This window comes from Enterobacter cloacae complex sp. 397G4 (assembly GCF_050031515.1).
GTDB lineage: Bacteria > Pseudomonadota > Gammaproteobacteria > Enterobacterales > Enterobacteriaceae > Enterobacter > Enterobacter hormaechei_C.
In genome coordinates this window covers 459896-516187 of record NZ_JBLGWE010000001.1, presented here as the reverse complement: position 1 = coordinate 516187, position 56292 = coordinate 459896, and the positions used below count along the sequence as shown (strand labels likewise).

At 55.4% G+C, this 56292-nt stretch carries 58 protein-coding genes and 3 tRNA genes (2 of these 61 only partly in view); 20 read left to right on the top strand and 41 right to left on the bottom strand.

Annotated elements, in window-relative coordinates; all coding sequences use genetic code 11:
• Window positions 1-39, bottom strand: partial view of an autotransporter assembly complex protein TamA gene (gene tamA, locus ACQG1Y_RS02505; RefSeq protein ID WP_017694656.1) — the 5' end (the start) only. The gene continues 1695 nt to the left of window position 1, outside the view; only the first 39 of its 1734 coding nucleotides appear in the window; its start codon is at window positions 37-39; its stop codon lies beyond the left edge, outside the window.
• A gap of 224 nt (window positions 40-263) precedes the next feature.
• Between tamA and msrA the strand changes: the two genes are divergently transcribed.
• The gene (msrA, locus tag ACQG1Y_RS02500; RefSeq protein WP_368740782.1) at window positions 264-905 is read left to right on the top strand and encodes a peptide-methionine (S)-S-oxide reductase MsrA; all 642 of its coding nucleotides are present in this window, start codon (window positions 264-266) and stop codon (window positions 903-905) included.
• A 211-nt stretch (window positions 906-1116) separates the two neighbouring features.
• Window positions 1117-2454: a hemolysin family protein gene (locus tag ACQG1Y_RS02495; RefSeq protein ID WP_006810357.1), complete on the top strand. Its 1338-nt coding sequence runs from the start codon at window positions 1117-1119 to the stop codon at window positions 2452-2454.
• Window positions 2455-2513: 59 nt separating this feature from the next.
• On the opposite strand, the gene ACQG1Y_RS02490 is transcribed toward ACQG1Y_RS02495, so the two are convergent.
• The 4 genes from ACQG1Y_RS02490 to ACQG1Y_RS02475 all read right to left on the bottom strand — a co-directional run bounded on the left by ACQG1Y_RS02490 (window position 2514) and on the right by ACQG1Y_RS02475 (window position 4275).
• Window positions 2514-2918 (bottom strand): hypothetical protein, encoded by a 405-nt coding sequence (locus ACQG1Y_RS02490; protein WP_033487884.1) that lies wholly within the window; start codon window positions 2916-2918, stop codon window positions 2514-2516.
• Complete coding sequence (locus ACQG1Y_RS02485) at window positions 2896-3312, bottom strand: polymorphic toxin type 44 domain-containing protein (RefSeq protein WP_071887066.1); 417 nt, start codon at window positions 3310-3312, stop codon at window positions 2896-2898. Before ACQG1Y_RS02485 ends, ACQG1Y_RS02490 begins: the two co-directional genes overlap by 23 nt.
• Window positions 3309-3800, bottom strand: coding sequence for an Hcp family type VI secretion system effector (locus tag ACQG1Y_RS02480; protein ID WP_063413572.1), 492 nt, complete (start codon window positions 3798-3800; stop codon window positions 3309-3311). The genes ACQG1Y_RS02485 and ACQG1Y_RS02480 overlap by 4 nt, the downstream gene beginning before the upstream one ends.
• 268 nt (window positions 3801-4068) lie before the next feature.
• Window positions 4069-4275 (bottom strand): DUF1107 domain-containing protein, encoded by a 207-nt coding sequence (locus ACQG1Y_RS02475; RefSeq protein WP_003856054.1) that lies wholly within the window; start codon window positions 4273-4275, stop codon window positions 4069-4071.
• A 324-nt stretch (window positions 4276-4599) separates the two neighbouring features.
• Here ACQG1Y_RS02475 and ACQG1Y_RS02470 point away from each other — a divergent pair, with 324 nt between their 5' ends.
• Window positions 4600-5157: a YtfJ family protein gene (locus tag ACQG1Y_RS02470; protein ID WP_017383934.1), complete on the top strand. Its 558-nt coding sequence runs from the start codon at window positions 4600-4602 to the stop codon at window positions 5155-5157.
• Here ACQG1Y_RS02470 and cysQ read toward each other — a convergent pair.
• On the bottom strand, window positions 5151-5891 hold the full coding sequence (gene cysQ / locus ACQG1Y_RS02465) for a 3'(2'),5'-bisphosphate nucleotidase CysQ (protein ID WP_015572488.1): 741 nt from the start codon (window positions 5889-5891) through the stop codon (window positions 5151-5153). The genes ACQG1Y_RS02470 and cysQ overlap by 7 nt on opposite strands.
• Before the next feature lie 191 nt (window positions 5892-6082).
• On the opposite strand from cysQ, the gene ACQG1Y_RS02460 reads away from it, so the two are divergent.
• On the top strand, window positions 6083-8026 hold the full coding sequence (locus tag ACQG1Y_RS02460; RefSeq protein WP_060460249.1) for a bifunctional 2',3'-cyclic-nucleotide 2'-phosphodiesterase/3'-nucleotidase: 1944 nt from the start codon (window positions 6083-6085) through the stop codon (window positions 8024-8026).
• Window positions 8027-8119: 93 nt separating this feature from the next.
• Here ACQG1Y_RS02460 and ACQG1Y_RS02455 read toward each other — a convergent pair whose 3' ends face one another.
• Window positions 8120-8506 (bottom strand): winged helix-turn-helix transcriptional regulator, encoded by a 387-nt coding sequence (locus ACQG1Y_RS02455; protein ID WP_047732967.1) that lies wholly within the window; start codon window positions 8504-8506, stop codon window positions 8120-8122.
• A gap of 84 nt (window positions 8507-8590) precedes the next feature.
• Between ACQG1Y_RS02455 and ACQG1Y_RS02450 the strand changes: the two genes are divergently transcribed.
• From ACQG1Y_RS02450 to ACQG1Y_RS02440, 3 genes are all read left to right on the top strand, one after another.
• On the top strand, window positions 8591-9439 hold the full coding sequence (locus ACQG1Y_RS02450) for an SDR family oxidoreductase (protein WP_017383937.1): 849 nt from the start codon (window positions 8591-8593) through the stop codon (window positions 9437-9439).
• An 81-nt stretch (window positions 9440-9520) separates the two neighbouring features.
• A complete protein-coding gene (locus ACQG1Y_RS02445; RefSeq protein WP_017694662.1) occupies window positions 9521-10345 on the top strand; it encodes an AraC family transcriptional regulator in 825 nt (274 codons plus the stop codon).
• 75 nt (window positions 10346-10420) lie between these two features.
• Window positions 10421-11386, top strand: coding sequence for a DMT family transporter (locus ACQG1Y_RS02440; protein ID WP_017383939.1), 966 nt, complete (start codon window positions 10421-10423; stop codon window positions 11384-11386).
• 79 nt (window positions 11387-11465) lie between these two features.
• On the opposite strand, the gene ACQG1Y_RS02435 is transcribed toward ACQG1Y_RS02440, so the two are convergent.
• Window positions 11466-13115 carry a methyl-accepting chemotaxis protein gene (locus ACQG1Y_RS02435; protein ID WP_047637832.1) on the bottom strand — a complete coding sequence of 550 codons (1650 nt, stop codon included), beginning with the start codon at window positions 13113-13115 and terminating at the stop codon, window positions 11466-11468.
• A 245-nt stretch (window positions 13116-13360) separates the two neighbouring features.
• Between ACQG1Y_RS02435 and ytfE the strand changes: the two genes are divergently transcribed.
• A complete protein-coding gene (ytfE, locus tag ACQG1Y_RS02430) occupies window positions 13361-14023 on the top strand; it encodes an iron-sulfur cluster repair protein YtfE (RefSeq protein WP_017383941.1) in 663 nt (220 codons plus the stop codon).
• Window positions 14024-14109: 86 nt separating this feature from the next.
• On the opposite strand, the gene cycA is transcribed toward ytfE, so the two are convergent.
• The gene (gene cycA, locus ACQG1Y_RS02425; protein ID WP_015572483.1) at window positions 14110-15519 is read right to left on the bottom strand and encodes a D-serine/D-alanine/glycine transporter; all 1410 of its coding nucleotides are present in this window, start codon (window positions 15517-15519) and stop codon (window positions 14110-14112) included.
• Between the two features lie 314 nt (window positions 15520-15833).
• Window positions 15834-16454 (bottom strand): FKBP-type peptidyl-prolyl cis-trans isomerase, encoded by a 621-nt coding sequence (gene fklB / locus ACQG1Y_RS02420; RefSeq protein ID WP_008502892.1) that lies wholly within the window; start codon window positions 16452-16454, stop codon window positions 15834-15836.
• 231 nt (window positions 16455-16685) lie between these two features.
• Here fklB and ACQG1Y_RS02415 point away from each other — a divergent pair, with 231 nt between their 5' ends.
• Window positions 16686-17324, top strand: coding sequence for an OapA family protein (locus ACQG1Y_RS02415; protein WP_015572481.1), 639 nt, complete (start codon window positions 16686-16688; stop codon window positions 17322-17324).
• A gap of 46 nt (window positions 17325-17370) precedes the next feature.
• Here ACQG1Y_RS02415 and ACQG1Y_RS02410 read toward each other — a convergent pair whose 3' ends face one another.
• The 5 genes from ACQG1Y_RS02410 to rpsF all read right to left on the bottom strand — a co-directional run bounded on the left by ACQG1Y_RS02410 (window position 17371) and on the right by rpsF (window position 19892).
• Window positions 17371-18300: a DMT family transporter gene (locus tag ACQG1Y_RS02410; RefSeq protein WP_165468266.1), complete on the bottom strand. Its 930-nt coding sequence runs from the start codon at window positions 18298-18300 to the stop codon at window positions 17371-17373.
• A gap of 152 nt (window positions 18301-18452) precedes the next feature.
• Entirely contained in the window at window positions 18453-18902 is a 450-nt protein-coding gene (gene rplI / locus ACQG1Y_RS02405; protein ID WP_006810372.1) for a 50S ribosomal protein L9, read from the bottom strand.
• A 41-nt stretch (window positions 18903-18943) separates the two neighbouring features.
• Window positions 18944-19171, bottom strand: a complete 228-nt coding sequence (gene rpsR, locus ACQG1Y_RS02400; protein ID WP_000135199.1) for a 30S ribosomal protein S18 — start codon at window positions 19169-19171, stop codon at window positions 18944-18946.
• 4 nt (window positions 19172-19175) lie between these two features.
• On the bottom strand, window positions 19176-19490 hold the full coding sequence (gene priB / locus ACQG1Y_RS02395) for a primosomal replication protein N (RefSeq protein WP_003856035.1): 315 nt from the start codon (window positions 19488-19490) through the stop codon (window positions 19176-19178).
• A gap of 6 nt (window positions 19491-19496) precedes the next feature.
• Entirely contained in the window at window positions 19497-19892 is a 396-nt protein-coding gene (gene rpsF / locus ACQG1Y_RS02390; RefSeq protein ID WP_003856034.1) for a 30S ribosomal protein S6, read from the bottom strand.
• A gap of 339 nt (window positions 19893-20231) precedes the next feature.
• Between rpsF and yjfY the strand changes: the two genes are divergently transcribed.
• Entirely contained in the window at window positions 20232-20507 is a 276-nt protein-coding gene (gene yjfY, locus ACQG1Y_RS02385; RefSeq protein WP_017383944.1) for a DUF1471 family protein YjfY, read from the top strand.
• Between the two features lie 135 nt (window positions 20508-20642).
• Here yjfY and ACQG1Y_RS02380 read toward each other — a convergent pair whose 3' ends face one another.
• From ACQG1Y_RS02380 to ulaA, 6 genes are read right to left on the bottom strand one after another with little or no spacing between them, the layout of a single operon-like run.
• Window positions 20643-21329, bottom strand: a complete 687-nt coding sequence (locus ACQG1Y_RS02380; protein WP_017383945.1) for an L-ribulose-5-phosphate 4-epimerase — start codon at window positions 21327-21329, stop codon at window positions 20643-20645.
• Entirely contained in the window at window positions 21322-22182 is an 861-nt protein-coding gene (locus tag ACQG1Y_RS02375) for an L-ribulose-5-phosphate 3-epimerase (RefSeq protein ID WP_015572478.1), read from the bottom strand. Before ACQG1Y_RS02375 ends, ACQG1Y_RS02380 begins: the two co-directional genes overlap by 8 nt.
• A 9-nt stretch (window positions 22183-22191) precedes the next feature.
• Window positions 22192-22842 carry a 3-keto-L-gulonate-6-phosphate decarboxylase UlaD gene (gene ulaD / locus ACQG1Y_RS02370; RefSeq protein ID WP_017694667.1) on the bottom strand — a complete coding sequence of 217 codons (651 nt, stop codon included), beginning with the start codon at window positions 22840-22842 and terminating at the stop codon, window positions 22192-22194.
• Between the two features lie 12 nt (window positions 22843-22854).
• Window positions 22855-23322: a PTS ascorbate transporter subunit IIA gene (ulaC, locus tag ACQG1Y_RS02365; protein WP_032670719.1), complete on the bottom strand. Its 468-nt coding sequence runs from the start codon at window positions 23320-23322 to the stop codon at window positions 22855-22857.
• Between the two features lie 9 nt (window positions 23323-23331).
• The gene (gene ulaB / locus ACQG1Y_RS02360; protein ID WP_003856022.1) at window positions 23332-23637 is read right to left on the bottom strand and encodes a PTS ascorbate transporter subunit IIB; all 306 of its coding nucleotides are present in this window, start codon (window positions 23635-23637) and stop codon (window positions 23332-23334) included.
• 12 nt (window positions 23638-23649) lie between these two features.
• Window positions 23650-25050 carry a PTS ascorbate transporter subunit IIC gene (gene ulaA / locus ACQG1Y_RS02355; RefSeq protein WP_017694669.1) on the bottom strand — a complete coding sequence of 467 codons (1401 nt, stop codon included), beginning with the start codon at window positions 25048-25050 and terminating at the stop codon, window positions 23650-23652.
• A gap of 359 nt (window positions 25051-25409) precedes the next feature.
• Between ulaA and ulaG the strand changes: the two genes are divergently transcribed.
• A complete protein-coding gene (ulaG, locus tag ACQG1Y_RS02350) occupies window positions 25410-26474 on the top strand; it encodes an L-ascorbate 6-phosphate lactonase (RefSeq protein ID WP_160177193.1) in 1065 nt (354 codons plus the stop codon).
• Between the two features lie 110 nt (window positions 26475-26584).
• Window positions 26585-27340 (top strand): HTH-type transcriptional regulator UlaR, encoded by a 756-nt coding sequence (gene ulaR, locus ACQG1Y_RS02345; RefSeq protein ID WP_003856014.1) that lies wholly within the window; start codon window positions 26585-26587, stop codon window positions 27338-27340.
• Here ulaR and yjfP read toward each other — a convergent pair.
• Complete coding sequence (yjfP, locus tag ACQG1Y_RS02340) at window positions 27337-28059, bottom strand: esterase (protein ID WP_023302960.1); 723 nt, start codon at window positions 28057-28059, stop codon at window positions 27337-27339. The two genes, ulaR and yjfP, sit on opposite strands and share 4 nt — an antisense overlap.
• A 137-nt stretch (window positions 28060-28196) precedes the next feature.
• On the opposite strand from yjfP, the gene bsmA reads away from it, so the two are divergent.
• The 3 genes from bsmA (at window position 28197) to ACQG1Y_RS02325 (ending at window position 31052) form a co-directional block, all read left to right on the top strand.
• Window positions 28197-28526 carry a biofilm peroxide resistance protein BsmA gene (gene bsmA / locus ACQG1Y_RS02335; protein ID WP_017383949.1) on the top strand — a complete coding sequence of 110 codons (330 nt, stop codon included), beginning with the start codon at window positions 28197-28199 and terminating at the stop codon, window positions 28524-28526.
• Window positions 28527-28674: 148 nt separating this feature from the next.
• Window positions 28675-28950 (top strand): DUF1471 family protease activator YjfN, encoded by a 276-nt coding sequence (gene yjfN / locus ACQG1Y_RS02330; RefSeq protein WP_003856009.1) that lies wholly within the window; start codon window positions 28675-28677, stop codon window positions 28948-28950.
• 170 nt (window positions 28951-29120) lie between these two features.
• Entirely contained in the window at window positions 29121-31052 is a 1932-nt protein-coding gene (locus ACQG1Y_RS02325; protein ID WP_160177194.1) for a methyl-accepting chemotaxis protein, read from the top strand.
• On the opposite strand, the gene ACQG1Y_RS02320 is transcribed toward ACQG1Y_RS02325, so the two are convergent.
• Window positions 31049-32671 carry an isovaleryl-CoA dehydrogenase gene (locus tag ACQG1Y_RS02320; RefSeq protein ID WP_368740781.1) on the bottom strand — a complete coding sequence of 541 codons (1623 nt, stop codon included), beginning with the start codon at window positions 32669-32671 and terminating at the stop codon, window positions 31049-31051. The two genes, ACQG1Y_RS02325 and ACQG1Y_RS02320, sit on opposite strands and share 4 nt — an antisense overlap.
• A gap of 195 nt (window positions 32672-32866) precedes the next feature.
• Between ACQG1Y_RS02320 and ACQG1Y_RS02315 the strand changes: the two genes are divergently transcribed.
• A complete protein-coding gene (locus ACQG1Y_RS02315) occupies window positions 32867-34141 on the top strand; it encodes an MFS transporter (RefSeq protein WP_015572471.1) in 1275 nt (424 codons plus the stop codon).
• A gap of 91 nt (window positions 34142-34232) precedes the next feature.
• Here ACQG1Y_RS02315 and rlmB read toward each other — a convergent pair whose 3' ends face one another.
• The 14 genes from rlmB to nnr all read right to left on the bottom strand — a co-directional run bounded on the left by rlmB (window position 34233) and on the right by nnr (window position 50003).
• Window positions 34233-34964: a 23S rRNA (guanosine(2251)-2'-O)-methyltransferase RlmB gene (gene rlmB, locus ACQG1Y_RS02310; protein WP_015572470.1), complete on the bottom strand. Its 732-nt coding sequence runs from the start codon at window positions 34962-34964 to the stop codon at window positions 34233-34235.
• Window positions 34965-35027: 63 nt separating this feature from the next.
• On the bottom strand, window positions 35028-37469 hold the full coding sequence (rnr, locus tag ACQG1Y_RS02305; RefSeq protein WP_032104769.1) for a ribonuclease R: 2442 nt from the start codon (window positions 37467-37469) through the stop codon (window positions 35028-35030).
• Between the two features lie 38 nt (window positions 37470-37507).
• Window positions 37508-37933, bottom strand: a complete 426-nt coding sequence (gene nsrR, locus ACQG1Y_RS02300) for a nitric oxide-sensing transcriptional repressor NsrR (RefSeq protein ID WP_003855998.1) — start codon at window positions 37931-37933, stop codon at window positions 37508-37510.
• Window positions 37934-38125: 192 nt separating this feature from the next.
• A complete protein-coding gene (locus ACQG1Y_RS02295; protein ID WP_126495453.1) occupies window positions 38126-39424 on the bottom strand; it encodes an adenylosuccinate synthase in 1299 nt (432 codons plus the stop codon).
• A 103-nt stretch (window positions 39425-39527) separates the two neighbouring features.
• Window positions 39528-39725 carry a DUF2065 domain-containing protein gene (locus ACQG1Y_RS02290; RefSeq protein WP_003855996.1) on the bottom strand — a complete coding sequence of 66 codons (198 nt, stop codon included), beginning with the start codon at window positions 39723-39725 and terminating at the stop codon, window positions 39528-39530.
• Window positions 39726-39796: 71 nt separating this feature from the next.
• Complete coding sequence (gene hflC / locus ACQG1Y_RS02285) at window positions 39797-40801, bottom strand: protease modulator HflC (RefSeq protein WP_003855994.1); 1005 nt, start codon at window positions 40799-40801, stop codon at window positions 39797-39799.
• 2 nt (window positions 40802-40803) lie between these two features.
• Window positions 40804-42063, bottom strand: coding sequence for an FtsH protease activity modulator HflK (gene hflK / locus ACQG1Y_RS02280; RefSeq protein ID WP_003855992.1), 1260 nt, complete (start codon window positions 42061-42063; stop codon window positions 40804-40806).
• A 56-nt stretch (window positions 42064-42119) separates the two neighbouring features.
• Window positions 42120-43400, bottom strand: coding sequence for a ribosome rescue GTPase HflX (gene hflX / locus ACQG1Y_RS02275; RefSeq protein WP_003855991.1), 1281 nt, complete (start codon window positions 43398-43400; stop codon window positions 42120-42122).
• 74 nt (window positions 43401-43474) lie between these two features.
• Window positions 43475-43786: an RNA chaperone Hfq gene (gene hfq, locus ACQG1Y_RS02270; RefSeq protein ID WP_003855990.1), complete on the bottom strand. Its 312-nt coding sequence runs from the start codon at window positions 43784-43786 to the stop codon at window positions 43475-43477.
• A gap of 85 nt (window positions 43787-43871) precedes the next feature.
• Window positions 43872-44822 (bottom strand): tRNA (adenosine(37)-N6)-dimethylallyltransferase MiaA, encoded by a 951-nt coding sequence (gene miaA, locus ACQG1Y_RS02265; RefSeq protein ID WP_017383956.1) that lies wholly within the window; start codon window positions 44820-44822, stop codon window positions 43872-43874.
• Window positions 44815-46659 (bottom strand): DNA mismatch repair endonuclease MutL, encoded by a 1845-nt coding sequence (mutL, locus tag ACQG1Y_RS02260; RefSeq protein ID WP_368740780.1) that lies wholly within the window; start codon window positions 46657-46659, stop codon window positions 44815-44817. Before mutL ends, miaA begins: the two co-directional genes overlap by 8 nt.
• Before the next feature lie 9 nt (window positions 46660-46668).
• Entirely contained in the window at window positions 46669-48009 is a 1341-nt protein-coding gene (gene amiB / locus ACQG1Y_RS02255) for an N-acetylmuramoyl-L-alanine amidase AmiB (protein WP_023295800.1), read from the bottom strand.
• Window positions 48010-48025: 16 nt separating this feature from the next.
• Window positions 48026-48487 (bottom strand): tRNA (adenosine(37)-N6)-threonylcarbamoyltransferase complex ATPase subunit type 1 TsaE, encoded by a 462-nt coding sequence (gene tsaE, locus ACQG1Y_RS02250; RefSeq protein ID WP_003855970.1) that lies wholly within the window; start codon window positions 48485-48487, stop codon window positions 48026-48028.
• Window positions 48480-50003: a bifunctional ADP-dependent NAD(P)H-hydrate dehydratase/NAD(P)H-hydrate epimerase gene (gene nnr, locus ACQG1Y_RS02245; RefSeq protein ID WP_196359035.1), complete on the bottom strand. Its 1524-nt coding sequence runs from the start codon at window positions 50001-50003 to the stop codon at window positions 48480-48482. The genes tsaE and nnr overlap by 8 nt, the downstream gene beginning before the upstream one ends.
• Here nnr and queG point away from each other — a divergent pair.
• On the top strand, window positions 50002-51141 hold the full coding sequence (queG, locus tag ACQG1Y_RS02240; protein WP_368740779.1) for a tRNA epoxyqueuosine(34) reductase QueG: 1140 nt from the start codon (window positions 50002-50004) through the stop codon (window positions 51139-51141). The two genes, nnr and queG, sit on opposite strands and share 2 nt — an antisense overlap.
• A 270-nt stretch (window positions 51142-51411) precedes the next feature.
• Here the strand turns inward: queG and ACQG1Y_RS02235 are convergent.
• The 4 genes from ACQG1Y_RS02235 to orn all read right to left on the bottom strand — a co-directional run bounded on the left by ACQG1Y_RS02235 (window position 51412) and on the right by orn (window position 52471).
• A tRNA-Gly gene (locus ACQG1Y_RS02235) sits at window positions 51412-51487 on the bottom strand.
• Between the two features lie 45 nt (window positions 51488-51532).
• Window positions 51533-51608, bottom strand: a tRNA-Gly gene (locus ACQG1Y_RS02230).
• 45 nt (window positions 51609-51653) lie between these two features.
• A tRNA-Gly gene (locus ACQG1Y_RS02225) sits at window positions 51654-51729 on the bottom strand.
• A gap of 196 nt (window positions 51730-51925) precedes the next feature.
• A complete protein-coding gene (gene orn, locus ACQG1Y_RS02220; RefSeq protein ID WP_015572462.1) occupies window positions 51926-52471 on the bottom strand; it encodes an oligoribonuclease in 546 nt (181 codons plus the stop codon).
• Window positions 52472-52578: 107 nt separating this feature from the next.
• On the opposite strand from orn, the gene rsgA reads away from it, so the two are divergent.
• From rsgA to mscM, 3 genes are all read left to right on the top strand, one after another.
• Window positions 52579-53631, top strand: a complete 1053-nt coding sequence (rsgA, locus tag ACQG1Y_RS02215) for a small ribosomal subunit biogenesis GTPase RsgA (protein ID WP_003855964.1) — start codon at window positions 52579-52581, stop codon at window positions 53629-53631.
• 97 nt (window positions 53632-53728) lie between these two features.
• Window positions 53729-54697 carry an archaetidylserine decarboxylase gene (gene asd / locus ACQG1Y_RS02210; protein ID WP_026080660.1) on the top strand — a complete coding sequence of 323 codons (969 nt, stop codon included), beginning with the start codon at window positions 53729-53731 and terminating at the stop codon, window positions 54695-54697.
• Window positions 54698-54716: 19 nt separating this feature from the next.
• Window positions 54717-56292: the 5' end (the start) of a miniconductance mechanosensitive channel MscM gene (mscM, locus tag ACQG1Y_RS02205; RefSeq protein ID WP_045344776.1), read on the top strand. Its footprint extends 1748 nt past the window's final position; the window shows 1576 of its 3324 coding nt (coding positions 1-1576); its start codon is at window positions 54717-54719; its stop codon lies beyond the right edge, outside the window.

Here is a 56292-nt window from a genome sequence, read left to right as displayed (position 1 = left end):
CATTAAACTGACTAAACATAACTGGCGGATCTTTGTCACGTTTTCTCCTGAATATCCCTGTTTCCACCCTGGAAGCAAATGCAGTGCCGCTCCGCGGCAAAATACGGCCTGAAAGCCAAAAACCCAAATTACGGGTTGAAAAAGGGTGTAACACCCAAATATTTCTTATGATTAAATCTAGACTCATTCATCGCATTTATTGTGTTCAATTAAACGCTTCGTGACAACCTTAACCGAAACAACGCTACCCGGGAGGCCCCACCGTGAGTTTATTCGATAAAAAGCATCTGGTATCACAAGCCGATGCGTTACCGGGACGCAACACCCCTATGCCAGTGGCAACATTACACGCCGTAAACAACCATTCAATGACAAACGTTCCTGATGGAATGGAGATCGCCCTGTTTGCCATGGGCTGCTTCTGGGGCGTAGAACGCATGTTCTGGCAACTGCCGGGCGTGTACAGCACCGCTGCGGGCTACACCGGAGGATATACGCCTAACCCAACCTACCGCGAAGTCTGTTCCGGTGAGACCGGTCATGCTGAAGCGGTGCGTGTGGTGTATGACCCGAGCGTCATTAGCTATGAACAGCTGCTCCAGGTGTTCTGGGAAAACCATGACCCGGCGCAGGGCATGCGTCAGGGTAACGATCACGGCACCCAATACCGTTCGGCCATCTACCCGCTCACCCCAGAGCAGGAGGCCGCCGCCCACGCCAGCCTGACGCGTTTCCAGGAAGCGATGCAGGCGGCCGGTGATAAACGTCAGGTCACGACGGAAATCGCTACCGCGAAACCGTTCTACTATGCCGAAGACGACCACCAGCAGTACCTGCATAAAAATCCGTACGGCTACTGCGGTATCGGCGGCATTGGCGTTTGCCTGCCTCCCCAGCAGGCCTGATTACTGCATCAGCGCCACGCGAGCCGCGTGGCGCACAGCCTCTCCCTCCCGCCACGTTTTGCCGAAAACGTGACCTCTGGCAGGTTTACACGTCTTTACGCTATACTACCGCTGAAATAATCGGCTCAACGCTACGAGCTGAGTTCAATGTGTCTTCACACGAATGGTATCAACTCCCCTTCTGAGGATCTGGCGAGAAGCCGGATAAACTATGTTAAACAGTATTTTAGTAATACTTTGTCTTATTGCCGTCAGTGCATTTTTCTCGATATCGGAGATCTCGCTGGCTGCCTCCCGTAAAATCAAACTGAAGCTGCTTGCCGACGAGGGCAACATCAACGCATCACGCATTCTGAAAATGCAGGAAAACCCCGGCATGTTCTTTACCGTGGTGCAGATTGGCCTGAACGCGGTCGCCATCCTTGGCGGTATCGTGGGCGATGCAGCGTTTTCTCCGGCGTTTTATAGCCTCTTTGTTAAGTACATGTCCGTAGAGCTGGCCGAGCAGTTGAGCTTCATCCTCTCCTTCTCCCTGGTCACCGGCTTGTTCATTTTATTCGCGGACCTGACCCCGAAACGCATCGGTATGATTGCGCCAGAAGCTGTGGCTTTGCGTATCATCAACCCGATGCGCTTCTGCCTGTATGTCTTCCGTCCGCTGGTGTGGTTCTTTAACGGCCTGGCGAACGTCATTTTCCGCATCTTCAAGCTGCCGATGGTGCGTAAAGACGACATCACCTCCGACGATATTTATGCGGTGGTGGAAGCCGGGGCGCTGGCAGGCGTGCTGCGTAAGCAGGAGCACGAGCTGATTGAGAACGTTTTCGAACTGGAATCCCGTACCGTGCCGTCCTCCATGACCGGCCGTGAAAACATCATCTGGTTCGATCTGCATGAAGACGAGCAGAGCCTGAAGACCAAAGTGGCTCAGCATCCGCACTCCAAGTTCCTGGTCTGTAACGAAGATATCGACCATATCATCGGCTATGTGGACTCCAAAGACCTGCTGAACCGCGTGCTGGCAAACCAGAGCCTGGCGCTGAACAGCGGCGTGCAGATCCGCAACACCCTGATAGTGCCGGACACCCTGACGCTCTCCGAAGCGCTGGAAAGTTTCAAAACCGCCGGGGAAGACTTCGCGGTGATCATGAACGAATACGCGCTGGTGGTGGGCATTATCACCCTCAACGACGTTATGACGACCCTGATGGGCGACCTGGTCGGCCAGGGGCTGGAAGAGCAGATTGTTCAGCGTGACGAAAATTCATGGCTCATCGATGGCGGTACGCCGATTGAAGACGTCATGCGCGTACTCGACATTGACGAGTTCCCGCAGTCCGGTAACTACGAGACCATCGGCGGCTTTATGATGTTTATGCTGCGTAAAATCCCGAAACGTACCGACTCGGTGAAGTTCTCCGGCTTCAAGTTTGAAGTGGTGGATATTGATAACTACCGCATCGACCAGCTGCTGGTAACGCGTATTGATAGCAAACCGACCGTGCTGGTGCCGAAACTGCCGGATGCCGAAGAGAAGGTGTCAGCGTAATTTATGAAGGGCAGCGGTGAGCTGCCCTTTCTTTTACCCTCCGAGATTCACCCTAACTTTTAAAAAGGTGATGAATTCAAATAGATAAACGTCGAGTAAGATATATTGCTAAATTGATAAATTTTTCCACTGACTGTGATATATAAAGCGTTTTCTTTACTCTCTACTTTTGCTTCAGGATCCGTAGTTATCAGAAATGGAGCATACCCGTTCCTGACATCGCCTAAAAAAGCTTCTTCCGATTTTTTTGACGACGCCAGATAATATTTGTATACATTCGAAGTCGTAGCGCCCGCATTGCTTTCTGTAATATACAGTACAGAAACCTTCCCGATATTTTCTTTACGAATAATGTCTTGCTCGATATAGAGAAACTCATCAACAGCACGCCATATGCCATAGGAAGAGATCAGGATTGCGAGTAATATATATATTTTCTTCCTAGAAACCAGCACGCTGAGCATAGTCTATCCCCGCTCTAATCCATGTTTGATCTGTAGGATCATCGCCATGAGGATCTGGTCCTTGATAGTTCTCAAAATCAGGAGAACTCGTTCCCGCCAGAATTTGAGCGATACCTGCACCTCGTAGCAATATCTCAGGTTTTATACCAGCAGCAATACCCACCGCTCCATAATGAAAGTTGCCGAAATTTTCGTATTGCCTGCCTAATTGATTTTTATAATCCCAGGGGCCATGCCCTCGAACCTGCTTGTAAAACCAAAGATATGTTAACGCTGATGGACCACGGTGAAAACGAGCTATCATCATGTTGCTTACAACTGATACTCCTACGGGGGAGAAGGAAGATATATCATAGGGAAGATGAGGATTCACTGCACTTACCGGATATCTCATTGTTTACCCCTTTCATTCCAGCTATCTGAAAAAAGCAGGTTTCCGTCACAATGTTTCCAAGTGATTTTTTCATAACGTACTTCTACACATTCAAGATGGTTATGCTTCTCCTTTAATACATCTTTAGTATCATGCATTATTGGTGAAACCCCAACAATAGTAACGTTCTCCAAAAGCATATTGTTATATTCAACTTCTTGCCCGGCATCATTAATACGATACCATTTAAACTCTGCGCTTATTAATTTTTGGCCTGTACAAACGGCCTTAAATAGATAGGGAGACGAGGAATCAAACTCTTTCAAAAAAATGATGCTTGAATGTTTCCTTGCTCCTGTAATTTTTCCTGTCAATGGATCAGTAGGAATTGATACGTTATGTGAAAAACCATTAACCTCTATACTCGACTCTCTTCCTTTAACATCTACAGCCCCCTTAATTAACGCACCACCATCATCCTTCAGCCATAAATAAGCAGGAATAGCCATCATTAAACTCCTTTTTCAAAGTGAGATAACCATTGTTCCTGCGTAACGAGAAAAGACCAATATACAGTTAATCCTTTATTGTCCTGTATCAACAGTTACACACTAAAAAGTAAATTTAGATTCACTTAATAAAAGGGTGAAATCTATCCGCATCACAGAATGATTACGTGAAATATCCAGTAAATGAATATATTTGAAACTACGGCTACAAACATCAACGGCTCCCATCGGGAGCCGTCTTTTTAACTACTACTGCATAGCACGTTGGTTAAGCCATCTCAGTTTGCAGACGCATAACCTGACGGTTGACTTCGGACATCACAGACAAGTGCTGTTTGTCCTTCACTTTTGGGATAAGGATTTTGCCCTTATCGAACTCAAAAGCGCCAACATCCTTGATGTACAACCGTCCACGGAACAGGATCTTCACGTACTTCGCCACCTGAAGCGGGTTGTAGCGTTGGAAAATTTTCATTCTTGTATCTCCTGCGAATCATACGCTCTTGCGGTGCCACAATCGGCCCGACTGTCCTGAGCGCAAATTTTGATGCCCAATGACTATAGACCAGAACCTCGTACTTACCCAGTGTGCATAAGTTTATTTACCGTTTGATTACAATTATTCAGAATAATCTTTGCAAAGCGTGATACAGCGCAGTATATGCCGTCGTTTTTGCATGGATATGTGCGTTCGCCCGCAAACTGGCATCGGGATTGCGGGAAAAGCCTATTGATCGCACTTATGATTAAAAGCGCATGACCAAGTGGTCGGATCACCTGCTAACAATAAGGAAACACCATGACCCTACGTAACCTCCTGGCAGCAGCTTGCCTGTTGCTGCCGCTGATGGCTTCCGCACACAACATTGAAAAAGGACAACGTGTCCCGCCGGTCGGGATTGCTGACCGGGGAGAATTGATTCTCGACAATGATAAGTTTAGCTATAAAGCCTGGAATAGCGCGCAGCTTGCGGGCAAAGTGAGAGTTGTACAACATATTGCCGGACGTACATCCGCTAAAGAGAAAAATGCCACCCTCGTGGAAGCGATCAAAGCCGCAAAACTCCCGCACGATCGCTACCAGACCACCACCATCGTGAACACCGACGACGCGATTCCCGGCTCCGGGATGTTTGTGCGCTCAAGCCTTGAGAGCAATAAGAAGCTCTATCCCTGGTCGCAGTTTATTGTCGACAGCAACGGCGTGACGCGTAAGGCGTGGCAGCTGGAAGAAGAGAGTTCAGCGATTGTCGTGCTGGACAAAAACGGTCGCGTACAGTGGGTTAAAGACGGCGCGCTGACGCAGGATGAGGTGCAGCAGGTGGTTGCCCTGCTGCATAAGCTACTGACTCAGTAAAGTGATACCCGGAAGCCCGGATTCAGGAATGACTCGCGCGGGGTGTAGTCCAGTGGCTTACCCTGCCAGTCATGCACATGCGCGCCAGCGGCCGCCGCCACCGCATGCCCTGCCGCCGTATCCCAGACGTTCGTCGGCCCGAAACGGGGGTACAGCTGCGCCTGCCCTTCCGCCACCAGACAGAACTTCAGCGACGAGCCAATCGACGTCGTCTGGTGTTCACCCAGCTGTTGCAGATACTCCTCCAGCTCGCTGTCACTGTGCGAGCGGCTGATCACCACCAGCGGAGGACGGGCATCACGCACCTGGATCTGCTTACGCACGCCGCACTCTTCCTTCCAGGCTTTACCTTCCGCCGCGCTGTACATTACTTTCATCACCGGGGCGTAAACCACGCCAAGCACCGCTTTTCCTTTTTCAATCAGGGCGATGTTGACGGTGAATTCACCGTTACGCTTGATAAACTCTTTCGTGCCGTCCAGCGGGTCGACAAGCCAGTAACGCTGCCAGTGCTGACGTTCATCCCAGCTCTGGGGCGCTTCTTCAGAAAGGACCGGAATATCCGGCGTCAGGGCCTGCAAACCTTTCAGGATCACCGCATGCGCCGCGATATCCGCCGCCGTCACCGGGGAGTCATCCGCTTTGCTGACAACATCCATCGGTTTCGCACCGTCGTACACCTGCATAATGGCATCACCCGCATCCCGTGCGAGCTGACAAATTTTATCTAACATTCTCCACCTCTTCGTTAACGCAGTGGGCATAACTTATTGTTTTAGTTATATCGTAATGTGAACAATTCCGCTATCTGTGAAGCAATTCTGGTTTCAGCGCCCTTTTTTCTGGCAGCATTCACACTTCTGTAAGCAACAAATACTACATACATATTCTTTTGTGGCTTGGATCGAAAAAAAGGACTCCTCAGATGATTAAGTTTAGCGCAACGCTCCTGGCAACGCTGATTGCGGCAAGCGTTCAGGCAGCGACGGTGGATCTCCGTATTCTGGAAACCACCGATCTGCACAGCAATATGATGGACTTCGATTACTACAAAGATACCCCTACGGAAAAATTCGGACTGGTACGCACGGCAAGTTTGATCAACGCCGCCCGCGGTGAAGTGAAAAACAGCGTGCTGGTCGATAACGGGGACTTAATTCAGGGCAGCCCGCTCGGAGACTACATGGCGGCGAAGGGGCTGAAAAAAGGCGAGATCCATCCTGTTTATAAGGCAATGAATACGCTGGACTATGCCGTCGGCAACCTGGGCAACCACGAATTTAACTACGGCCTGAAATACCTGCACGACGCGCTGGCAGGTGCAAAATTCCCGTACGTTAACGCCAATATCATCGACGTTAAGACGAAGAAGCCGCTCTTCACCCCTTATCTGATTAAAGAGACCGAGGTTGTCGACCAGGACGGTAAAAAACAGACGCTGAAAATCGGCTATATCGGTTTTGTGCCGCCGCAGATCATGACGTGGGATAAAGCCAACCTCGACGGGAAAGTGACCGTCAACGACATTACCGAAACCGCGCGCAAATACGTGCCGGAGATGCGGGCGAAAGGGGCGGATGTGGTCGTCGTCGTGGCGCACTCTGGCCTCTCGGCCGACCCGTATCAGGTGATGGCTGAGAACTCCGTGTACTATCTCAGCCAGGTGCCGGGCGTGGATGCGATCCTGTTTGGTCACGCCCACGCCGTCTTCCCGGGCAAAGATTTCGCTGATATCAAAGGCGCGGACATCGAAAAAGGGACGCTCAACGGTGTGCCATCGGTGATGCCGGGCATGTGGGGCGACCACCTTGGCGTGGTGGATCTGGTGCTGAATAACGACAGCGGAAGCTGGAAAGTCACGCAGTCGAAAGCGGAAGCGCGTCCGATCTACGACGCAGCGGCCAAAAAATCTCTGGCAGGGGAAGATAAAAAGCTGGTCGACATCCTGAAGCATGACCACGACGCGACGCGTGAATTTGTCAGCAAGCCGATCGGTAAATCGGCTGATAACATGTACAGCTTCCTCGCGCTGGTACAGGATGACCCGACCGTGCAGGTAGTCAACATGGCGCAGAAAGCCTATGCGGAGCACTATATTCAGGGCGATCCGGATCTGGCAAATCTGCCGGTACTGTCTGCCGCGGCGCCATTCAAAGTGGGCGGGCGGAAGAACGATCCGGCCAGCTACGTTGAGGTGGAGAAAGGCCAGCTGACCTTCCGTAATGCCGCCGATCTCTACCTCTATCCCAACACCCTCGTGGTGGTGAAAGCCACCGGGAAAGAGGTGAAGGAGTGGCTGGAGTGCTCTGCCGGGCAGTTCAACCAGATCGATCCGCACAGCAGCAAACCGCAGTCGCTGATTAACTGGGACGGTTTCCGCACCTACAACTTCGACGTGATCGACGGCGTGGAATATCAGATTGACGTTACCCAGCCCGCGAAATATGACGGCGAATGTCAGGCCATTAATCCGCAGGCAGAACGCATCAAAAACCTGACCTTCAACGGCAAAGCGATTGATCCGAATGCCACTTTCCTGGTGGTGACCAACAACTACCGCGCCTATGGCGGCAAGTTTGCCGGTACGGGTGACAGCCACATCGCCTTTGCCTCGCCGGATGAGAACCGTTCGGTGCTGGCGGCGTGGATCAGCGCGGAGTCGAAAAAGACGGGTGAAATTCATCCGGCGGTGGATAACAACTGGCGACTTGCGCCGATCCACAGCGACACTAAGCTGGATATTCGCTTTGAGACATCTCCGTCCGATAAAGCAGCCGCGTTTATCAAGGATAAGGCGCAGTATCCGATGCAAAAGGTCGCGACGGATGATATTGGGTTCGCGATTTATCAGGTGGATTTGAGCAGGTAGCGATGATTGTGCCGGGTGGCGGCTTCGCCTTACCCGGCCTACCCGCAATCCTCGATCCCGTAGGCCGGGTAAGCGCAAGCGCCACCCGGCATTTCACGCCGCACGCTCGTCCCTATTCGCCAGCACCTGCGGCGTATTGACCTCAATCCAGTCGGCCAGCGCGGCCACCTTCTCGCTTACCTCCTGCCCCAGCGGCGTCAGGCTATACTCCACATGCGGCGGCACGACCGGATACGACACGCGATCGACAAACCCGTCATGCTCCAGCGCCTGTAAAGACTGAGCCAGCATCTTCTCGCTGACGCCGCCCATCTTGCGGCGCAGATCGCTGAAGCGATGCGTCCCCTGACGTAACGCCACCAGGATCAGCACGCCCCAACGGCTGGTTACGTGTTTGAGCACCTCCCGTGACGGGCACTGTTCCGCAAAGAGGTTGCCATCGCGCATTTGCTCGCTGAGCGTTGGTATTGTTGTTTTCATACTTACCTTTTTGTACGTACTTACTAAAAGTTAGTTATGGTGATAGTGTGCCACAACACCAGACAAACACGAAGGAGATTCATCATGATCGCGATTACCGGCGCAACCGGCCAGCTTGGCCAACACGTTATTGAAGAACTGCTGAAAACCGTTCCGGCCAGCCAGATCGTGGCTATTGTGCGTAACCCGGCGAAAGCCGAAGCGTTGCGTCAGCAAGGGGTCGTTGTGCGTCAGGCGGATTACACCGATGAAGCCGCATTTACCACCGCGCTGAACGGCGTGGATAAACTGCTGCTCATCTCCTCCAGCGAAGTGGGCCAGCGTGCCGTACAGCACCAGAACGTGATAAACGCCGCCAAAGCCGCCGGGGTGAAATTCATCGCCTATACCAGCCTGCTGCATGCTGACAAATCTCCGCTGGGTCTGCACGTTGAGCACGTCGAAACCGAAAATGCCCTGGCGGCCTCCGGCGTGCCTTACGCCCTGCTGCGCAACGGCTGGTACACCGAAAACTACCTGGCAAGCGCGCCGCCAGCGCTGGAACACGGCGTATTTATGGGTGCCGCAGGCGAAGGCAAAATTGCCTCTGCGACCCGTGCGGATTACGCGGCGGCGGCAGCGAAAGTGATTTCTGAAGAGGGTCATGCCGGCAAGGTGTATGAACTGGCGGGTGATAATGCCTGGACGCTGAGCGAACTGGCTGCGGAACTGAGCAAGCAGAGCGGTAAGCCGGTAACGTATCAGAACCTCAGCGAAGCCGATTTCGCCGCTGCGCTGAAGGGCGTTGGTCTGCCTGCCGGGCTGGCGGAGATGCTGGCGGACTCCGACACCGGCGCGTCCAAAGGCGGCCTGTTCGACGACAGCCGTACCCTGAGCAAACTGATCGGCCGCCCAACCACATCACTGGCGGAAAGCGTCAAAGCCATCCTGTAGTTGTTAAAAATTGGTTATTTTTTGTGGCATCCCCTCGGGTCATCTCTGATAATGAAGCGATGACCCACAAGGAGGCTCACCGTGCAAGGCGTACCGGAACAGTTCACTGATGAGAGAGACAGCGCGCGCTTTCGCCATCTGGCGCAGCTGCCGGGCCTGGAGCTTTATCACGCCCATATCTCTGACTACGCCTTTGAGCCTCACACTCATGAAGCCTTCGGTATCGGCACCATCGAAACCGGTGCCGAACGCTTCCGCTATCGCGGTACCCAGCATCTTGCCGCGGAAAAATCCGTCGTGACCATGAACCCGGACGAGATCCACACCGGGGAATCCGCCACCGAAGGCGGCTGGCGCTACCGAATGGTCTACATCGAACCCGACCTGCTGGAAGAGGTCACCGGCCTGCGTCACTGGTGGTTTAATGACGTCACGCGCCACGACCCTTTGCGCTCGCAGCAGATTGGCCGGTTAATTTACGGCCTGTGGCACACCAACGATCCGCTGGCGCAGAAGGGGCTGCTACTGGATTTGATTCAGACTTTTCAGCCACTGGCCCATCATGCGCCGGTGGTGCAGGAGGCCGCGCATCGCTTCGAACGCGTTCGCGACTATCTGCACGACAACTATATGCGCTCGCTGACCCTGGACGAGCTGGCTAACGTTGTCTCGCTCAGCCCGTACCATTTTCAGCGCCAGTTCAAAGCCCATTTCCACGTTACGCCCCACCAGATGCTGATGGCCATCCGGCTGTGGCGCGCAAAAGCATTCCTCACCCACGGCATGCCTGCCGCCGAGGTGGCCGCCGCGACCGGGCTGACCGATCAGTCGCATTTAACCCGCGCCTTCACCCGTCGCTACGGCATCACGCCCGTGCGCTACCAGAAACAGGTTATGCCGCGCTAATGCGCAACCTCATACAATACGCGCGCGTTTTGCCCTCCTACACTGATCGCAAAGTGAATCAAGATGGATGGAAAAATGATTAGCGGCGTGTTGTATGCCCTGCTTGCGGGTTTGATGTGGGGGCTGATTTTTGTCGGCCCGCTGATTGTGCCGGAGTACCCGGCAATTTTGCAGTCGACCGGACGTTACCTGGCGCTGGGGCTGATTGCCGTGCCGCTGGCGTGGCTGGGGCGCGCGCGTCTGCGTCAGCTAGGCCGCCAGGACTGGCTCACCGCGCTGGCGCTGACCATGATGGGTAATCTGATCTACTACGTCTGTCTGGCGAGCGCCATTCAGCGCACCGGTGCGCCGGTGTCGACCATGATTATCGGCACGCTGCCGGTGGTCATCCCGGTTTTCGCGAACCTGCTTTACAGCCAGCGTGACGGCAAACTGGCGTGGTCAAAAATGGCGCCGGCGCTGGTCTGCATTGCCGTGGGCCTGGTGTGCGTGAATATTGCCGAGCTTCGCCACGGCCTCGAAAACTTCAGCTTGTGGCGTTACGGTTCAGGGATCTTTCTGGCGTTTATCTCGGTTGTCTGTTGGGCCTGGTATGCCCTGCGCAACGCACGCTGGCTGCGGGAAAACCCGGATAAACATCCGATGATGTGGGCGACGGCGCAGGCGCTGGTCACCCTCCCTGTCTCGTTGCTAGGCTATGTGGGCGCGTGTGTCTGGCTGGGTAGCCAGCAACCGGCATTTACCCTGCCCTTCGGACCGCGCCCGTGGGTATTCGTCGGGTTAATGGTCGCCATTGCCGTGCTCTGTTCGTGGGTGGGCGCGCTGTGCTGGAACATTGCCAGCCAGAAGCTGCCGACGGTGATACTGGGGCCGCTGATTGTCTTTGAGACGCTGGCAGGGCTGCTCTATACCTTCCTGATGCGTCAGAGCGTGCCGCCGCTGCTAACGGCCTGCGGGATCGCGCTGCTGGTCGTTGGGGTGGTGATTGCGGTGAGAGCGAAGCCGGAAAAACCGATGGTCGTTCCGGCGTCGGAGGGGTGAGCTTTTCGCCCAGCGGCGCTTCGCTTGCAGGGCCTACAAACCGTAGGCCGGGTAAGCGTCAGCGCCACCCGGCACAGTATCAGAACGTTTCCCAGTTCGCTTCAGACGCCGCCGCGACGGGCTGCGCTTTAGGTGCATAGGTCTTTACCGGCGCGGCTTTCACCGCCTGGTTGCGGGTGATCTTAAACACCGCCACCGCGTCGTTCAGGCGTGCAGCCTGATCTTCCAGCGCCGCCGCTGCCGCCGCAGACTCTTCCACCAGCGAGGCGTTCTGCTGGGTGACGCGATCCATCTCCGCCACCGCCTGACCCACCTGGTCGATACCGCGGCTCTGTTCGTCGGAGGCCGACGCAATCTCACCCATGATGTCCGTCACGCGCGTAACCGCATTGACGATCTCCGCCATCGTCGCGCCCGCTTCATTTACCAGCTGAGAACCCGCGTTGACGCGTTCGCCGGAATCATCGATCAGCGCTTTGATCTCTTTCGCCGCCTGCGCGCTGCGCTGGGCAAGGGTACGCACCTCGCCCGCGACAACCGCGAAGCCACGTCCCTGCTCGCCCGCGCGCGCCGCTTCTACCGCCGCGTTCAGCGCCAGAATATTGGTCTGGAAAGCAATGCCGTCGATCACGTTAGTAATTTGCGCGATTTTGCTGGAACTGGTGGCGATTTCGTCCATGGTGCGCACAACGCCCTCGACCACGTTACCGCCCTTCTTCGCCGTGGTGGAGGCGTCCAGCGCCAGACGCGACGCCTGACGCGCGTTATCGGCGTTTTGCTTCACGGTGGCGGTTAACTGTTCCATGCTGGCTGCCGTCTCTTCCAGAGAAGCGGCCTGTTGCTCGGTACGAGAGGAGAGATCGTTGCTGCCCGCCGAGATTTCACCCGCGCCGGTGTAGATGGTATCAGCGCCTTCACGCACCACGCCCACCGTGTTGGCCAGCGCAGTCTGCATCTCCTGAACGTTGCGCGCCAGGATCGCCATTTCATTTTTACCCTCAGCCTGAATCGGCTGGGTTAAATCCCCTGCGGCAATGGCGCGGATATGGTTGATCACCTCTTCCAGCGGCAGCAGCAGCACGCGGCGCATCGCAATCCAGCTGGAAATAATCACCGCGATCACCAGCAGCATCACCGCAGAAAGGATCCACAGAATGCGTTTGTAGTCGCTTTCATTGTCCCGGATCCCTTTGGCGGTCAGCGCGGCCTGCGCCTCACGCCACTCGCGATAAACCTTTTGCATCGCGGTCTGCTTCTGTTCGGCATTTTGTTTGAACATATCTTCCAGATTGCCCTGCCCCAGCAGAACGTTCATTTGCGTCAGCGTGGCGGAGTAGACGCGGTACTGCTCTTCCAGGCGATCGGCCAGGTGCTCGTCCATACCCGGCGTTTCCGGCAGCGCGTAGTATTTATCGTAATGGATCTGGGCATCGGCCAGCAGGTTTTTCGCGGTATTGACCAGCTCGTTCAGCTGCCCGCCGTTAATCTGCGACGCCATGCTGCTTTGCAGGCGCAGCATGCCGCGGTTGAGAGTGACGCGCGCCTGGTTCAGGCTGATCCAGGCGTCGGTAAACTCCGCGACGTTCTGGCTGGAAAGCTGAGAAACGGTGAAGTTCTCTTTATCGTTATTGAGTGCGTTAATGAAAATGCCAGCGGAGATCAGCTGCATGATGCCGAGCACAAGCAGCACCGAAATCAAAAGAGTAATGACTTTTATACGTTTAAACATGCGTTGCCTTTTTTATATACAGGTATTGTCTGACCTGTATCTATCGGCACGCGCGGCAGGTTGTTTACTGTTTCTCCACCTTTAAAAACTTTCGAAAGCCCTTTTCTGCATTCAATCAGCAAGTTAAAAGCACGCTTTTTTTGTGATCCCCTTCTCATTTTCACCCTTGCCTCTAAAGGGTTATAGTATCCACCTAAAGATGTATTTAAAATGCATCTTATATTCCTGATGATGAGGTAACTGTTATGGCCTTCCGCGACCAACCCTTAGGCGAGCTGGCGCTCTCCATCCCTCGCGCTTCTGCGCTGTTCCGTAAATACGATATGGATTACTGCTGCGGTGGTAAGCAAACGCTGGCGCGCGCAGCGTCGCGTAAAGAGCTGGATGTGGAGGCTATCGAAGCGGAGCTGGCTCAGCTGGCTGAACAGCCTGTCGACAAAGACTGGCGCACCGCGCCGCTGGCTGAAATCATCGACCATATCATTGTGCGTTACCACGATCGTCACCGCGAGCAGCTGCCGGAGCTGATTTTACAGGCGACCAAAGTTGAACGCGTTCATGCCGATAAACCTTCCGTACCGCGCGGCCTGGCGAAATACCTGACCATGCTGCACGAAGAACTTTCCAGCCACATGATGAAAGAGGAGCAGATCCTCTTCCCGATGATCAAACAGGGCATGGGCAGCCAGGCAATGGGGCCCATTAGCGTGATGGAAAGCGAACATGATGACGCCGGCGAACTGCTGGAAGTGATCAAACACACCACCGACAACGTCACACCGCCGCCAGAAGCGTGCACCACCTGGAAAGCCATGTACAACGGCATTAACGAGATGATCGACGATCTGATGGAACACATCAGTCTTGAGAATAACGTTCTGTTCCCGCGTGCATTATCGGGTAAATAAAAAAGCCCGGTGGCGCTAGCGCTTACCGGGCCTACAACATCCGCGAACGTAGGCCGGGTAAGCGTCAGCGCCACCCGGCAACATGCTTAGCGCATGCCCGCCATACGTTTCTTACCGATAAACAGCCAGCCAAGCCCCAGCGCGATAAACCACAGCGGCGTGACCATCAGCGCCTGTCGGGTATCTTCTTCCAGCGTCAGCAGCACCAGCACGAAGACGAAGAACGCCATGCACACCCAGCACATCAGCTTGCCCAGCGGCATCTTGTAGATCGACTTCTCGTGCAGGTGTGGACGCTGCTTGCGGTACACCAGGTACGAGCAGAGGATGATGGTCCAGACGAACATAAACAGGATCGCCGACACCGTGGTGATCATGGTGAACGCGCCGATTACGCTCGGGTTGACGTAGAGCATCACCACACCGCCCAGCAGACAGATGCAGGAGAAGGTCAGCCCTTTCGCTGGTACCGCGCGTTTAGACAGTTTGGCAAACGCGCTCGGAGCAACGCCCTCCTGCGCCAGGCCGAACAGCATACGGCTGGTGGAGAAGACGCCGCTGTTCGCGGAAGAGGCCGCAGAGGTCAGCACCACGAAGTTAATCAGGCTCGCGGCAGCAGGCAGCCCCACCAGCACGAACAGCTCGACGAACGGGCTCTTGGTTGGCACCACCGAGCTCCATGGCGTCACGGACATAATGACGATCAGCGCGAACACGTAGAACATGATGATACGCAGCGGAATGGAGTTAATCGCGCGCGGCAGGGATTTCTCCGGATCTTTGGTTTCCGCCGCCGTGGTACCGACCAGCTCAATCCCGACAAACGCAAACACCGCAATCTGGAAGCCGGCAAAGAAGCCGCTGATACCTTTCGGGAACCAGCCGCCGTCATTCCACAGATGGGCAAACGAGGCCTGTACGCCGGTTGGCGACTGGAAGTGCGTCAGCACCATCACCAGCCCGACGACAATCAGCGCGATGATGGCGACGATTTTGATCATCGCGAACCAGAACTCCATCTCACCGAACATTTTAACGGTGGCGAGGTTCAGGCTCAGCAGCAGAACAATCACCGCCAGCGAAGCCACCCAGTCCGACAGGCCGGGGAACCAGAATTGGGCGTAGGCCGTAATAGCGACAACATCCGCCATGCCGGTAACCACCCAGCAGAACCAGTAGGTCCAGCCGGTAAAATAGCCCGCCCACGGGCCGAGCAGGTCTGACGCGAAGTCGCTGAAGGATTTGTATTCGAGATTCGAGAGCAGCAATTCACCCATTGCACGCATCACGAAAAAGAGCATAAAACCGATGATCATATAAACGAAGATGATCGACGGGCCGGCAAGACTGATGGTTTTGCCCGAGCCCATAAACAGCCCGGTGCCGATGGCTCCACCAATGGCAATAAGCTGAATGTGACGGTTCGTGAGATTTCGCCGTAGCGACTGTTCAGACGTCGCCTCTTCTGCGGCGGCGACTTTGACCTGATCTACCATGTGATATTTTCCTGTTTATGCCTGTCTGTGTTGTTAAGGCTCTTCTGGCCTTTATATACGCCAAATAAATGACGGACCCTGTGTAAGGACTAATCGATAGTAGGTAAGAATCGGCGGGATGAATACTATGATTTGAATATTATGTTAATAATATGTTGAAAGTGAGTGTCATATCACTCATACAGCGCGAAACAGCTCACAAAAATACACGTAACAGTTTCGTTTGCAATACAAAATGTTGATTTCGTCGTAACTCCGGGTTTTATCGCTATTTTCCTCTCCCCGATCGGAGAGAGGAAAATAAGAAAAACCGATTACAGGATTTCCAGCAGCTCGACTTCAAACACCAGGGTGCTGAATGGCGGAATGGACGCGCCAGCGCCACGCTCGCCGTAAGCCAGGTTGTGCGGGATAGTGAGTTCCCATTTGGAACCTACTGGCATCAGGGTCAGGGCTTCGATCCAGCCTGCGATAACGCCGTTGACCGGGAACTCAGCCGGTTCGCCACGCGCGACGGAGCTGTCGAACACGGTACCGTCGATCAGCTTACCGGTGTAGTGTACGCGAACGTGGTCGGTACGCGCCGGGATTGCGCCATCACCCTGATTGATTACGCGGAACTGCAAGCCGGACTCGGTGCTGTTCACGCCTTCACGCTCACGGTTCTCTTCCAGATATTTCACGCCTTCTGCCGCCATCTCTTCGAAACGCGCGCGACGTACGGCGTCAGCACGTTCGTGGATTTCACGCAGCGCACGGTGCACAACGTCAACCGGCACAGCGGGCTGCTTGCCTTCCAGCGCGTCAGCGATACCCGCCACCAGCGCTTCCGGTAACAGACCTTCCAGGCCGGATTCGCTCAGCTGCTGTCCTACCTGCAAGCCGATGCCGTAGCTTGCCTGCGCTTCGATAGTGTCAAAAGTCGGGGTGGTCATGGGTTTTCCTTCCATCACATTTAAAGTAGCGGGCAGCATATCAGCCATGCCCTTATGGGTAAAACTTTGTCTTAAGTAAAGGTGACAAACTGCGACGAAACGGAAACAATAGTAGCCGTCAGGATTTTCCCTAATATATGTCACGAAAGCTGGCTTTGTTACGCCCATCAGGCAGTTAGCAAACTACACTTCTCAGGACAGGATAAAAAGACGCGGAGCAGGAGGAGAGCCATGCCCGGGCGATTTGAACTGAAACCTACCCTGGCGAAAATCTGGCATGCGCCGGATAACTTTCGCATCATGGACCCGCTGCCGCCTTTGCACCGCAGAGGCATTATTATCGGCGCGTTGCTGATCGTCATCGGCTTCCTGCTTCCTTCCGGCAGTGACAACGTTGATACCGCGCCGGTCAGCCGGAATGCTGAGCTGGATATCCAGTCGCAAAGCCAGCCGCAGCCTGATTCACAGCCGATGCAGACGCAGCTGGTCACACCGTCTAACGATCCGGGCCAGGTTGCGCCGGTTGAACCTGAACCGGTTCAGGAAGATCAGGAGCAGGCCGCCGCCCCTTCAGAGCCACAGGCGCAACAGCCCACCGGCATTGAGCAGCAGTGGCGTTCGTATCGCGTAGAGCCTGGGAAAACTCTTGCCCAGCTGTTCCGCGACCACAATCTGCCAGCAACGGATGTGTATGCCATGGCGCAAGTCGAGGGGGCAGGCAAACCGCTCAGCAACCTGCAAAATGGTCAGATGGTGCAGATCCGCCAGAATGCCAGCGGGGTGGTGACCGGGTTAACGATCGATACCGGAAACGGGCAGCAGGTACTGTTTACCCGTCAGCCGGACGGCAGTTTCATCAGAGCACGTTAATGGCCCAGGCCGGGTAAGGCGATGCCGCCACCCGGCACTTTTGTTCTCAGGCACGCCGTTTATTCACCCACCAGATCCCCGAGCAGACCAGCACCAGCGCAATCGCGTATTTGATGTCCAGAATGTTTTCGCCGAGGAAGATGGCGGAGAGCACCGTCCCTGCTACAGGTATGACAAAGTTGAACGGGGCAATCATACTCACGCGGTTTACTTTCAGCAGCGCGCTCCACAGGGCGAACGCCACGGATGAGAGCAGCGTCAGATACCCCAGCACGGCGACGGCTTTCATGCTGTGCACCTCCAGCGTCCCGCCCGTGGCATAGCCTCCCGCAACCAGTGCCGCCCCGCCTATCCCCAGCTGCCAGCCAGTCATCACCGTCGGGTCAACGGTCTGGGAAATGCGTTTCCCGTAAAGCGTGGCCGCAGAGAGAATAAAGGCGGCCAGCACCACAAATCCGTCACCTTTCCAGACAAACTGGAACTCACTTAACCCGCTGTGGAAGTTCACCAGCATAACCCCGGCAAAGCCCAGAACACACCCCAGCGTTTTGTTATAGCTGAGTTTGTCGTTGTGGTAGATAAAGTGCGCCAGCAGCACGCTGAAGAAGGTCCCGGTGGCATTCATGATGGAGCCGTTCACCCCGGTCGTGTAGGCCAGGCCGATATAAAAGAAGGTGTACTGGAGGGAGGTCTGGGTCAGTCCGAGGATCGTGAGCTTGCCAAACTGCGTGGGCGTGAGCCTGCCAATCGGTTTTCGCTGGGCCAGGGCAAAAAGCAGCAGCAACGCGCCGGCAAACAGAAAACGGTATCCGGCAAAGACGACTTTGGAGGGGATATCATCGGTCGCGATTTGAAAGAGTTCGTAGCCACTTTTAATGGCCGGGTACGAGCTTCCCCAAAGCAGACAGCAGAGCGTGGCGCAGGCATAGGCCACATTGCGACGGGCAAAGACGGGCGTGGGCAGAGCAGTATCCATGACAAATCTCATAAATAAAATTGCGTTTCAATTTATTATCAGAGAATGCGTCAGGAATAGCGACCTTACAAGAGCAAAAGATGACGCAGGGTCACGCTAAAAAGCAAAACGCCGGCACAAGGCCGGCGCTTCGACGCGAGCAGAGTAGAAAATTACTCAGCTACTACGTTAACAACCAGTTTAGCGAACACTTCGCTGTGAACCTGGAAGTCAACTTCGTGCTCACCAGTGGTACGCAGAACGCCGTTCGGCATACGAACTTCGCTCTTAGCCACTTTAACGCCTGCCGCAGTAACTGCATCAGCGATATCGCGGGTACCGATGGAACCGAACAGTTTACCTTCGTCGCCAGCTTTAGACGCGATAGTAACGGTGCCCAGTGCGTTGATTGCTTCAGCGCGAGCGTTAGCAGCCGCCAGAACGTCAGCCAGTTTGGCTTCCAGTTCAGCACGACGTGCTTCGAAAAACTCTACGTTTTTCTTAGTAGCTGGAACAGCTTTACCCTGTGGAACCAGGAAGTTACGAGCGTAACCCGCTTTAACGTTTACCTGATCACCCAGGCTGCCCAGGTTTGCTACTTTATCAAGCAGAATAACTTGCATTACCTTATCCTCTTAAAGTCGTATTAATGGACCGTGCCCGATTACTGATGACGATCAGTGTACGGCAGCAGAGACAGGTAGCGAGCGCGTTTGATAGCGCGAGCCAGCTGACGCTGATATTTTGCACGAGTACCGGTGATACGGCTTGGGACAATCTTACCGCTTTCGGTGATGTAGTTTTTCAGCGTTGCGATATCTTTATAGTCGATCTCTTGAACGCCTTCCGCGGTGAAACGGCAGAACTTGCGACGACGGAAATAACGTGCCATATGGCTAGTCTCCAGAATCTATCAAATCAATCTGCTCGGCATGCAGAACCATTTTGCTCAGGCCGTTCTTTGCCTTGTGGCAAGAAATGAACCCCTGAACGATTACTGCACTACCGACCGTTAAACTGTGAGTAATGGCCTGGTTTTCGTGTCCGCTAATAATCACGGGCATTTGGCACCACGCCTGCCGGTGAAACCCGGCTTCCTCTTGCACAGAACGATGCTCAAGCACGAACTGGCAATGCGGAATTCCTGATGGGCTGACCTTTCGAAGGGGGGTCCTGCACACGGTGCCGGACAACACCAGACGGTTGGTCATCAGAAATTACTCTTCAGAATCCCCAGCATCAGAATCATCTGCGGTTTCGTTTGCGAAATCATCGCGACGCTCACGGCGCTCGTCTTTCGCTTTAACCATCGGAGATGCTTCGGTCACTGCGTGTTTGGTACGCATAACCATGCTGCGGATAACGGCATCGTTGAAGCGGAAGGTAGTTTCCAGCTCATCGATCACTTCCTGCGGAGCTTCAACGTTCATCAGAACGTAGTGTGCTTTGTGCAGTTTGTTGATCGGGTAAGCCAGCTGACGGCGGCCCCAGTCTTCCAGACGGTGGATCGTGCCTTCTGCACCAGTGATGGCAGCAGAGTAACGCTCGATCATGCCCGGAACCTGTTCGCTCTGGTCAGGGTGGACCATAAAAACGATTTCGTAATGACGCATCGAATTGCTCCTTACGGATTATTCAGCCTCCTGTCTGGGTCAGCCGAGGCCCGGGGAGGCAAGGAACGTGTTAAAGGTCGGCTGAAAAATTGACGCGTCATAATACTTGCGCCCCCCAGGAAACTCAAGCTGATTGCACAAATAATTCGCACAAAGGGTAAAGCTGTTCTAAGTGGGTGATTTAAAATCGCACTCATCAGAAGCGCTGTTTTTTTGAACAACACCATCAGAAATGGTCACCCATCGCAACCCGGGTAGCGATTACACTTTAATCAGAGACACTGAACAGAGAAGGAGACATTACCCCGTATCACAGCACGCAGTCGTGGAGCGCATATCATGAAAAGAATCGCAATCGCCATTTTGGCTGCGCTTTTGCTCAGTGCAAACGCGATGGCAGCCATCAGAATAGACAGCCAACAGGCCAGAAACATGGATGATGTGCAGAGCTTAGGCGTTATTTACATCAATCATAACTTCGCCACTGAAAGTGAAGCAGATCAGGCGCTTAATGAAGAAACCGATGCGCAGGGCGCAAAATACTATCACGTCATGCTGACACGTGAGCCCGGCAGCAACGGTAATATGCACGCCAGTGCAGATATTTACCAGTAACGCTTTATCGCTAGCACCAGGAAAGTCAACGAAAATCAAAGCCATATATAATTTGCCCCCTGCCCGGGGGCTTTTTTTATGAATGGCTCCGGAATACCACCGGTTACAACTGTTTCGGTATTCCAGAGCACTTATTCACTTCTGCCCGTAGTAAGCATTCGGGCCGTGCTTACGCATGAAATGCTTGTTCATCAGGTAATCATCAATGCCCTGAAGCTGTGGGTTAATGCCGCGCGCAATCCACGCCATTCTGGCCACCTCTTCCATCACCACCGCGTTATGCACGGCGTCATGCGCATCTTTACCCCAGGAGAACGGACCATGCTGGTACACCACAATACCCGGCGTATGCAGTGGTTCCGTCTCACCCAGCGTTTCGATAATGACCCTGCCGGTGTTAAGTTCGTACTCGCCTTCGACCTCAGCCTGCGTTAACGCTCGCGTGCAGGGAATATCGCCGAAGAAGTAATCTGCGTGCGTCGTACCCAAAGCAGGGATCGCCAGCCCGGCCTGTGCCCAGGCGGTGGCGTGCGTGGAATGGGTATGCACAACGCCCCCCAGAGACGGGTAACGCTGATACAGCGCCAGGTGGGTTGCCGTATCAGAAGAAGGGCGCCATTTGCCTTCAACGACGTGTCCTTCCAGGTCAACCACCACCATATCGTCCGCTTTCATGGCGTCATAGGCCACGCCGCTCGGCTTAATCACCACTAGCCCCTGCTCGCGATCGATGGCGCTTACGTTGCCCCAGGTAAACGTCACCAGTCCATAGCGCGGCAGATCCATATTGGCTTCAAAGACCTGCTGTTTCAGCTTAAGCATGTTCCGCCTCCATCAGCCCTGCCCGCGCCATGCGCTCGCGCACCCAGTCCCGGGCTTTCGCCACTTCTGCCGCCGGGTCGTCCGCGGTTTCGCTCCACATCTCAATCAGGTAAGGCCCGCAATAACCTGTCTGTTTGAGCGTCTGGAAGCACCGTTCGAAATCCACCACCCCGGTGCCGAACGGTACGTTTTTAAACACGCCAGGACGGGTATCTTTAACGTGCACCGCCACGATATGCCCGATGCCCGCCTGAAGCTCCATCTGTACGTCGTTATCCCATGCCGACAGGTTTCCGATATCCGGATAAAGCTGGAACCAGGGGTTGTTCAGATAGTGCGCATAGCCCAGCGCCTTGCTGATGGAGTTCATCAACGGATAATCCATGATCTCCATCGCCAGCGTCACCTGCGCACGGCTTGCCATCTCAACGCTCTCTTTCAGGCCCTCCCGGAAACGACGGCGCGTTTCATCGTTGGCTTCCTGATAGTAAACATCGTAACCCGCCAGTTGAATCACGCGGATGCCGACATCCTGTGCAAAGCGAATGGCTTTACGCATGATCTCCAGCCCTTCGGCGCGTACAGCATCATCTTCGCTGCCAAGCGGAAAACGACGATGAGCGCTCAGGCACATGGATGGCACGCGCACGCCGGTTTCGGCAATGGCGCTCACCAGCGCCAGACGCTGGTCGCGGCGCCAGTCCAGGCGAGAAAGACGCTCGTCCGTCTCATCCACCGACATTTCGACAAAATCGAAACCCAGCTGCTTCGCCAGCTGCAACCGCTCCAGCCAGCACTCCCCCGCAGGGAGTGCCTTTTCATAGATGCCAAGCGGGACCTGTTTTGACAACATACCCGCTCCTTAACCCCAAAGCTGAGCGATTGAGCGTTTGAACTGACGCGCCGCTTCCACCGGAGACGCAGCATCACGAATGCTACGACCGGCAATAAAGACGTGAATCGGGATACCCTGGAACAGCGGCAGGTCCTCCAGCGCCAGGCCACCGGTGACGGTCACTTTGAAGCCCATATCGGCCAGACGTTTGATCGCGCTGATATCGGCTTCGCCCCACGCCACGCCTGCGGCCTGCGCATCACGGCTACGGTGATAAACCACCTGCTGGATACCCGCTTCGCGCCACTCCTGCGCCTGCTCCCAGGTCCAGAAACCGGTCAGTTCAATCTGCACGTCGCCGTTGAACTCTTTCGCCACGTCCAGCGCGCCTTTCGCGGTGTTGATATCCGCACAGCAGATCACGGTGACCCAGTCGGCGTTGGCTTCAAAGCACATGCGAGAGAGGATTTTGCCCGCGTCGGCGATTTTGGCATCCGCCAGCACGATTTTATGCGGATAGAGCGCCTTCAGGTCACGAACCGCACGAACGCCTTCGCCCACGCACAGAATGGTGCCGACTTCGATGATGTCCACTTCTTCCGCAATCAGACGGGTGGTTTCGTAAGCGTGAGACAGAGTCTGGTTATCCAGCGCGACCTGCAACATTGGTAATGACATTTTCAATTCCTCTTAAATGGCCGCCGCAGTGGCGTTATCAATTAAATCCAGCACGTCCTGCGCGGTACGACAGGCGCGTAAACGGTCAAAATTAGCTTCATCATCAAACAGATTGACGATCTGCATGATCCCCACCTCCTGGTGGGTGTTGGCATCGACAGCCGCCATGGTGATCAGAATGTCGACCGGGTCGTTATCTTCGTGGTTGAACACCAGTGGTTTTTTCAACGTCACCAGCGCAAAACCGGTTTTCTTGACGCCCTCTTCGGGACGGCCATGCGGCATTGCCAGCCCCGGGGCAATCACAAAATAGGGTCCAAACTGCGCCACGCCATCCAGAATGGCCTGGTAATAATGCGGCTCGACAACGTCCGCCTTAACCAGCAGGTCCACGCCCAGCTTCACCGCTTCCTGCCAGGTGCTGGCTTCGGCTTGTAAAAGGATGGAGTTATTCTCTGCCAGCGAATCACGTAGTTTCATGTGGCATCCTTACTTCACGTCTTGTGGGAAGTGTTCTTTGATCACTTCCAGCAGCTTTGGCCCGAAATCCGCAGGCGACAGCATGTTGCGTACGCCTACCACGTATTTGTTGCCCGACACGCTAATCTCGCCGGCAATGTGCGTTGAGGCGATGATGATGTCCGCGCCGTTCAGTTCACTTTTGTATTCACCCACTGCGCAGCTGTTCACCGTGTGGTCAATGTTTGACTGGGTTAAAAACTGGTCCACTTTCATCTTCATGATCATGGAGCTACCTTGCCCATTGCCACACACAGCCAGGATACGTACGGTCATAATCGAAACTCCTTAATGAGCAGACACTTCTGCTGTTTGTTTTTCTGCATCTTCTTCAGCCCGCAGCGAACGGCCAGCGAAGAACATATAAGCCAGGGCAATCAGGATGATGACGGCCATAAAGACCAGCCCGACGGACGCAAAGCCCTGCATCATCGGCGGCGCCAGAATTGACCAGTCCGCCATGCCCATCCAGGCGCTCATGCCGGTGAGCTTGACCGCCCACACGCACCCGAAGATTTCAATCATGCCCATCACCAGGCAGATCTTGAGCGCTGCGCGCCATCCGCCGAAGTGGTTAGCAAATACGCCAATAGTGGCGTTGGAGAAGAACATCGGGATAAAGCCAGGAATAATCAGGATTGAGGAGCCACAGCCCACCAGGATGCCGACCGCAATCAGCTGGCCGATGGTGCCCCACATAAAGCCCCAGACGACGGCGTTTGGCGCAAAGCTATAGATAGCCGCACAGTCAATCGCCAGCACCGCGCCAGGGATCAGGCGCTGGGAGATGCCGTTAAACGCTTCCGACAGTTCGGCGACGAACATACGCACGCCCTGGGTGATGATGAAAATGGCCACCGCGAAGGAGAAACCGGTTTGCAGGATATAGACCGTCCAGTGGGTTTTACCCGCCATCGCCTGCACCACGTCAATGCCAAAGGAGAGCAGGATGGCACCGAAGAAGATGGTCATCACAATTGCCGTGGAGACGATGTTGTCGTGGAAGATATTCAGCCAGCCAGGCAATTTGAGGTCTTCAACACTCTCCTCTTTTTTGCCCAGGTACGGCGCAACTTTGTAAGCAATCCAGGAGGCGAACTGCTGCTGGTGACCGATGGAGAAGCCGCAGCCGTCCGTAACGTCCTGCGTTGGCTTATACATCATGTTGGAGGTGATGCCCCAGTAAAGCGAGACCAGTATTGCCGTGCAGATGACGGTGGTCCACATTGGGTAGCCGAAGATATAGAGAGAAACCGCAATCAGCCCCGCCTGCTGGAACATGATGTGCCCGGTGAGCATGATGGTGCGAATACCGGTGATGCGGCGCAGGAGCACGTAAATGATGTTCAGCGCCAGCGCGAGCAGTACCGCATACCCAACCCAGCTGTACGCATCCCCCATACGATCGATGGTGGCCATCATGGACGCGTAAGTGTCAGAGATGGCGCCGTTAATGCCGTACACCTCTGACATTTTGGCAACAACCGGCTTAAACGTGCTGGTAAGAATGCCAGACCCCGCCTGCAACAGCATAAAACCAATGATGGTTTTGATGGTGCCTTTGATAATCACGCTGACGCTTTTGCGCAGCAGGATGTACCCCAGGCACGTCACGATACCCAGCAACAGCGGGGCGTTGGTCATTACCTGATTAAAGAACACGGTAAAGACGTTGTAGAGGATCTCCATAACTCTCTCCAGAAAATGAGAACACGAGGGGCAATCCCTGTGTGGTTGGTGTCATCACTCTATTAATCACAAATAATCATCACAAGATTGCATTTGATTATTTGTGACGGATCACGCAATTTATTTCCATGGTATTAGTAATGATTTTCACTACCAATCCAACCAAATAAATAAATTTTTAAATTTCAATACATTAATCATTTATAACGGTTATCTTAACAACGTCATGAAGTTTTTTCTGTGAGGTGGCGAGGGGAATTTTCCGCAAATCAGCCATTGCAAATCGATTAAAACAGTGCCAGCATTAATCACAACAAGTCACATAGTGATTACTTTTGATTAAAACCAGGAGTCAAACGATGAGTAAAGTGAAAACCATCTCCCGTGAATCATGGATTCTGAGTACCTTTCCGGAGTGGGGTAGCTGGCTGAACGAAGAGATCGAGCAGGAACAGGTTGCTCCTGGCACATTTGCGATGTGGTGGCTGGGCTGCACCGGGATCTGGCTGAAATCAGAAGGCGGCGCCAACATTTGTGTTGATTTCTGGTGCGGCACCGGCAAACAGAGCCACGGCAATCCACTGATGAAAAAAGGCCACCAGATGCAGCGTATGGCCGGCGTTGAAAAGCTCCAGCCGAACCTGCGCACCACGCCTTTCGTGCTGGATCCTTTTGCCATTCGTCAGATCGACGCCGTACTCTCTACCCACGATCACAACGATCATATCGACGTGAACGTGGCGGCAGCGGTAATGCAAAACTGCGCGGACGACGTACCGTTTATTGGGCCGCAGACCTGCGTGGATTTGTGGATTGGCTGGGGCGTGCCAAAAGAGCGCTGCATCGTGATGAAGCCGGGCGACGTAGTGAAAATCAAAGACATTGAAATTCACGCGCTGGATGCCTTTGACCGTACCGCGCTGATCACCCTGCCTGCCGACCAGAAAGCCGCAGGCGTACTGCCAGACGGGATGGATGAGCGCGCGGTGAACTACCTGTTCAAAACGCCTGGCGGTTCCCTGTATCACAGCGGTGACTCCCACTACTCCAACTATTACGCGAAGCACGGTAACGAGCATCAGATTGACGTGGCGCTTGGCTCTTACGGTGAAAACCCGCGCGGGATCACCGACAAAATGACCAGCGCAGACATGCTGCGTATGGCCGAAGCGCTGAACACCAAAGTGGTGATCCCGTTCCACCACGATATCTGGTCAAACTTCCAGGCCGATCCGCAAGAGATCCGCGTCCTGTGGGAGATGAAAAAAGACCGCCTCAAGTATGGCTTCAAGCCGTTCATCTGGCAGGTCGGCGGCAAGTTCACCTGGCCGCTGGATAAAGACAATCTTGAGTACCACTACCCGCGTGGTTTCGATGATTGCTTTACGATTGAACCCGATCTGCCGTTCAAATCCTTCCTCTGATTCTGAGGCCCAATCGCCAGACCTTGCGTCTGGCGATGTCATATTTATCTTAGTAATTTCACGCTATTTCAAATATCATCTTTTCAAATCAATTCTTATCGGAATAGCTCATGACGGAAGCGCAACGGCATCAAATTTTACTGGAACTCCTGGCGCAAACAGGGTTTATCACCGTCGAGAAAGTGATCGAACGTTTAGGGATCTCCCCCGCTACCGCGCGGCGGGACATTAACAAGCTGGATGAGAGCGGCAAGCTGAAAAAAGTCCGCAACGGTGCAGAGGCCATCAGCCAGCAGCGTCCACGCTGGACGCCGATGAACATCCACCAGGCGCAGAATCACGATGAAAAGGTGCGGATTGCCAGAGCGGCATCACAGCTGGTAAATCCTGGAGAAAGCGTGGTGATCAACTGCGGTTCGACGGCGTTTCTGCTGGGCCGTGAGATGTGCGGCAAGCCGGTGCAGATCATCACCAACTATTTGCCGCTGGCCAACTATCTCATTGACCAGGAACATGAAAGCGTGGTGATCATGGGCGGCCAGTATAACAAGAGCCAGTCCATCACCCTTAGCCCGCAGGACAGTGAAAACAGCCTCTACGCCGGGCACTGGATGTTTACCAGCGGCAAAGGTCTGACGGCGGATGGCCTGTATAAAACCGATATGCTCACCGCAATGGCAGAACAGAACATGCTTAACGTAGTGGGCAAACTGGTGGTGCTGGTCGACAGCAGCAAGGTCGGTGAACGCGCCGGCATGCTTTTCAGCCGCGCCGAGCAAATCAGCATGGTGATCACCGGCAAAAACGCCAACCCCGAGATCCTCAGCAAGCTGGAGGATCAGGGTGTCACAGTGCTGCGCGTTTAAAGGTGCTGACGGAAGAATTCCACGGTTGACTCCAGCGCGGCCGGGGTAATACGGTGCCGGACACCTGCTCCCCACAGGCAGGTCAGATTGCTGTCCAGCCCTTCGCGCTGTAGCGCCTGTTGCAGGCGGAACGTTTCACCGGGCGGTACGACGTCATCGGCGTCCCCATGCCACAGAAGCAGCGGACGATCGGCCAGCTGCGAAAGCGCATGGCTGACGTCCCATTCAGACAACAGGGCCTCAATCTCCTGAGGGGCCTGCGGCGGGAACAGCGTCTTTGCCAGTGATGTAAAGTAGCCCGATCCCATCAGGCAAGCGACGGACGTCACCTCCGGATGCCTGGCCATGATCCCCAGCGCCGTCATTCCGCCCATTGATGCGCCTGCGACCGCCAGCCGTTTCCCCTCCACCAGCCCGGCCTGCAAGAGCGCGTCACGCAGCCCGGCGAACTCGGTCAGATTGCCGTGCAGCGTTTGCCAGAACAGCCCCAGCCGCGCCTGCTCATCGCCCGTAAAGCGTGCCCCATGATTCGGCGCATCAGGCATGACCACCCGGAAACCGGCCTGCGCCAGCGCGACGGCAAAATAGCTGTAGACCAGCTTCGAGGAGAGAAAGCCATGATAGAAAACTACCGTCGGCAGCGGCTGTTCACCTTTACCAGCCGAAAAAGCATGGATGATTTCATGCCCACTCAACTGGCGAGTTTCAATTTCAATCATTGTCGATCCTGTGCTGATGAATGATTCATAATGTTGAGAGCTGGATTACGGTTTCACGATATTTTCATTCGAAATCTACGTCCCAGATAACACTTCGGGAACATTCCCCCAAAACTAAATTCGCAGACAACTACACTATGGCTATCAGGAAAAGAGACAGGTTTATGCGCAGGCTTACGGCTTTATTGCTGGTCTCACTGCTCAGCGGATGTTCCATATTGCAGGGTACGCCAGAACCGGCGCCGCCGGTTACCGATCATCCTCAGGAAATTCGTCGTAATCAGACGGAAGGATTACAACGCCTGGGTACCGTATCCGCGATGGTTCGTGGTTCCCCGGATGATGCAGAAGACGCAATTGAAGCACAGGCCGTTGCCGCAAAAGCAGATTATTACGTCATCACGATGATTGATGAAACCATTATTACGGGACAGTGGTACGCCCAGGGAATTTTGTACCGTAAGTAAGCATCATCATTTGAACGACTTTTACACTGCTTTGCGTCCGTAGACATTTTCCTGTCCACAATAAACTCCATGCCAGCAACAATGGAAATGAGTTTATTCGCGAAGGATTGCCCGGCGGATACCGGAGACACGTGAAAAGGAGCTGACGATGAAACGAACCCTTGCTTTAACGACGCTATTGCTTTCAGCGGGCCTACTGAGCACCACGGCGCAGTCGGCCGAATTTGCCAGCGCGGATTGCGTCACGGGCCTGAACGAGATTGGTCAGATCTCCGTCAATAATATCACGGGGAGTCCGCAAGACGTTGAACGTGTCGTCGCCCTGAAGGCCGATGAACAGGGCGCATCCTGGTATCGCATCGTCCAGATGCAGGAAGATCACCATGTTAATCACTGGCGCGTGCAGGCCATTCTTTATGCATAATCCCTTCCGATAAAAGCCACTTAATTTTAGTGGCTTTTCACTTTTGCAAATTTTTTACCTCTCCCGAAACTTAATAAAAACAAATATGTAACATTCAGTTACATTAAACAGATAAACGTTCTCTTCGCTCTGCCGTTGAACAGCCATCACTTTTCAATAATGAGCAATTTATGATCACCTTTTTCCGCCGGGCAGGTCTGGGCACGAAGCTATCGCTGCTAACAGGTGCAAGTGTCGCCACGCTTTTTTTGCTGTTCACTTTTCTGTTGAGCCACAACGCCAGCCAGCAGCTTGAAGATCTTGCGGTTGAAGACCTGCATAACCAGTCCACCGGCATGGTGGATATGGTAGAGATGTTCAACACCAGCCTGAGCGAAGAGGTTGAAAGCTATACCCGTCTGTTCACCACCTTTTTGCCACAGCCGCTGAACAGCGACAGCAGCCAGAGCCGGACCATAAACGGGCTTACCGTTCCTCTGCTGAAAGGCGGCGAAACGGAGTTGCATGAAAACAATACGCTTTCTGATGACTTCCTGAGCCGAACGGGCGCCATCTCGACGCTGTTTGTCCGCAGCGGTAACGATTTTATCCGCGTGGCCACGTCGCTGCGCAAAGAGAATGGCGACCGCGCCATCGGAACCGTTCTTGATACCACCAGCCCGGCATTTGCGGCTGTCACCAAAGGGGAGGTCTATCGTGGCCTCGCGCTGCTGTTCGGCAAGCGCTATATCACGCAGTACCAGCCTGTTAAAAATGCGGAAGGCCAGGTTATCGGGATTATCTTTGTCGGTGTGGACATCACCCATTCGTGGAACGTCATGCGCGAGAAAATCCTTAACCGTCGTCTGGGCGAGAGCGGCCACTTCTTTGTACTGGATCGCAGCAGCGGCAAAACGCGCGGACAGTATCTGTTCCATGCCAGCGATGAGGGCAAACTGCCCAACGGGGATACGGCGACACAGCAGCAGCTTCTGAGTGATAAAGCCGGCACGCTGGAGCGCGTGAGCGCAGATGGCCGTACGCTCAAAGTTGCCTACACGCCGCTGCCGGGCTGGAACTGGACCATCGTGGGTGAAGTGGATAAAGCCGTACTGCTTTCAAGCGTCACCACGCTGCGCGATCGCTTCCTGATGGCGGGCGTGGTGCTATCCGCGCTCTTCGCGGGCCTGTTCGTTATCCTCATTCGCCGGATGCTAACCCGCCCACTGCGCGCAGTGATCGCGCTTGCCCGGCAGTATGCCGCAGGCGATCTGCGCGCCAGCCTGCCGGTAACCCGCCAGGATGAGGTCGGCCAGCTGATTGATGCCATCAACGGGATCGGGGGCGGCCTGCAAAAAATTGTGTTGCAGGTCCGCGAGGCCGCAAGCGAAATCCATCTGGGGACTAACGCGCTGGCTTCAGACACCGGCGAGATCTCTGAACAGATCAACAAACAGGCCAGCAGCGTTGAGGAGACCTCCGCCAGCATGGAGCAATTAGCCGCCACCGTGCAGCAAAATGCCGCCAACATGGAGCAAACTCAGCAGCTGGTGGGGGAAACCTCACGCGCGGTGCATCAGGGTGGAGAGACGGTGACCCACGCAGTTTCCACCATGGATGATATTCGTGATGCATCGAAACGCATTGAAGACATTACCCGCGTGATTGAGTCCATCGCTTTCCAGACCAATATCCTGGCGCTCAATGCGGCGGTTGAGGCGGCGCGGGCGGGCGAGCACGGGAAAGGTTTCGCAGTGGTGGCGCAAGAGGTGCGCGCCCTGGCCGCACGCAGTGCCAACGCGGTAAAAGAGATTGAACAGCTGATTGGCGACACGCTGAACAAGGTGAGCGAAGGCCATGCGCTGTCTGAGCAGACGCGTCTGGCGATGGATGCCATCATTGTTCATATCGATAACATCAGCCAGCTTGTCACCGAAATCAACCACGCCTCCCGCGAGCAGTCTGCGGGGATTGGTCAGGTGAATCTGGCGATGACGCACATCGGTGAGGCATCGCACATCAATGCCGATCGCATCTCGCGCAGCGAGCAGACGGCACAGACGCTGCGCGAGAAGGGTTCACATCTCACCCGGCTGGTGAGCCTGTTCCAGCTGAAGGCTTAACCGACCCGGCCCGTGGCGCGCAGAAGCAGGTCGGTTTGCACCTGTTCGCTCATCAGCGTGCCGCCTCGGGTATCCAGCATCATGCGGCACCACGCCTGCGCCACGGGCGGCGATGCGTGCCGCAGCATCTGGCTTCCGGCCCCGAGTAAAAAGAGCTGCCGCGCGATCTCCCTGCCCTGCGCTTCCTGCGGTTTACGCAGCTTCTGCTGTAGCTGCCGCCAGCTGCGATCGAAGTGCCTGTCCTGACCTTTGACCTGCACGAAATCATCGGCGAGCAGGTCGAGAATGCCCGACTGCTTCGCCAGCACGCGCAGTACATCCAGGCACATAATATTGCCAGAGCCTTCCCAGATGCTGTTGACGGGCATTTCACGGTACAACCGCGGAAGTTCACTCTCTTCGCAATAGCCTGCACCGCCCAGCACCTCCATTGCCTCTGCCACAAACGGTATGCCCGCTTTGCAGACGCTGTATTTTGCCGCCGGAGTGAAAAGCCGCGCCCATGCGGCCTCCTGCGGGTCGGTGCGGTTGTCCCACGCCCGGGCGAGTCGGAACAGCAGTGCCGTGTGTCCCTCCAGCACCAGCGCCATACGGCTTAGCACGTCGCGCATTAACGGCTGGTCGATCAGATTTTTGCCGAAGGTCTGCCGCTGATGGGCATGATAAAGCGCCACCGAGAGCGCACGGCGCATCAATCCGTGGCTGCCAAGCGCACAGTCAAAGCGCGTCAGCCCGCCCATCTTCAGAATTTGCCGGACACCTTCACCCTCTTCGCCCAGCAGCCAGCCGTAAGCATCAAGGAACTCAGCCTCACTGCTGGCATTTGAACGGTTACCGAGCTTGTCCTTCAGACGCTCAAGGCGCACGGCATTACGTTGCCCGTCGGGTAAAAAACGCGGAACAAAAAAGCAGGAAAGCCCGCCCTTCGCCTGCGCCAGCACCAGATGCGCATCGCTCTGCGGCACGGAGAAAAACCATTTGTGCCCCACCAGCCGGTAACTGCCATCACTGAATTTCTCTGCTTTGGTGGTATTACTGAGTACGTCCGAACCGCCCTGCTTTTCCGTCATCCCCATACCGATCAGCAGGCCGCGCTTTTGCGCCCCCGGCGCGAGATGCGGATCGTAGCGATCGCTCATCAGCGGCGTTAACCAGTTGTCAAACGGTTTGGGCAGCGACTGTAGCAACAGCGGCGTGGCGGCGAAGGTCATGGTCACCGGGCATAGCGTTCCCGCCTCCACCTGAGCATGCAGCACAAAACGCGCGGCCCGGGCGACGAACGATCCTTTCCGCGCCTCCTCCTCCCACGCCAGGTTGTGCACCCGGTTGGCGCAAAGCCCCTGCATCAGAAGATGCCATGCCGGATGAAAGCGGACGTCATCCAGCCTCGCTCCCGTGGCGTCATAACGCAGCAGCTCCGGCGGATTAACGTTCGCCAGCCTGCCCAGCTCCAGCGACTCCGCCGTACCCAACTGCTGTCCGATGCTGGCAAGAAGATCCACATCCCACTCAGCCCCTTCGCGCGCTACCGCATCGCACAGGGCGCAATCAGAGAGAAAAAGGTTGCTGTTCGATAGCGGTGCAGGTTGATTAAAAACGGTATGTGTCTGCCAGTGCATGCTGTCTCCCTCCTTTCATTGGCAATAAAGGTAAGTATGGACAGAGGGCATGCACGCTGCATGGGAGGGGGGTCACACGATGACGATCTTGTTGATATCATTCGTGAAATAGCTCACAGAACATAAGAATAAACTATTTCATTACTTCACCAATGCTGAATAATTTATTCTTACCCCGTTTATGTGAGGATCGTTATGCAACAGGATGCGCACAAGCGTGCATTAATTGCAGGCTCCATCGGTAATTTCATCGAGTGGTATGAATTTGCGGTCTACGGTTTTCTGGCAACGGTGATTGCCAGAAACTTCTTCCAGCTTGAGGGGGAAGCGGAGCTCACCAGCCTGATCCTCACCTGGGCCTCGTTCGCCATCGCTTTCTTCTTCCGTCCGCTGGGTGCAGTGGTCTTTGGCCGCATTGGCGACAGGATTGGCCGCAAACCGACGCTGATTATAGTGCTGGTATTGATGACGCTCGCCACCGCTGCCATCGGTATTGTGCCGGTCTACGCCAGTATCGGGATTGCCGCGCCGCTGATCGTTACGCTCCTGCGTATTCTGCAAGGACTGTTCGCGGGCGGTGAGTATGGCGGTGCGGTCTCATTGATGACGGAGTTCGCCCCGCGCGGCAAGCGCGGTCTTTACGGGGCATGGCAGTCCTTTACCGTGGCGCTCGGGCTGTTAGCGGGCGCAGGCATTGTCGCGTTGCTCTCTGCCCTTCTCTCCCCTGAAGCCTTGCACGACTGGGGCTGGCGCATTCCGTTCTTCCTGGCGTTGCCGATGGGTGCGGTCGCGCTATGGCTGCGGGTGAGCATGGAAGAGACGCCGAGCTTTGTACAGCAACGGGAAAAACCGGTTGTTACTCAGGCCAGCACCGCCGCCACGTTCAAAACCATCCTGATGGGCATTGGCCGCGTGATGGTCTGGTCTGCGGCGGGTTATACCTATCTGGTGATTATGCCGACCTATCTGCAATCTGCGCTGCACACCGGTTTTAACCAGGCGTTACTGATTGCGGTGATTTCTAACATTGGGTTTGCGCTCACGATCATTCCGTCGGGCATGCTGAGCGACAGGATCGGGCGGCGCACGGTGATGATTATCGCCACCGTGCTCCTGCTGATCCTCGCCCTGCCGCTGCTGAAAATTTTGCAGGCGGAATCCAGTACGCTGGCAGTCAAAGCGATTGTGGTGCTGATTGCGGGGGGTCTGGTTGGGATGCTGGCAGGGCCGGGGCCGGCAATGCTGTCTGAGATGTTCCCGACGCGCGTGCGTTATACCGGGCTGGGGCTGGCCTATTCTCTGTCGAATGCAATCTTCTCGGGCTGTGCGGGGCTGATCATTACCGGGCTGATTAAAGAGACGGGCAATCTGGATATTCCGGCGTACTACGTGATGGCAACGGCGGTGGTGAGTATTTTCGCGCTGATGACGCTGAGAAAGGATGACCATTTACGGTCGTTAGAGGAGTGAGATTGTTGCCCGGTGGCGCTGCGCTTACCGGGCCTACGGTACCATGCTTTTGTAGGCCGGGTAAGGCGAAGCCGCCACCCGGCACAACAGGCTACCCGCGCTGACGCACCGCTTCAAACAGGCAGATACCCGTCGCAACAGAAACGTTCAGGGACGATACGCTGCCCGCCATTGGGATGCTGATCAGCTCATCGCAGTGCTCGCGCGTCAGACGACGCATACCTTCGCCTTCCGCTCCCATCACCAGCGCCATACGGCCGGTCATTTTGCTCTGGTACAGGGTGTGATCCGCTTCACCGGCTGTTCCTACGATCCAGATATTTTCTTCCTGCAACAGACGCATGGTGCGCGCCAGGTTAGTCACGCGGATTAACGGGACGTTTTCCGCCGCGCCGCAGGCGACTTTTTTAGCGGTAGCGTTAAGCTGCGCGGAGCGATCTTTTGGCACAATCACCGCATGCACGCCTGCTGCATCGGCGCTACGCAGGCACGCGCCCAGGTTATGTGGGTCGGTTACGCCATCGAGGATCAGGAAGAACGGGTTCTCCAGCCCGGCGATCAGATCCGGCAGATCGTTCTCCTGATACTGACGGCCTGGCTTCACGCGCGCGATAATGCCCTGGTGTACAGCACCTTCGCTTTTTTCATCCAGATACTGGCGGTTCGCCAGCTGGATCACTACGCCCTGCGCTTCCAGCGCGTGGATCAGCGGCATCAGACGTTTGTCTTCACGCCCTTTCAGAATAAAAACTTCCTGAAAACGCTCCGGCGCGCGCTCCAGCAGGGCCTGCACCGCGTGGATGCCGTAAATCATTTCACTCATTGATGGTTCTCGTAATAAATATTTTCCCTCTCCCGTTGGGGAGAGGGTCAGGGTGAGGGGAAATTACTCCGCCTGCTGTTTCTTCGCCGCGCGCTTCGCTTTGGTCGCGGCCGCTATTTTTTGGGTCTTGGTCGACGGTTTTTTCGCTTTACGAGCGTCTTTTTTCGCCGCCTTGGGCTTCTGTTTCTTCTCGCCACGGAAAGCACTGTCTGGCTCAAAGTTTACTCTTTTACCTGCCTGACGTCGCTTACCGCCCGCTTTACCGTTACCGCCTTTTTTCGCTTTCTCACGCTCGGTTTTGCCGACGTTACGCGGAGCACGCTCGCTGGAGATGAGGCTGAAGTCGATTTTACGGTCGTCCATATTCACGGCTTCAACCTTCACTTCCACCCGATCGCCCAGACGGTAGGTCTGACCACCGGATTCGCCGATCAGACGTTGTCCGACCTGGTCGAAGCGGTAGTAATCGTTATCGAGGCTGGAAACGTGCACCAGACCGTCGATAAACAGCTCATCCAGACGCACGAAGAAGCCAAAGCCGGTGACGCTGGCAATCACGCCTTTAAAGACGTTACCCACCTGATCCAGCATAAAGTCACACTTCAGCCAGTCCGCCACGTCGCGCGTCGCTTCATCCGCACGACGCTCGGTCATGGAACAATGCTGGCCCAGTTGCAGCATCTCTTCCATGGAGTAGTGATACCCTCCGGTTTCGGTCGTGTTGCCTTTATGACCCTGCTCGTGCGCCAGCAGATACTTGATCGCACGGTGCAGGGACAGATCCGGATAACGGCGGATCGGCGAGGTAAAGTGCGCGTACGACTGTAACGCCAGACCAAAGTGGCCCCGGTTTTCAGGATCGTAAATCGCCTGCTTCATGGAGCGCAGCAGCATGGTTTGCAGCATTTCCGCGTCAGGACGATCGCTGATGGATTCCAGCAGCTCGGCGTAATCGCGTGGCTCAGGCTTATTACCGCCAGGCAGCTCCAGGCCGAGTTCAGCCAGCACGGAGCGGAACGAGGTTACGGCCTCCGTGGTTGGCTTGTCGTGAATACGGAACAGCGCAGGCTCTTTGGCTTTCTCAACGAAACGTGCCGCCGAGATGTTCGCCAGGATCATACACTCTTCAATCAGCTTGTGCGCATCGTTACGCTGAGTCTGTTCGATACGCTCGATACGACGCTCAGCGTTAAAGATAAACTTCGCCTCTTCACTCTCAAATGAGATCCCACCGCGCTCTTCGCGCGCCTGATCCAGCGTTTTGTAGAGGTTGTGCAGCTCTTCGATGTGTTTGACCAGCGGCGCGTACTGTTCGCGAAGATCCTGATCGCCCTGCAACATATGCCAGACCTTGGTATAGGTCAGGCGCGCATGAGAACTCATCACCGCTTCGTAGAACTTATAGCCCGTCAGACGTCCCTTGCTGGAGATGGTCATTTCGCAGACCATACACAGGCGGTCCACCTGCGGGTTGAGGGAACACAGGCCGTTGGAGAGCACTTCTGGCAGCATCGGTACAACCTGCGACGGGAAGTAGACCGACGTACCGCGGCTGCGCGCTTCGTTATCCAGCGGCGTGTGTGGACGCACGTAATAGCTCACATCCGCGATGGCCACCCACAGACGCCAGCCGCCACCGCGTTTTTTCTCGCAATATACGGCATCATCGAAGTCACGGGCGTCTTCACCATCAATGGTGACCAGCGGCAGATCGCGCAGATCCACGCGGCCTGCTTTGGACTCTTCCGGCACTTCTTCACGCAGGTTTTCAATCTGATCTTCAACCGCTTTCGGCCAGACATACGGAATTTCATGGGTACGCAGCGCCATATCGACGGCCATGCCGGTGCCCATGTTATCGCCCAGCACTTCGACGATTTTACCCACCGCTTTGGTGCGACGGGTTGGGCGCTGGGTGAGTTCCACCACCACCACAAAGCCCATGCGTGCGCCCATCACCTCTTCAGGCGGGATGAGAATGTCGAAGCTCAGACGGCTGTCGTCCGGCACCACAAAGCCTACGCCCGCATCGGTAAAGTAACGGCCAACGATCTGGCTGGTTTTCGGCACCAGCACGCGGACCACGCGCGCTTCGCGGCGGCCTTTACGGTCTGCACCCAGCGGCTGCGCCAGGATCTGGTCGCCGTGAATACACATCTTCATCTGTTCGGATGAGAGGTACAGGTCGTCTTTACGCCCTTCCACGCGCAGGAAGCCGAAGCCATCGCGGTGACCAATAACGGTGCCTTTCAGCAGGTCGAGGCGTTCTGGCAGCGCGTAGCACTGGCGACGAGTAAAGACAAGTTGCCCGTCACGTTCCATGGCGCGCAGGCGGCGGCGAAGGGCTTCAATTTGCTCTTCACCTTCTATGTTTAATTCAACGGCAAGTTCTTCACGATTGGCGGGTTTTTCGCGTTTTGTTAAGTGTTCAATGATGAACTCGCGGCTGGGGATAGGATTCGCGTATTTTTCGGCTTCGCGTTCCTGGAAAGGATCTTGTGACATGTCGGTTCCTCCGTTGTCAGCTCCGGTGGAAATTTTCTTCATTCCACCAGCAATAATTTATAAAGCGGTTGATTCTCTTCAACCAAATCGGCCAGCGTGTAGTTATCCAGTTCCTTGAGAAAACTTTGCACGGCCTTTGAAAGCGCCTGTTTCAGGCGGCAAGCGGGCGTAATGTGGCAGAACGCGCTGCTACAGTTCACCAGAGAGAGCGGCTCCAGTTCACGTACCACATCGCCAATACGGATACTCTGCGCCGGTTTACCGAGACGGATCCCTCCATTCTTCCCGCGGACGGCAGCAACGTATCCGGCACGACTAAGTTGATTGATTATTTTGACCATATGATTACGGGACACACCGTACACCTCTGTGACTTCAGAGATGCTGGTCATCTTCCCATCGGGTAACGACGCCATGTAAATCAGCGCGCGTAAGCCGTAATCGGTGAAACTTGTTAACTGCACATCAACCTCAGGAAAAAGGGAAAACGCGGTCAAACCGCAGAGATATTCATTAATGATGATAAACCAGCCAGATAGTTAGCGGCTAATTTATTTGACAGACGGGGCGAAAAAGCGGAGATCCAGGAGCGGTCGCCGGATGGCGCTGCGCTTATCCGGCCTACGGGTTTCCCCGCAGGCCAGCAGTCACGAAGATTATGCGTCGAACGGGTCGCGCAGGATCATCGTTTCAGTACGATCCGGGCCGGTAGAAATAATATCGATCGGCACTTCGGTCAGTTCTTCAATGCGCTTGATGTAGTCCAGCGCGGCTTTTGGCAGGCCACTACGCTCTTTCACACCAAATGTGGTCTCAGACCAGCCCGGCATAGTTTCGTAGATTGGCTCAATGCCTTCCCAGTCGTCAGCAGCCAGCGGAGTGGTGGTCACTTCGCGGCCATCAGGCATACGGTAGCCTACGCAGATTTTTACTTCTTTCAGGCCGTCCAGTACGTCCAGCTTGGTCAGGCAGAAGCCAGACAGGGAGTTGATCTGCACTGCGCGACGTACGGCAACGGCGTCCAGCCAGCCGGTACGACGACGACGACCGGTGGTCGCGCCAAACTCGTTACCCTGCTTGCAGAGGAACTCGCCGGTCTCATCAAACAGTTCGGTCGGGAATGGACCTGCACCCACGCGAGTGGAGTACGCTTTGATGATGCCCAGAACGTAATCGACATAACGCGGGCCCAGACCGGAGCCGGTTGCCACGCCACCCGCGGTGGTGTTAGAGGACGTTACGTACGGATAGGTACCGTGGTCGATGTCCAGCAGCGTACCCTGCGCACCTTCAAACATGACGAAATCGCCACGCTTGCGCGCCTGGTCCAGCAGATCGGACACATCAACAACCATACCGGTCAGAATATCAGCAATCGCCATGACGTCATCCAGCACTTTCTGGTAGTCAACGGCTTCGGCTTTGTAGAAATTCACCAGCTGGAAGTTGTGATATTCCATCACTTCTTTCAGTTTTTCAGCGAAGGTCGCTTCGTCGAAGAGGTCACCCACGCGCAGACCGCGACGAGCCACTTTATCTTCGTAAGCCGGGCCGATACCACGACCGGTGGTGCCGATCGCTTTCGCGCCACGCGCTTTTTCACGCGCCACGTCCAGCGCCACATGATAATCCAGGATCAGCGGGCAGGCTTCGGAGAGCAGCAGACGCTCACGAACAGGGATACCACGGTCTTCCAGACCTTTCATCTCTTTCATCAGCGCAGCGGGAGACAGCACAACGCCGTTACCGATGATGCTGGTGACGTTTTCGCGAAGAATGCCTGATGGAATAAGATGGAGGACGGTTTTTTCACCGTTGATTACGAGAGTATGGCCCGCGTTGTGACCGCCCTGGTAGCGTACAACATATTTGGCCCGTTCAGTCAGAAGATCAACAATCTTCCCTTTACCTTCGTCACCCCATTGGGTGCCCAGTACGACGACGTTGTTACCCATTTTTTCAAAATCACCGTTTGCTTAAAAATGGATTCTACCATCGCTTTTTCAGATATACAGCACTTTTTGACCCTAAAATATGCCAATTGCGGTTAGTTTTTGATCAGCCAATCGTTTTCCTCAACATGTAGTAGATAACGATACCGGCAACCACAAGACCACCGCCAAAACGACGTAAAATATTGTCCGGGAGTTGGCTCATTGTCGCGATCATCCGGCGCCATGCGCGCGGATAGAGCATCGGGCCGAGGCCTTCCAGCACCAAAACCAGGGCCAGTGCGAGCCAGATCGTGGAGTTCATTTTTCATCCTTATAAAAGAAAACCACCGCTCCGTGAAGAGCGGTGGTTTGAATACTCAAACGAGCCTGAGTTTATCGCGTTGCGTTGGTCGGCGTCTTCATATAACGGAAGAAATCGCTGTCCGGGCTGAGCACCATCACATCCTGGTTGCTCTTGAAGCTATTCTCGTAAGCGCGAAGGCTACGGATGAAGGCGTAGAAGTCTGGATCTTGGCTGAATGCATCAGCAAACAGTTTAGCCGCTTCGGCATCACCTTCACCGCGCAGGATACGACCCTGGCGCTCAGATTCCGCCAGCGTCTTGGTGACTTCATAGTCCGCTGCCGCGCGCAGTTTTTCCGCTTCTTCCTGACCCTGTGAACGGTGACGACGGGCTACCGCTTCACGCTCGGCGCGCATACGGTTGTAGATCGCCTCGGACACTTCCGCTGGCAGGTTGATCTGCTTGATGCGCACATCAACCACTTCGATGCCCAGCGCCGCCATACTGTTCGGGTTGATCACCGGCACTTTACCGTTGGTTTCAGCCTGAACACGTTCAGCCGCTTTGGCAATCGCATCGTCTGCCGCCGGGGTTTCAACTTCATCCTCGGTGCCCGCAGAGCCGGAGTTCAGCGCATCACGCACTTCCAGCGTCAGACGACCACGGGAGTCGGTCACAATGTCTTTCACATCCAGACGACCAATTTCAGAACGCAGACGGTCAGAGAACTTACGTTTCAGCAGCACTTCTGCCTGAGAAACGTCGCCACCCCCGGTTGCCAGGAAGTAGCGGCTGAAATCGCTGATGCGCCATTTGATATAGGAATCAACGATCAGGTCTTTCTTCTCTTTAGTCACGAAACGATCGGCCTGGTTATCCATGGTCTGGATACGCGCATCGAGCGTTTTCACTGACTGAATGAACGGGATCTTAAAGTGCAGACCCGGCTCATAAATCACCGGACGCTTGTCGCCATCACGCACGACGCTGCTGAACTGGAACTTGATCCCACGCTCGCCCTCTTTCACCACAAAGATGGAGGTGTAGAGCACGACCAGTACGATGATGATGATCGCAATAACTGACTTACGCATCCTTATTCCCCCTGACGCTGGTAGTCGTTACGCTGCGCGTTAGCACGGCGTTGGTCCATAATGTCACCATCGTTCGAAGAAGGCGTTGTGTTCGCGCTGGCGCTGCCAGACGAGGCCGGTGGCAGACGCAGCAGGTTGTTCGCACCGCTGTTGTCTTTTGCTGCCGGTGCAGAACCGCCTTTCAGCATCTGATCCAGCGGCAGGACCATCAGGTTTCCGCCTTTGTTGTCGTTAACCAGCACTTTACGCGTATGGCTCAGCACTTTTTCCATGGTCTCGATATAGAGACGCTCACGGGTAATTTCCGGCGCGGCTTTATATTCCGGCAGGATCTTCGCAAAGCGAGCCACTTCACCCTGTGCTTCCAGGATGGTCTGGGTCTTATACGCACGCGCTTCTTCCAGAATACGCTGCGCCTGACCGTTTGCACGCGGCTGAACTTCGTTGGTGTACGCTTCCGCTTCACGGATGTACTGCTGTTCGTTTTCACGAGCGGCAATCGCATCGTCAAACGCGGCTTTCACCTCTTCCGGCGGACGTGCAGCCTGGAAGTTGACGTCCAGCAGGGTGATACCCATGTTGTACGGACGGATGGTCTCTTCCAGCTCACGCTGGGTATCGCTACGAATAACGGTACGACCTTCGGTCAGGATACGGTCCATGGTGTATTTGCCGATCACGCCACGCAGGGCGCTGTCGGTTGCCTGACGCAGGCTGTCATCGGCGCTGGTCACGCTAAACAGATAACGTTCCGGATCGGTCACGCGGTACTGCACGTTCATCTCAACGCGCACCACGTTCTCGTCAGAGGTCAACATCACGCCAGAGGCGGCCAGTTCACGGACGGACTCCACGTTAACCGCGGTCACGTCATCAATGAAGGTCGGCTTCCAGTTCAGGCCCGGTTCAACCAGATGGCTGAACTTACCGAAACGGGTGACCACGCCGCGTTCTGCTTCTTTAATGGTGTAGAACCCGCTGGCTGCCCAGATGATTACCACCGCAGCGGCGACAATGCCCACCACGCGGCCACCCATTGGCGGGCGCGGACTCTGAGTGGAATTGCCACCCGAGCCAGAACCTTTTCCTCCGCCAAGGCCACCAAGCTTTTTGCTCAGTTTGCGGAAGATATCATCCAGATCCGGCGGCCCCTGCTCGCGACCACCTTTGTTGCCATTTCCCCCAGAGTTGCCGCCTTGATTATTGCTGCTTCCCCACGGGTCGCGGTCTTGTCCGTTATTACCGGGCTGATTCCACGCCATGTATATGCTCCATATTTGTTATGCAAGGGCGAATTTTTCAGGCTTCCCCTTTCTGATCAGACGATATAGTCCGCCAGCGCAGGTTCTTGTTTACAGAGGCGACGCCAGTCAACGATCGGCATACGCACCTGCATCCCCACGCTGCCGTCATCCTCCATCCACTCTTTTTCTATCGCCTGAAGCTGATAAAACCGGCTGCGCAGCCTGCCTTCCTGTGGCGGCAGTCGCAGCGTGTGCTGAGCTACCTCACCGGAAAGACGTTCTGTCAAAGCCTGGAAAAGCAGTGGCACACCAATCCCGGCCTGAGCAGACAGCCAGACCCGAATCGGTTTGTTCTCTTCGTCTCGGTCGATACGCGGTTCGAAATCGTCCAGCATATCGATCTTGTTCATCACCAACAGGGTGGGAATTTCGTGGGCGTCGATCTCTTCGAGCACCACGTTCACCGCGTCGATGTTCTCCTGCACGCGTACGTCTGCCGCATCAATCACATGCAGCAGCAGGGTCGCCTGACGCGTCTCCTGCAACGTCGCTTTAAACGCCGCGACCAGATCGTGCGGCAGATGGCGGATAAACCCTACGGTATCCGCCAGCACCGTTTCACCCACGTCTGCGACGTCAATACGGCGCAGGGTTGGGTCCAGGGTCGCAAACAGCTGGTCTGCGGCATACACCTGGGCCTCGGTTATCTGGTTAAACAGGGTGGATTTACCGGCGTTGGTATAACCCACCAGCGACACCGTTGGGATATCGGCTTTCGTTCGCGCCCGACGCCCCTGTTCGCGCTGTTTCTCTACACGTTCCAGACGTGAAAGGATCTGGGTTATACGCCCACGCAGCAAACGGCGGTCGGTTTCGAGCTGGGTTTCACCCGGGCCGCGCAAACCAATCCCGCCTTTTTGTCTTTCAAGGTGTGTCCAGCCACGCACCAGACGCGTCGCCAGATGGCGCAACTGCGCCAGCTCAACCTGCAACTTACCCTCGTGGGTACGCGCACGCTGAGCAAAAATATCTAAGATCAACCCCGTGCGATCGATTACACGGCATTCGCAGAGAGCTTCCAGGTTACGTTCCTGAGCCGGAGACAGCGCATGATCAAACAGCACAACGGATGCGCCGGTTGCTTTTACGGCATCCGCAATTTCAACTGCTTTACCTTCACCAACAAAGTACTTCGGGTGCGGCGCTTTACGGCTACCGGTAATCACCTGCATTGCTTCGACACCGGCGGAAGAGACCAGAGATTCAAACTCCTGGAGGTCTTCCATATCTTTGTCTTGCGAAAAATAGATGTGTACCAGCACCGCCTGCTCACCGGCGTCATAACGGTCAAACAAGCGTAAACCTCTCTAAAAAGATCAGCGGGGAACGCAGGATCCCTGGCTCCCCGTGTGGATAACAGCCCAAAACCTTATTCGGTTTCTTCGCTGTCCTGCGCTGGTGTTGAAGAACCCTGCGCGTTGCTGCCGTGATGGTAGTTACTGCCAGTGCCGCCGCCAGCGTTATTGCTGTGATGAGATACCGGACGGGACGGAACAACAGTAGAAATCGCGTGCTTATAGACCATCTGGCTGACCGTGTTTTTCAACAGGATCACGAACTGATCGAAAGACTCAATCTGACCTTGCAGCTTAATACCATTCACCAAATAAATAGAAACTGGAACACGCTCCCGACGCAATGCGTTCAGGAACGGATCTTGTAAAGATTGCCCCTTAGCCATTCTATCTTTTCCTTATATGCTTGTTTTGTACTTAGAACCTTGCGATTCTGAAAAATTGCGCACGATACGGCTTAATTGTACACATTCAGTCAGCGATATCACCAATAACCTCAATCACTTCGTTTAACGCCTGTTGTGGTTTTTCACTGTCTAACCAGTGAACACCCTCCCAACCGCGTAACCAGGTGATCTGGCGCTTCGCTAACTGTCTCGTGGCGCAAACACCTCGATAAACCATTTCATCGTATGAAATCTCACCTTCAAGATACGACCACATCTGGCGGTATCCCACACAACGAATGGAAGGCATGTCCGTATGCAAATCTCCACGGGCAAAAAGCGCCCGCACTTCTGCTTCAAAATCTGAAGCCAACATCTGATGAAAACGCTGCTCAATTCGTTGATGGAGCAGTTCACGGCTCGCCGGGGCGATGGCGAACTGATGCACCTGATACGGCAGAGCGTCTCCTGACGTTTGCGTCAGTTCCGTTAAAGTTTTACCCGAAATGAAAAAAACTTCCAGTGCCCGGGAAAGCCTTTGCGGATCGTTTGGGTGGATCCGCGCTGCGGCAACCGGATCAATCTCTTCCAGTTGCCTGTGCAAAGCGTCCCACCCCTGCTCTGCCGCCTGCCGCTCAATCTTCGCTCTCACTTCCGGATCGGCCGATGGCAGAGGCGATAACCCCTCCAGCAGCGCCTTAAAGTAGAGCATCGTGCCGCCAACTAACAGCGGTATGCGTCCCGCGGCGGTAATCTCGGCCATCTCGGCTAAGGCGTCGCGGCGAAAATCTGCCGCGGAGTAAGCCTGTGCCGGGTCGAGAATATCCAGTAAACGGTGCGGTGCCGCACGCAGTTCGTCTGCGTTGGGCTTCGCCGTGCCGATGTCCATCCCTCGGTAGATGAGGGCTGAATCAACGCTAATCAACTCTACTGGCAAAACTTTACGTAACTCAATGGCTAACGCCGTTTTACCGGAGGCCGTTGGCCCCATTAAAAAAATCGCCTTTGGCAGGCTCGCCTTACTTACATCAGTCATGTTTCAGGGCGGTCATCGCCGTTTGTAAATCAACAGGTTGTAACAAACCACCTGGAGGCGCTTTCACCAGCTGTGGACAGAGGCGCTCCACCTCCGCCAGAACGGTAATCGCCTGCGCCATACTCCACGGTGCATGCTCGCTGGCCAGATGGCGGGCGATCCACTGCGCGGTATCGGCGGCATCAAACGTCGTTTGCTGCGCCAGGTAGCCTATCAGTTCAGGAATCAAGTTTTGTAAATTTTGTTGGCGTAAGGGTAAAGGCACTGCGCGAATTGTCACATGCTGCGCGTCCAGTACGATTTCAATCCCCATTTCGGCCAGTTGCGTCTGCACGCGCCGCAAAACCCCTGTTTCTTCAGGGGATATTTTCAGGCGAACGGGGATCAACAGCGGCTGTGCGCAGGCGGCATTCACCCCCGGGGTTAACTGCGCCTGTTTGAGCCAGCGCTCCGCCACGGAAAGCGCCAGCAACAGCAGTTTACCTTCGCGTTCAAGCAACGCCATGTCGGGAGCAATAATGGTCAATACCCGACCAAAACTCTGGCTATGCCCATCCAGAGAGGGGGTTGAAACCGTGATGTGCTCTTTATGCTCCACCGCCGGCGTATCCAGCAGTTTGCGGTACAGCGCCCCCTGCTGTTTGTGGTAGCCCGGCTGAGCGTTGGGATAGTTGGCACCGGTTGGTCGCGGCGCGTTGCCCGCCGGGGATAAACGTGGAGCAGCCGGCTCGCGCGCGACCGCCGGTTCGGCAAAATGGTTACGCCCGGCCGCCACGCGGTTTTCCGGCAGTGGGCGCGGCGCGGGCTCTTCTTTTGCCAGCGGCAACTCTGGCTCTGCCTGCTGCTGCAATACAGCGGCAACGCCCTGGTAGATGAAATCATGCACCAGGCGCGACTGGTGGAAACGCACCTCGTGCTTGGCGGGGTGCACGTTAACGTCAACCTGGTGCGGGTCGATCTCCAGATAAAGCACAAAGGCGGGCTGTTGATCGGCGCCGAGCTTATCTTCGCAGGCCTGTCGAATAGCGTGGTTAATCAGGCGGTCGCGCATCATGCGGCCGTTGACGTAGCAATACTGGATTTCTGCGAACGCGGCGCTGCTAGCGTTCGGATCGGCAACCCAGCCGCGCAGGGCCAGATCGCCATGCTGCCACTCAATGGACAGCGCTTTTTCCAGAAACGGTGTGCCGCAGATGGCGCCCAACCGACGCTCCTTTTGTCCACCCTCCGCCACCGCGCGGTACTGGCGCATCACCTTACCGTTATGGCTGAGGTTGATGGTGACATCAAAGCGCGCCAGCGCGATGCGGCGGATGATCTCGTCGATATGTCCGAATTCGGTCTTCTCGGTTCGCATAAACTTGCGCCGGGCGGGCGTGTTATAGAAGAGATCCAGCACTTCAAGCGTGGTGCCTACCGGGTGCGCCGCAGGTTTAACCGTGACGTCCATATCACGCCCTTCGGCGTAGGCCTGCCAGGCTTCCTGCTGGTCGGACGTGCGGGAGGTCAACGTTAAGCGGGAAACGGAGCTGATACTGGCCAGCGCTTCGCCGCGAAAACCCAGGCTGATAATCGCTTCCAGATCGTCAAGTGAGGCAATTTTACTGGTGGCATGACGCGCCAGCGCCAGCGCCAGCTCGTCCTTTTTGATGCCACAGCCGTTATCACGAATGCGGATAAGCTTTGCGCCCCCGCGTTCGATATCAATATCAATGCGGGTCGCCCCTGCATCGAGGCTGTTTTCCACCAGTTCCTTCACCACCGACGCAGGGCGATCCACCACCTCACCGGCGGCGATTTGGTTCGCGAGCTGCGGCGGTAGAACCTGAATCGGCATGAACTCTCCTTAATTAGTCGCGGTCATCTCACCCGGCAGCGCGGCGCTTGCCGTCTGGGCGGCCCCGCCCTGCGGCGCAGACTGAAGCGGATGCGCGTCAAAGTATTTACGCAGACCGTTATAAATCGCTTCGGCAATTTGCTGCTGATAGCTGTCGCTGCCCAACAGGCGCTCTTCGCCGTTGTTACTGATAAAGCCCGTCTCTACCAGAATCGACGGAATATCCGGCGAACGCAGGACACCGAGGCTTGCATGCTCAGGGCGACGCTTATGCAGCGATCCAATGCTTTGCAGCTGGCTCAGTACGTTAGTGGCGACATCATACCCGACGCGCTGAGAATGACCGAACTGTAAATCCAGCACCGCCTGGCTGAGATACGGATCGGCCTGGCTGTTTGCCAGCACATCGCCTGCCCCGCCTAATAGTTCAGACTGCTTCTCGTGCTCTTCAAGCCAGTTCGCCATTTCACTGTTGGCGCGACGGTTCGACAGCACCCATACCGACGCGCCGGTGGCGTTACGGTTCGGCGCAGCATCCGCGTGAATCGACACCAGGAAGTTGGCGTTTTGCTTACGCGCCACATCCGAGCGTCCCATCACTGAAATAAAGTAATCTCCGTCGCGGGTCATGACCCCTTTAAACATCGGATCGTCATTCAGAAGCGCACGCAGCTTACGGGCAATGGCGATAGTGACGTTTTTCTCCCGCGTGCCGCCCGGGCCAATCGCGCCAGGATCTTGCCCGCCGTGTCCGGCGTCGATGGCGATAATCACTTTGTCGCCACTGACCGGCGTACGCCGCGCGCTGACCGCCGGACGCGTCACCGTGTTGCTGCTGGTCACGGCGGTAAGTCGGTCATTTTGTGATTTAAACGGATTACGGGCTGGCTCAGACGGCCTTGGGGTATAAACCGGCGCCTCCACGCGTTTTGCTACAACAGGTGCAGGCGGTGGCGGGGGCGGAACATCAGCATTAATGGTAAAGACCACCGTATAATTGGCGCCGTTTTGCTGCTTAACCGCCTTCGTCTTGCCCTTTTCGGTGAGATCGACCACCAGACGCAGAGACTGCGCATCCTTCGGCGTCCCCGAACGGATGCTTTTCACCAGATTGTTGCCGCTGAACTGGAGCGGCAGCCCCTGGATCACCCCGGTCTGTTTAATATCGAGCGCCACGCTGCGGCTGTCGATTTGTGAGAAAGCATATTCAGGATCGCCCATAAAGCTGAACGTAATACGGGCCTGGCTATCGCCATTAGACACCTGAATATCCGAGAGGCTGGCCGCCCCGGCCTGCGCGCACAGCAGGACCGTGGCAGCCAGCACCCAACCTTTAACGCGATTAATCATCCCGTTATCCCTACGCTCAACCGGCTAAACGCGCCAGTAAGGAACAGCCTGATGAGGAAACCGCACTGATGCGCGCCTCACGCCCTTGTGCCTGGTAATCTAAGTGAATTTCGACATCCGGGTCAGGCAGCACACCCGCACCTTGTTGCGGCCACTCCACCAGGCAGATGGCGTCGTTGGCAAAGTAATCGCGGATCCCCATAAATTCCAGCTCCTCAGGATCCGCAAGACGATATAAATCAAAGTGGTACACCATGATATTTTCAAGCGTGTACGGTTCTACCAGCGTGTAGGTCGGGCTTTTTACGTTCCCGTTATGCCCTAACGCCTGCAAAAAGCCACGGCTGAAGGTTGTTTTACCCGCGCCTAAATCACCATACAGATAAATGACGGTCGCCCCCTGACAGGCCTGCGCCACGCGCTTGCCGAGATCTAAAGTGGCTTGTTCATCAGGTAAAGGAATCGCTCGATTAGTCATTTTCTACGTCAATCACATCCGGGTTAACAACACGCCGCAGCGTGCAAAAAAGATCGGTGGCCAGCATACCGCGCGTTCCGTAACAAGCAGCCAGCCTGTCAGCCGCCGCACCGTGGGCCACGCAGCCGGCACAGGCTGCATCATAAAGGGGAAGTTTCTGTCCGAGCAATGCGCCAATGATGCCAGAGAGCACATCGCCCATGCCGCCGCTCGCCATGCCTGCATTACCGGCATCAACGATGCCCATCGCACCATCGCTGGCGATAACGGTCCCCGCCCCTTTCAAAACGGCAACACCTCCGTAACGTTTTACCAGACGTTGGGCTGAAAGTAAGCGATCGCTTTCAATTTCTGCCACGCTACAGTTAAGCAGCCGTGCGGCTTCGCCGGGGTGCGGCGTCAGAATGCGATTGTGACGCTTATCCGGGTTTATTGCCAGAAGGTTAAGCGCGTCGGCATCCCAGAGCATCGGTTTACGAAAATTCTCGGCCTTTTGCAGGGCCTGTTTACCCCACTCCTGCTGACCCAGGCCCGGACCAATGACCACCACGTCCGCCCACTCAAGACCCTCTTCAATCGCCTGCGGGGTAAGCTCGTGGACCATCAGCTCCGGCCGCGCGGTAATAATGGGCGGGATGTTTTCGCTACGGGTCAGCACGCGTATTAATCCGGCGCCGCTGCGCAACGCGGCCTCTCCGGTCATACGAATCGCACCTGCCGTGCCGCGATCGCCGCCGATAATCAGCAGTCGGCCATGGTCGCCCTTATGGGACGTGGGACGGCGCGGCGGCAGCCACTGTGCAAGCAGGGAGGCATCAAAGCGGGTGATGTGGGTATCCTGTCCGGCCAGCCAGTTTTCCAGCCCCAGGGCGTTGTGGTGTAACGTGCCCACGACATCCCGCGCTTTACCGGTCAGTAAACCCGGCTTCAGGGCGATAAAGGTCACGGTGCGCGCCGCCTCAATCGACACGCCCGGCGTCACGCCGGTTTGCGCCATCAGGCCGGAGGGAATATCCAGCGCTACCACCGGGGCGGGGTGCGCATTAGCGCGCGTAATCAGCGCGGCGACGTCATCGCGAGGCGCGCGCATCAGTCCCGTCCCCAGCAGACCGTCAACAATCACGTCGACATCCTCGGGCCAGACGATATCAGGCGCATGAATAATGCCCCCCGCATTCAGCCAGGCCTCTCTCGCCATGCCCGCTTCTTCCGGTAACGGCTTGTCGCTCTCCAGCGCCAGCAGGGTGACGCGCAGCCCCGCCGCCACCGCAAGACGAGCCACCACATAACCATCGCCACCGTTATTGCCGTGTCCGCACAGGATCAGATAGTGCGAAGCATTCGGATAAGCCGTACGCGCCACGTTAAACGCCGCCTCGCCCGCGCGCTGCATCAGTTCGTAAAGGGTAATGCCGAGGCTATCTGCGGCCTCTTTCTCGGCCCGACGGAGGTCATCCGCATGCCAGATGGAATGTGGTATACTTGCGGGGTTTTTCTTCACAGTATGGTCCGTCATGTCACAGCCCCTCGATCTCAATGAATTAGCGCAAAAAATAAAACAGTGGGGTGCTGAACTGGGCTTCCAGAAGGTCGGTATTACTGACACCGACCTCTCTGCCAGCGAGCCTAAGCTCCAGGCATGGCTGGATAAACAATACCACGGCGAGATGGAGTGGATGGCGCGTCACGGTATGATGCGTGCCCGCCCCCACGAGCTGTTGCCGGGTACGCTGCGCGTTATTAGCGTACGCATGAACTATCTGCCTGCTAACGCGGCCTTTGCGCGCACGCTAAAAAATCCTTTGCTGGGTTATGTCAGCCGATACGCTCTGGGACGTGACTACCATAAACTTCTGCGCAACCGTCTAAAAAAGCTCGGGGAAACCATTCAGCAGCACTGTGTTTCGCTGAATTTTAGACCCTTTGTCGATTCTGCGCCTATTCTTGAGCGCCCTATCGCCGAAAAAGCCGGGCTCGGCTGGACAGGTAAGCACTCACTTATCTTAAGCCGCGACGCGGGCTCATTCTTTTTCCTGGGTGAACTGCTGATTGATTTACCCCTGCCGGTAGACGGTCCGGTGGAAGAAGGCTGTGGTCGCTGTGTGGCCTGTATGACCATCTGCCCAACGGGCGCTATTGTCGAACCGTATACCGTTGATGCGCGCCGCTGTATCTCTTATCTCACTATCGAGCTAGAAGGCACCATTCCAGAGGAATTTCGTCCGCTTATCGGCAACCGCATCTACGGCTGTGATGACTGTCAGCTGATTTGTCCGTGGAACCGTTATTCACAGTTGACGGACGAAGAAGACTTCAGTCCGCGCAAGGCGTTACATGCCCCGCAGTTGATCGAACTGTTCGCCTGGAGCGAAGCCTGGTTCCTGAAGGTGACGGAAGGTTCCGCCATACGTCGTATCGGCCACCTGCGCTGGCTGCGTAATGTGGCCGTTGCGCTGGGGAATGCCCCGTGGGATGAAGCAAATCTTCAGGCGCTCGAAAGCCGTAGAGGTGAGCACCCACTTCTTGATGAGCACATAGAATGGGCGATTGCGCAGCAAATTGAGAAGCGAAATGCGGGTGTGGTTGAAGTGCAGTTACCGAAGAAACAGCGCCTGGTCAGGGTGATTGAAAAAGGGCTGCCGCGGGATGTGTGATATATTCACAGGCTGTGAATAAAAATAAGAATTCAGGTGCCATCAGCTCTGGCAAACAGGTCAAGTGATCTCAATAACATTTTGAAATCAAATTTTCTTCATAAATTACAGGGAATTACGAAGATATCATTCACCCTGCTAACATTTCGTACAGACTGGTTTTAACACGGTTTCTGTGGATAACTCTGTTCACAAGAGTATTTCAGACATAATAGAAAACGTCCCCAACGAAGCACTTCGCTGTGGATAACCTGGAGATGAAGAAGAATTTGGAGCGGGAAACGAGACTCGAACTCGCGACCCCGACCTTGGCAAGGTCGTGCTCTACCAACTGAGCTATTCCCGCTTGGGTGTTCTGGTGCTATGCGTATCTTGCGATACTTTCAAATTTTGGAGCGGGAAACGAGACTCGAACTCGCGACCCCGACCTTGGCAAGGTCGTGCTCTACCAACTGAGCTATTCCCGCTTGGGTGTTCTGGTGCTGGCGTATCTTGCGATACTTTTCAAATTTTGGAGCGGGAAACGAGACTCGAACTCGCGACCCCGACCTTGGCAAGGTCGTGCTCTACCAACTGAGCTATTCCCGCAAATCTGTACTGCTTTTGTTGCTGTCGTAACGTGTAATTCTCTGTCGTTACGGGAGGCGCATTATACGAGAAATCCGTTTAGCTGCAACCCCCCTCAAAGCGATTTTTTTGAAATTCAGTTCAAGTGCTTATTTAATCGGCAAGCTGAACAATTTAGCGACAAAAACCCGGCCACGCAAGGCGCCGGATCGCAAAATCAGAGCTTAATAAAGTTTTCGCGATAGTACGCCAGCTCCGCAACAGACTCCCGGATGTCGTCCATCGCCTGGTGCGTCCCCTGCTTTGTGAAGCCGTCGAGAATTTCCGGTTTCCAGCGGCGGGCCAGCTCTTTCAGGGTGCTCACATCCAGATAGCGGTAGTGGAAGTAGGACTCCAGCTCCGGCATGTACTTAAACAGGAAACGACGATCCTGACCAATGCTGTTGCCACAGATAGGCGATTTTCCTGCCGGCACCCACTGCTTCAGAAATTCAAGCGTCGCCAGCTCCGCTTCGCGGTCGCCCAGGGAGCTGGCCTTCACGCGTTCTACCAGCCCGCTGCCGGTATGAGTACGCACGTTCCACTCATCCATCAGCGCAAGCTGGTCATCGGACTGGTGAACGGCAATCGTTGGGCCTTCCGCCAGAATATTGAGATTGGCATCGGTGACCAGTGTGGCGATCTCAATAATGCGATCGCGCTCGGGATCCAAGCCGGTCATCTCCAGATCGATCCAAATCAGGTTGTTTTCGTCCGCGCTCATGTTATTTTCCACCCTTCTCGCATAACCGGCAGTAGCAGGTTAACTAGTATTAATTAGAGTGTATCATAGAGGTTTTGCCCGCTACGGGCGACCAGGAGCCAGCGCGATTGAGTAAAAATAAACTCTCCAAAGGGCAGCAGCGCCGCGTGAATGCAAATCACCAGCGCCGTCTTAAAACCACTACGGAGAAGCCCGATTACGACGACAACCTGTTTGGCGAAGCGACAGAAGGCGTTGTGATTAGCCGCTTCGGCATGCACGCCGATGTCGAATCCGCCGACGGGGATATCCACCGTTGCAATATCCGTCGCACCATCCGTTCCCTGGTGACCGGTGACCGCGTGGTCTGGCGTCCAGGCAAAGAGGCGGCGGAAGGGGTAACGGTTAAAGGTATCGTTGAAGCCGTGCATGAACGCACGTCGGTTCTGACCCGTCCGGATTTCTACGACGGCGTGAAGCCTATTGCCGCCAACATCAACCAGATAGTGATCGTTTCAGCGATTTTGCCTGAGCTTTCGCTCAATATTATTGACCGTTATCTGGTGGCCTGCGAAACGCTACAGGTTGAGCCGCTCATCGTGCTGAATAAAATCGATCTGCTGGATGACGAGGCCATGGCCTTTGTAAATGAGCAGATGGATATTTACCGCAACATTGGCTATCGCGTGTTGATGGTTTCCAGCCGCACCAAAGATGGCCTGAAGCCGTTAGAAGATGCGCTGACCGACCGCATCAGCATCTTTGCGGGGCAGTCCGGCGTAGGTAAATCGAGCCTGCTTAACAACCTGCTCGGCCTTCAGCAGGAGATCCTGACCAACGATGTGTCTGACGTCTCGGGCCTGGGCCAGCACACCACCACTGCCTCACGTCTCTATCACTTCCCGCACGGTGGCGATGTGATTGACTCCCCGGGCGTGCGTGAATTTGGTCTCTGGCACCTCGAGCCGGAACAAATCTTTAACGGATTTGTCGAATTCCATGACTATTTAGGCGCTTGCAAATACCGCGACTGTAAACATGACAACGATCCGGGCTGCGCTATCCGCGAAGCGGTAGAGAACGGAGAAATTGCGGAAACCCGTTTCGAAAATTACCACCGTATTCTCGAAAGCATGGACCAGGTAAAAACGCGTAAAAACTTTTCTGATTCTGATAACTGACAACTAAGCTAAGCGTCGCTAAAATCGTCCCCTTTTTTCAGGTTCCGGCAGCGTAATGCCGGATCAGGAACGACAAAACAATGGCCTGGAGGCTACCTTGTTAAACTCATTTAAACTTTCGCTTCAATACATTCTGCCGAAACTGTGGCTCACTCGCCTGGCGGGCTGGGGCGCGAGCAAACGAGCGGGCTGGCTGACCAAACTGGTCATCGACCTGTTCGTGAAATACTACAAGGTCGACATGAAAGAAGCGCAGAAGCCGGATACGGCAAGCTACCGCACCTTCAACGAATTTTTTGTGCGTCCGCTGCGCGACGAAGTGCGCCCGCTGAATACCGACCCGAACGTGCTGGTGATGCCAGCGGACGGCGTGATCAGCCAGCTGGGTAAAATTGAAGACGACAAAATTTTGCAGGCGAAAGGCCATAACTACAGCCTGGAAGCGCTGCTGGCCGGTAACTACATAATGGCCGATCTGTTCCGCAACGGGACTTTCGCGACCACCTATCTCTCCCCGCGCGACTACCACCGCGTGCATATGCCGTGTAATGGTATTCTGCGCGAGATGATCTACGTGCCGGGGGATCTGTTCTCTGTAAACCACCTGACGGCGCAAAACGTTCCTAACCTGTTTGCCCGTAACGAGCGCGTCATCTGCCTGTTTGATACTGAGTTTGGCCCAATGGCGCAGATTCTGGTGGGTGCTACCATTGTAGGCAGCATCGAAACCGTCTGGGCGGGCACCATTACGCCGCCGCGCGAAGGCGTGATCAAGCGCTGGACCTGGCCTGCCGGCGAAGAAGAAGGTTCTGTGGCCCTGCTGAAAGGTCAGGAAATGGGTCGCTTCAAGCTGGGCTCAACGGTCATCAACCTGTTCGCACCGGGCAAAGTTAACCTGGTCGACGAGCTGGAAAGCCTGTCCGTGACCAAACTCGGCCAGCCTCTGGCAGTATCGACGGAGGTCTTTGTGACGCCAGAGGTTGCGCCTGCCCCGTTGCCGGAAGAAGAGATCAAAGCCGAGCACGACGCCAGCCCGCTGGTTGACGACAAAAAAGACGAAGGCTAACAACAGAAGGATCGCTGACGTGCGCCCGATTATCGTATTACTGATGGCCTGGTGCCTCAGCATGGGGGCGTACGCAGCGACGGCCCCCGACGCCAAACAGATAACCCAGGAGCTGGAGCAGGCAAAAGCGGCGAAACCCGCTCAGCCGGAGACCGTTGAGTCACTCCAGTCTGCACTGAACGCGCTTGAGGAACGAAAGGGTTCCCTTGAGCGCGCGCAGCAGTACCAGCAGGTTATCGACAACTTCCCCAAACTCTCTCAGACCCTGCGCTCGCAGCTAAACAACCTGCGCGATGAACCACGCCAGGTCCCCGCGGGGATGACGTCCGAGGCGCTGAATCAGGAGATCCTGCAAGTCAGCAGCCAACTGCTGGAAAAAAGCCGTCTGGCGCAGCAGGAGCAGGAACGGGCGCGTGAAATTGCCGATTCCCTCAGCCAGCTTCCACAGCAGCAAACCGATGCCCGCCGTCAGTTAAATGAGGTGGAACGTCGCATCGGGACGCAGACAGGCAGCACACCGCAGAATCAGGCGCAAAATCTTGGGTTACAGGCGGAATCCGCCAGACTAAAAGCGCTGGTTGATGAACTGGAGCTGGCGCAGCTTTCCGCTAACAACCGCCAGGAACTGTCGCGGATGCGTTCCGAGCTGGCGCAGAAGCAGAGCCAGCAGCTGGATGCATATCTCCAGGCGCTGAGAAATCAACTCAACAGCCAGCGTCAGCGTGAAGCTGAACGTGCGCTGGAAAGCACCGAGTTACTGGCCGAAAACAGTGCTAACCTGCCCGACAGCATCGTCGCCCAGTTTAAGGTTAACCGCGAGCTTTCTGCCGCGCTGAATCAGCAGGCGCAGCGCATGGATTTGGTGGCCTCGCAGCAGCGTCAGGCCACCAATCAAATCCTCCAGGTTCGTCAGGCGCTCAACACGCTGCGTGAACAGTCCCAGTGGCTTGGCTCGTCTAACCTGTTGGGCGAAGCGTTACGCGCGCAGGTGGCTCGTCTGCCAGAGATGCCAAAACCGCAGCAGCTTGATACGGAGATGGCGCAGTTGCGCGTTCAGCGTCTTCATTATGAGGATCTCCTCAACAAGCAGCCGCAAATCCGCCAGATCCGTCAGGCTGACGGACAGCCGCTCACCGGCGAGCAAAGTCGTATTCTGGAAGCGCAGCTGCGCACCCAACGCGAACTGCTCAATTCCCTGTTGCAGGGAGGCGATACGCTGATCCTTGAGCTGACTAAGCTGAAAGTCTCGAATAGCCAGCTGGAGGATGCGCTGAAAGAGGTCAACGAAGCCACGCACCGTTACCTTTTCTGGACGTCCGACGTGCGGCCGATGACCTTCGCCTGGCCGATTGAGATTGTGCAGGATCTGCGCCGCCTCATTTCGCTGGACACCTTCAGCCAGCTGGGCCTCGCCAGCGTAATGATGATAACCAGCAAGGAGACCATCTTCCCGCTGCTGGGGGCGCTGATTCTGGTGGGCTTCAGTATTTATTCCCGTCGTCACTTCACCCGTTTCCTTGAGCGCTCCAGCGCCCGAGTGGGAAAAGTAACCCAGGATCACTTCTGGCTGACGTTGCGTACTGTGTTCTGGTCAA

Coding starts and splice junctions, on each gene's coding strand:
- ulaB (WP_003856022.1), bottom strand. CDS start 23,637: ATGACCGTACGTATCCTGGCTGTGTGTGGCAATGGGCAAGGTAGCTCC.
- ACQG1Y_RS02440 (WP_017383939.1), top strand. CDS start 10,421: ATGATTAGCGGCGTGTTGTATGCCCTGCTTGCGGGTTTGATGTGGGGG.
- miaA (WP_017383956.1), bottom strand. CDS start 44,822: ATGACTGATGTAAGTAAGGCGAGCCTGCCAAAGGCGATTTTTTTAATG.
- fklB (WP_008502892.1), bottom strand. CDS start 16,454: ATGACCACCCCGACTTTTGACACTATCGAAGCGCAGGCAAGCTACGGC.
- rpsF (WP_003856034.1), bottom strand. CDS start 19,892: ATGCGTCATTACGAAATCGTTTTTATGGTCCACCCTGACCAGAGCGAA.
- queG (WP_368740779.1), top strand. CDS start 50,002: ATGTCACAGCCCCTCGATCTCAATGAATTAGCGCAAAAAATAAAACAG.
- ACQG1Y_RS02475 (WP_003856054.1), bottom strand. CDS start 4,275: ATGAAAATTTTCCAACGCTACAACCCGCTTCAGGTGGCGAAGTACGTG.
- amiB (WP_023295800.1), bottom strand. CDS start 48,009: ATGATTAATCGCGTTAAAGGTTGGGTGCTGGCTGCCACGGTCCTGCTG.
- ACQG1Y_RS02320 (WP_368740781.1), bottom strand. CDS start 32,671: ATGCACTGGCAGACACATACCGTTTTTAATCAACCTGCACCGCTATCG.
- tsaE (WP_003855970.1), bottom strand. CDS start 48,487: ATGACTAATCGAGCGATTCCTTTACCTGATGAACAAGCCACTTTAGAT.
- ACQG1Y_RS02380 (WP_017383945.1), bottom strand. CDS start 21,329: ATGCTTAAGCTGAAACAGCAGGTCTTTGAAGCCAATATGGATCTGCCG.
- ulaR (WP_003856014.1), top strand. CDS start 26,585: ATGACGGAAGCGCAACGGCATCAAATTTTACTGGAACTCCTGGCGCAA.
- ACQG1Y_RS02410 (WP_165468266.1), bottom strand. CDS start 18,300: ATGGATACTGCTCTGCCCACGCCCGTCTTTGCCCGTCGCAATGTGGCC.
- yjfY (WP_017383944.1), top strand. CDS start 20,232: ATGAAAAGAATCGCAATCGCCATTTTGGCTGCGCTTTTGCTCAGTGCA.
- ulaC (WP_032670719.1), bottom strand. CDS start 23,322: ATGAAACTACGTGATTCGCTGGCAGAGAATAACTCCATCCTTTTACAA.
- ACQG1Y_RS02295 (WP_126495453.1), bottom strand. CDS start 39,424: ATGGGTAACAACGTCGTCGTACTGGGCACCCAATGGGGTGACGAAGGT.
- hflC (WP_003855994.1), bottom strand. CDS start 40,801: ATGCGTAAGTCAGTTATTGCGATCATCATCATCGTACTGGTCGTGCTC.
- rlmB (WP_015572470.1), bottom strand. CDS start 34,964: ATGAGTGAAATGATTTACGGCATCCACGCGGTGCAGGCCCTGCTGGAG.
- rpsR (WP_000135199.1), bottom strand. CDS start 19,171: ATGGCACGTTATTTCCGTCGTCGCAAGTTCTGCCGTTTCACCGCGGAA.
- ACQG1Y_RS02495 (WP_006810357.1), top strand. CDS start 1,117: ATGTTAAACAGTATTTTAGTAATACTTTGTCTTATTGCCGTCAGTGCA.
- yjfN (WP_003856009.1), top strand. CDS start 28,675: ATGAAACGAACCCTTGCTTTAACGACGCTATTGCTTTCAGCGGGCCTA.
- ACQG1Y_RS02325 (WP_160177194.1), top strand. CDS start 29,121: ATGATCACCTTTTTCCGCCGGGCAGGTCTGGGCACGAAGCTATCGCTG.
- ulaG (WP_160177193.1), top strand. CDS start 25,410: ATGAGTAAAGTGAAAACCATCTCCCGTGAATCATGGATTCTGAGTACC.
- rnr (WP_032104769.1), bottom strand. CDS start 37,469: ATGTCACAAGATCCTTTCCAGGAACGCGAAGCCGAAAAATACGCGAAT.
- ACQG1Y_RS02470 (WP_017383934.1), top strand. CDS start 4,600: ATGACCCTACGTAACCTCCTGGCAGCAGCTTGCCTGTTGCTGCCGCTG.
- ACQG1Y_RS02455 (WP_047732967.1), bottom strand. CDS start 8,506: ATGAAAACAACAATACCAACGCTCAGCGAGCAAATGCGCGATGGCAAC.
- bsmA (WP_017383949.1), top strand. CDS start 28,197: ATGGCTATCAGGAAAAGAGACAGGTTTATGCGCAGGCTTACGGCTTTA.
- ulaD (WP_017694667.1), bottom strand. CDS start 22,842: ATGTCATTACCAATGTTGCAGGTCGCGCTGGATAACCAGACTCTGTCT.
- ACQG1Y_RS02450 (WP_017383937.1), top strand. CDS start 8,591: ATGATCGCGATTACCGGCGCAACCGGCCAGCTTGGCCAACACGTTATT.
- ACQG1Y_RS02485 (WP_071887066.1), bottom strand. CDS start 3,312: ATGAGATATCCGGTAAGTGCAGTGAATCCTCATCTTCCCTATGATATA.
- nnr (WP_196359035.1), bottom strand. CDS start 50,003: ATGACGGACCATACTGTGAAGAAAAACCCCGCAAGTATACCACATTCC.
- rplI (WP_006810372.1), bottom strand. CDS start 18,902: ATGCAAGTTATTCTGCTTGATAAAGTAGCAAACCTGGGCAGCCTGGGT.
- ulaA (WP_017694669.1), bottom strand. CDS start 25,050: ATGGAGATCCTCTACAACGTCTTTACCGTGTTCTTTAATCAGGTAATG.
- priB (WP_003856035.1), bottom strand. CDS start 19,490: ATGACCAACCGTCTGGTGTTGTCCGGCACCGTGTGCAGGACCCCCCTT.
- ytfE (WP_017383941.1), top strand. CDS start 13,361: ATGGCCTTCCGCGACCAACCCTTAGGCGAGCTGGCGCTCTCCATCCCT.
- cycA (WP_015572483.1), bottom strand. CDS start 15,519: ATGGTAGATCAGGTCAAAGTCGCCGCCGCAGAAGAGGCGACGTCTGAA.
- cysQ (WP_015572488.1), bottom strand. CDS start 5,891: ATGTTAGATAAAATTTGTCAGCTCGCACGGGATGCGGGTGATGCCATT.
- hfq (WP_003855990.1), bottom strand. CDS start 43,786: ATGGCTAAGGGGCAATCTTTACAAGATCCGTTCCTGAACGCATTGCGT.
- ACQG1Y_RS02480 (WP_063413572.1), bottom strand. CDS start 3,800: ATGGCTATTCCTGCTTATTTATGGCTGAAGGATGATGGTGGTGCGTTA.
- ACQG1Y_RS02490 (WP_033487884.1), bottom strand. CDS start 2,918: ATGCTCAGCGTGCTGGTTTCTAGGAAGAAAATATATATATTACTCGCA.
- ACQG1Y_RS02460 (WP_060460249.1), top strand. CDS start 6,083: ATGATTAAGTTTAGCGCAACGCTCCTGGCAACGCTGATTGCGGCAAGC.
- ACQG1Y_RS02315 (WP_015572471.1), top strand. CDS start 32,867: ATGCAACAGGATGCGCACAAGCGTGCATTAATTGCAGGCTCCATCGGT.
- ACQG1Y_RS02375 (WP_015572478.1), bottom strand. CDS start 22,182: ATGTTGTCAAAACAGGTCCCGCTTGGCATCTATGAAAAGGCACTCCCT.
- ACQG1Y_RS02290 (WP_003855996.1), bottom strand. CDS start 39,725: ATGAACTCCACGATCTGGCTCGCACTGGCCCTGGTTTTGGTGCTGGAA.
- yjfP (WP_023302960.1), bottom strand. CDS start 28,059: ATGATTGAAATTGAAACTCGCCAGTTGAGTGGGCATGAAATCATCCAT.
- orn (WP_015572462.1), bottom strand. CDS start 52,471: ATGAGCGCGGACGAAAACAACCTGATTTGGATCGATCTGGAGATGACC.
- mutL (WP_368740780.1), bottom strand. CDS start 46,659: ATGCCGATTCAGGTTCTACCGCCGCAGCTCGCGAACCAAATCGCCGCC.
- ACQG1Y_RS02435 (WP_047637832.1), bottom strand. CDS start 13,115: ATGTTTAAACGTATAAAAGTCATTACTCTTTTGATTTCGGTGCTGCTT.
- hflK (WP_003855992.1), bottom strand. CDS start 42,063: ATGGCGTGGAATCAGCCCGGTAATAACGGACAAGACCGCGACCCGTGG.
- ACQG1Y_RS02415 (WP_015572481.1), top strand. CDS start 16,686: ATGCCCGGGCGATTTGAACTGAAACCTACCCTGGCGAAAATCTGGCAT.